Source organism: Actinophytocola sp. (genome assembly GCF_036402745.1).
Classification (GTDB): domain Bacteria; phylum Actinomycetota; class Actinomycetes; order Mycobacteriales; family Pseudonocardiaceae; genus Actinophytocola.
In genome coordinates this window covers 1-57074 of record NZ_DASWSJ010000124.1, presented here as the reverse complement: position 1 = coordinate 57074, position 57074 = coordinate 1, and the positions used below count along the sequence as shown (strand labels likewise).

Sequence of the window (57074 nt, the reverse complement as noted above, 5' to 3'; positions counted from 1 at the left end):
ACGCGCGACGCCCCGGTGCGCACCGAGCGCATCCACACGCCGGTCGCGCGCACCGACGGCTACTGGCTCGCCAACCCGCCGCTGCTCGTGCCCGTGCTGCGGGCCGGCCTCGGCATGGCCGACCAGGCGCACCGGCTGATCCCGGACGCGCAGATGGGGTTCGTCGGCCTCGCCCGCAACGAGGAGACGCTCGAGCCGACGCCGTACATGGAGTCGCTGCCGGCCTCGCTCGCCGGGCGGCCGGTGTTCGTGCTCGACCCGATGCTCGCCACCGGCGGCTCGATGGAGTACACGATCCGGCTGCTCACCGACAGGGGCGCCACCGACGTGACCGCCGTGTGTGCGCTGGCCGCGCCGGAGGGCATCCGGCACCTGGCGGAGTCCGGGCTGCCGGTGCGGCTGGTCACGGCCAGTGTGGACGAGCGGCTCAACGACTCCGGGTACATCGTCCCCGGTCTGGGGGACGCCGGTGACCGTCAGTACGGGGCAGTCTGACCCTCGTTCCGGGTGGTATCACGGTGGTACCGTGGGGTGCATGGCGATGACTCTGAGGCTGTCCGACGAGGAGAACCATCACCTCGCCGAGCTTGCCGCGATGGAAGGCCGATCGAAACAGGAGATCATGCGGCTGGCCCTGGCCGACCGCTGGTCCCGGCTCCAGAAGGAGCAGCAGCTGACCGAGGTGCTGAGTCGCGTTTTACCGCGGTACCAAGGTTTGCTCGATCGGATCGGAACCGCCTGAAACTGTCGGTGGCTAGTGGCATGATCGCGCGGTGATCATGTACCTGGACGCCAGCGACCTGCTCGTGCTGGCCGCTGCCGTCACCGGCGGCGACCTCGTGGTGCGCGATCTCGGGTTGCTCGACGCCGCCGCGCACCGGCCGCGGGCCACCGTGCTCGGCGTGCAGGCCTACGACACGCTGTGGCTCAAGGCCGCCGCCCTGCTCGACTCCGTCGTCATCACCCGGCCACTCATCGAGGGCAACTGGCGACTCGGCTGGGTGGCCGCCGTCACCATCTGCGACATGAACGGCTGGTGGATCGACGCCGACGAGGAGGAGGCCCTCGAGCTGGTCCGCGAGGTCGGCCGGGGAAACGTCGGCGTGCCGGAGATGGCCGCGCGGCTCGAGGCGTGGGCGAACCCGAAAGAGAACGGCGCTTAGCTTGACCTGGAGTGCGCTCCAGCTTCTACCGTCGAAGACGTGACTTATGCGATCGCCGAGGCAGCCCACCGCAGTGGGTTGTCGATCGACACACTCCGTTACTACGAACGCATCCAACTGATCGACCCGCCCGCCCGGGACTCGGGCGGCCGGCGGGTCTACACCGACGAGGACCTGGGCTGGCTGGAGTTCCTCACCCGCCTCCGCACCACCGGTATGCCGATCCGGATGATGCGCGAGTACGCCAAGCTGCGCCACCAGGGTGTCGCGAGCACCGGGCGGCGCAAGCAGATCCTGGTCGAGCAGCGGGCCGAGGTGCTGGACCGCATCGCCGAGCTCAACACCTGCCTGAACGTCCTGAACTACAAGATCGCCAACTACGAGCAGTGCGAGCGGGACCTCGACGAGAAGTCCCCCGTCATGCACGAGGCGACCGCGTGAGCTTGCCCGTACGCGGGCGCGCGGGGTGCGAGACCGGCGAGGGCGCGTCGGCCCCCGTCGCTACGTACTGAGGGTGGCCGCCACGGTGGCGCCGAGTTCCCAGCACCGGCGCAGGTCGTCCTTGGTGGGCTCGCCGGTGACGGTGACGTTCGGCGTCACCCGCTCCCAGGCGAGCCCCGTGACGATCGACTCGATGCCGCGGATCGCGCCGGTGGTGTCGTTGTTGCCGTGGACGTAGAGGCCGAAGGGGCGGCCGCGGGTCGCGTCGAGGCAGGGGTAGTAGGCGAGGTCGAAGAAGACCTTGAGCGCGCCGGACATCATCCCGAGGTTCGCCGGCGTGCCGAGGATGTAGCCGTCCGCCTCGAGCGCGTCCGACGGGGTGGCCGCGAGCGCCGGCCTGCGCACGACGTCGACGCCCTCGATCTCGTCGGTGGTCGCGCCCGCCACGACGGCCTCGAACATCGCCTGCACGTTGGGCGAGGGTGTGTGGTGGACGATCAGCAGCGTGGCCATGTCATGCCTTGAGGAGCGCGGCGACCTCGTCGCGCAGGGCGGTCATGCGGCGGGTGGCCGTCGCGCGGGCCTGCGATAGCGACGCCGCGGCCGGGACCGGCTCGACGATCTCCAGGTACGCCTTGACCTTCGGCTCGGTGCCGGACGGGCGGATCACCACGCGGAGGCCGTCCGCGCGGAGGCGGACGATGTCCGGCGCCGGGTTGTCCTGGGTGACCGCCGCGCCGCCGAGGGTCGTCGGCGGGTGCGCGCGAAGCGCCGCCAGCAGCGGGGGGATCCCCGCGATGTCGGTGAAGCGCAAGGAGATCTGCTCGGTCAGGTGCACGCCGTGCGCCACCGCGAGCTCGTCGAGGGCGTCCGGCAGGGTCCGGCCCGACGCCGTGCGCGTCGCGGCCAGGTCGCAGGCCAGGATCGCCGCGGAGATGCCGTCCTTGTCGCGCACCGCCTCCGGGTCGACGCACAGGCCGAGCGCCTCCTCGTAGGCGAAGACCAGGCCCTCGCCCGCGCGGACCAGCCACTTGAAGCCCGTCAGCGTCTCCGCGTGGCGGACACCGTGCGCCGCGGCGATCAGGGACAGCAACGACGACGAGACGATCGTGGTGGCCACCAACGGGTCCGGGTGCGCCACTCTGTCCAGAGTGGACAACACGTGCGCGCCCAGCAGGGCACCGGTCTCGTCGCCGCGGAGCATGCGCCAGCCGTCGGGGAAGCGGACGCCCAGGGCGCAGCGGTCGGCGTCCGGGTCCAGCGCGACGGCGAGGTCGGCGTCGAGCGTGGCGGCGTGCTGGAGCAGGAGGTCGGCGGCACCCGGCTCCTCCGGGTTCGGGAAGTCCACCGTCGGGAAGTCCGGGTCCGGCGACGCCTGCTCGGGCACCAGCGTCACGTCGGGGAAACCCGCGCGGCGCAAGGCTTCCAGGGCCGTCGCGCCGCCGACGCCGTGCATCGGGGTGAGCACCACGCGCAGCGCGCGCGCCGTCCCGCGGGGCAGCGACGCGGCCCGGGCGAGGTAGGTGTCGACCTGCGCGTCGCTCACCGGCAGCGCGCCGTGTGACAGGGGTACCGACCGCGCGGCCGGGCTGGCGCCGATGGCCGCCTCGATCAGCCGGTCGTCGGGCGGGACGATCTGCGAGCCGTCGTCGGTGTAGACCTTGTAGCCGTTGTCCGCCGGGGGGTTGTGCGACGCGGTGATCTGGATCCCCGCCACCGCGCCGAGCGAGCGGACCAGGAACGCCGTCACCGGGGTCGGCAGCGGGCCCAGGGTGCGCACGGTGAGGCCCGCGGCTGCGAGCACCTCGGCCGCCGCCGTCGCGAACTCCGCGGAACCGTGCCGGGCGTCCCGGCCGACCACGACCGTGCCGCCCGCGTGTCCCTTGTGCCGCAACCACGACGCGACGCCGGCGGTGGCCCGGACGACGACCGCGCGGTTCATGCCGTTCGAGCCGGCGCGGACCGGGCCACGCAGTCCCGCCGTGCCGAAGGAGAGCGTGCCGTTCATCCGGTCGGCCAGCTCGTCGACCGCGCCCGGCGCGCCACCCATCGCGGCGGCGACCACCCGCTGCAGCTCGAGCTTGGTCTCCGGGTCGGGATCGTCGGCCATCCACCGGAACGCCCGGTCCCGCAGCTCCGACGGCAGGCTCATGGTTGGTCGCTCCCTGTGTTGGATGGTTCGCTCCGCTCGCGGGTCCAGACGGCGAACGCTCGGTCGCTCCCGCTCACTGTGCTGGATTGTTCGCTTCGCTCCTCCGCTACTCGCCGTCTTCCCTCCTCCCGTGCTCGGCGCTGGCGCGCCTGCGCGCGCTCGTCAGTCCAGACGGCGAACGCTCCGGCGCTCCCGCTCACTGTGTTCAATGGTTCGCTTCGCTTCTCCGCTACTCGCCGTCTTCCTCCGTGCGATGCTCGGCGCTGGCGCGCCTGCGCTTCTCCTACGTCCAGACGGCGAACGCTCCGTCGCTCTCGCTCACGGTCCGCTCAGGATCGGCTGACCAGCTCGCGCAGCAGGACGCCCATCCGGCCGGCGGCGGCGCGGCCGGCCTCGAGGACCTCCTCGTGGTTGAGTGGCTCGCCGGTGACCCCGGCCGCGAGGTTCGTCACCAGCGACAGGCCGAACACCTCGACCCCGGCCGCCCGCGCGGCGATGGCCTCGAGGACCGTCGACATGCCGACGAGGTCCGCGCCCATCGTGCGGAGCATGCGGATCTCCGCCGGCGTCTCGAAGTGCGGGCCGGGCAGGCCCGCGTACACGCCCTCGACGAGCGACGGGTCGATCTCGCGGGCCAGGTCGCGCAGGCGCGGCGAGTACAGGTCGGTGAGGTCGACGAACTGGGCGCCGACCAGCGGCGAGGTGGCGGTGAGGTTCAGGTGGTCGCTGATCAGCACCGGCGAGCCCACCGGGATGCCGTCGCGCAGGCAGCCTGCCGCGTTGGTGAGCACGACCGTGCGGCAGCCCGCGGCGGCGACCGTGCGCACGCCGTGGACGACCGAGGCCACCCCGCGGCCCTCGTAGTGGTGCGTGCGGCCGAGCAGGATCAGCACCTGCCGGTCGCCGACCCGCAGCGACCGGATCGTGCCGCCGTGCCCGGCGACGGTCGGCGCGGCGAACCCGGGCAGCTCGGCCATCGGCACCTCGGCCGCGGCGGTCCCCAGCTCGTCGGCCGCCGGGCGCCAGCCGGAGCCGAGCACCACGGCCACGTCGTGCTTGTCCACCCCGGTGCGCTCGGCCAGCGCGGTCGCCGCGTCGGCGGCCAGGGCCTCGTAGTTCTCACTCACGGCGCGAGCCTAGTTCCGCCGGTCAGCCGGTGACCTGGAAGGTCGGGGCGATCCGGTCGAACAGCTCGCGGCGGCCGGTGTCCTCCTGGTCGACCGGCACCGTCACCGCCACCACCCACAGGTCGGCGCCCCGGGGGAGCAGGTTCGCGAACGTCACGCGGTTGAGGTTGCGTGCCGCGGGGTTGTCCGGCGCGATCTTCTCCGCCTCGGCCGTGGTCCGGTAGGTCACCTGCTGGGCCGGCTCGCCGGGGCCGATCCCCGGGATCTCCAGCCGGTTGACCTGCTCGTAGGCCACGTTCTGGTCGTTGGCCAGGCCGACGACGTAGTCCTCGATCGAGTGGTCGGGGTAGAAGCCGGCGAACCGCTCCAGCGTCAGCGTCCGGGTGCCCTCCGGGGACACGAAGTACACGCGGGTCGAGGTCAGGTCGTCGGTGGCGCGCTCCTCGACGAACCGCACCCAGCCACGCGGCACCTGCACGGTGAACCCGCCGCCCTGCGCGCCGTTCAGCGTCGCCGCGTCGCCCTTCTGGGCCGCCAGCTCCAGCGCACCGGTCGGCGGCGGCTTCGGCGACGGCGGCGCCGAGGTCCTGGCCGGCGGCAGCAGCGCCTCCCCGCCGACCACCCTCGCCAGCGCGAACCCGCCGCCGGCCGCGGTGAAGAACAGGACCACCGCGAGGACCACCAGCAGGGCCGACGCCACCCGGCCCCGGCGGCGGCGGGCCACCGCGCGCCGGGCCGTCGCGTCGAACGGCAGCGGGCCCGGCGCGGGCGCGAGCTGCGGGGGCTCCGGCGGGGGCGGTGGGGGCGGCAGCGGCGGCGCGGTCGGCTTCGGCGTCAGCCGGGTCGGCACCTTGTCCGGGTCGGCCAGCTTCTCCAGGTCCTGCGCCGACAGCAGCGGCGTGGACGGCGGCGGGAGCAGCGGGTGGACCCGGTTGCGGACCTCGGTGAGCGAGATCCGCGCCGCCGGGTCCTTCACCATCAGCGCCGCGACGACCTCGGCCAGCGGCCCGGTCGCGGCCGGCCGCGGGACGTCGCCGTGCACCACCTGGTTCACGATCTCCAGCACGCTGCCGTCGAGGTCGTAGGGCGGGTGCCCCTCGAGCACCGCGAACAGCGTCGCGCCGAGGCCCCACAGGTCGGCGGCGGGCGTGACCTCGCGGCCGGCGGCCACCTCCGGGGCGATGTAGGCGGGCGAGCCGAGCATGATCCCGGTGCGGGTGATCGTGCGCTCGGAGACGTTGCGCGCGATGCCGAAGTCGGTGAGCTTCACCTGCCCGTTGCCGCCGACCAGCACGTTGCCCGGCTTGACGTCCCGGTGCGTGATGCCGACCTGGTGCGCGGCGGCGAGCCCGGCGGCGACCGCGTCGGTGACCGCGGCCGCGGCGGCGGTGTCCAGCGGACCGAGCGCACGCAGCAGCTCGGCCAGGCTGTGCGCCGGCATGTACTCGGTGACCACGAACGGCTCGCCGTTCTCGCGGGCCACGTCGTGCAGCGTGATCACGTTCGGGTGCGACAGCGCCGCGATCGCGCGGGCCTCGCGCAGGGTCCGTTCCCGCAGCTCGTCGGCCTCGGCGTCCGGCAGTCCCGGCGGTACGAGGACCTCCTTCACCGCCACCGGGCGGCGCAGGAACTCGTCGTAGGCCTCCCAGACCGTGCCCATCGCGCCCTGGCCGAGCTGCCGGCGCAGCCGGTACCGGCCGGCGACCACACGTTCGGAGGGGCTGGACACGGCGCCCATTCTGCGGCATTCACCACACCGCCCGGCGAGAACCGCCATTTTCCGTAGCATTGCCGGGTATGACCTCGGCGGAGCGGTTGAGTTTGGCTGCCGATTTCCCGGCCGCCACCAGGGACCAGTGGCGCGAGCTGGTCGAGGGGGTGCTGCGCAGGTCGGGCGTCGAAGCCGATGACGTCGAGGCCGCGCTCGCCAGCCCGACCTATGACGGGTTCGACCTCGCCCCGCTCTACACCGCCGAGGACACCGCGCCGGACGCCGGCTTCCCCGGCCTCCCGCCGCACGTCCGCGGCGGCCGCCCGGACGGGCGGGTGCTCGCCGGCTGGGACATCCGCCAGCGGCACGCCCACCCCGACCCCGCGGTCACCAAGCGCGCCGTGCTCGCCGACCTCGAGAACGGCGGCACGTCGCTGTGGCTCGTCGTCGGCGCCGCGGGACTGCCGGTCGACGCGCTGGCCGACGTGCTCGACGAGGTCTACCTCGACCTGGCCCCGGTCACCCTCGACGCGGGCGCGGACGTGACCGAGGCCGCCGACGCGCTGCTCGCCGTCCACGCCGACAAGGGCGTCCAGGCCAGCGCGGTGCGCGGCAACCTCGGCGCCGACCCGCTCGGGCTGCGGGCCCGCACCGGCGCCGACACCGACCTCGAGGGCGCCGCCGCGCTGGCCGCGCGCACCGCCCGGTACCCGAAGCTGCGCGCGATCGTCGTGGACGCCCTGCCCTACCACGAGGCCGGCTCGTCCGACGGCCAGGAGCTGGGCTGCGCGACGGCCACCGGCGTGGCCTACCTGCGCGCGCTCACCGACGCCGGGCTCGACGTCGACGCGGCCGCGCGCCAGCTCGAGTTCCGCCTCGCCGCCACCGCCGACCAGTTCGCCACGATCGCCAAGTTCCGCGCCGCGCGCCGGCTGTGGGCCCGGGTCACCGAGGTGGCCGGCGCCGCCACCCGGGTCGCGCCGCAGCACGCGGTGACCTCGTCGACCATGATGACCCGCCGCGACCCGTGGATGAACATGCTGCGCACCACGGTGGCCTGCTTCGCCGCGGGCGTCGGCGGCGCGGACGCGGTGACCGTGCTGCCGTTCGACACCGCGGTCGGGCTGCCCGACGGCTTCGCCCGGCGGATCGCCCGCAACACCCAGTCGGTCCTCCTCGAAGAGTCCAAAGTGGCCGGTGTGATCGACCCGGCGGGCGGCTCCTGGTACGTCGAGCGGCACACCGACGAGCTGGCCCGCGCCGGCTGGGCCGCGTTCACCGAGATCGAGCGGGCGGGCGGCATCGCCGCGGCACTCGGCAGCGGCCTGGTCGACGAGCGGATCGCGGCCACCCGCACGGCCCGCACCGCGCGGTTCGCCGCCGGCGCGGAGTCGATCACCGGGGTCACCGTGTTCCCGAACAAGGACGAGAAGCCGATCAGCCGCGAGCCTGCGCCGCCCGAGCCGTCCGGGGGCCTGCCGAGAGTCCGGTACGCGGAACCGTTCGAGGCCAAGCTGGAGGAGGGCTCGTGAGCATTCCCGACTTCTCCGACGTCGAGCTGGGTGAGCCCGGGACACCGTCGGCCGCCGACTGGCAGGCCGCGCTGCAGGAGGCCACCGGCAAGGGCAGCGACGCGCTGGTGTGGGAGACCCCCGAGGGTATCGGCGTGAAACCCTTGTACACCAGCGAGGACACCGCCGAGCTGGACTTCCTCGGCACCTACCCGGGCATCGTGCCGTTCCTGCGCGGGCCCTACCCGACGATGTATGTCAACCAGCCGTGGACCATCCGGCAGTACGCCGGCTTCTCCACCGCCGAGGAGTCCAACGCCTTCTACCGGCGCAACATCGCGGCCGGCCAGAAGGGACTGTCGGTCGCGTTCGACCTCGCCACCCACCGCGGCTACGACTCCGACCACCCCCGGGTGGCCGGCGACGTCGGCATGGCCGGGGTGGCCATCGACTCGATCTACGACATGCGCCAGCTCTTCGACGGCATCCCGCTGGACACGATGTCGGTGTCGATGACCATGAACGGCGCCGTGCTGCCGATCCTCGCGCTCTACGTGGTGGCCGCCGAGGAACAGGGCGTGCCGCAGGAGAAGCTGGCCGGGACCATCCAGAACGACATCCTCAAGGAGTTCATGGTCCGCAACACCTACATCTACCCGCCGCAGCCGTCGATGCGGATCATCTCCGACATCTTCGCCCACACCAGCAAGCACATGCCGAAGTTCAACTCGATCTCGATCTCCGGCTACCACATGCAGGAGGCCGGGGCGACCGCCGACCTCGAGCTGGCCTACACCCTGGCCGACGGGGTCGAGTACCTCCGCGCGGGCGTCGACGCGGGCCTGCCGGTCGACTCGTTCGCGCCGCGGCTGTCGTTCTTCTGGGCCATCGGGATGAACTTCTTCATGGAGGTCGCGAAGCTGCGGGCCGCGCGGCTGCTGTGGGCCAAGCTGGTCAAGCAGTTCGAGCCGACGTCGGACAAGTCGCTGTCCCTGCGCACGCACTGCCAGACCTCCGGCTGGTCGCTCACCGCGCAGGACGTCTACAACAACGTGATCCGCACCTGCGTCGAGGCGATGGCCGCGACCCAGGGGCACACGCAGTCCTTGCACACCAACGCGTTGGACGAGGCGCTCGCGCTGCCCACCGACTTCTCCGCGCGGATCGCCCGCAACACGCAGCTGCTGCTGCAGCAGGAGTCCAACACCACCCGGGTCATCGATCCCTGGGGCGGCAGCGCGTTCGTCGAGCGGCTCACCTACGAGCTCGCCCGCAAGGCGTGGGGCCACATCAGCGAGGTCGAGTCGGCGGGCGGCATGGCGCGCGCGATCGACGCCGGCATCCCGAAGCTGCGCATCGAGGAGGCCGCGGCGCGCACCCAGGCCCGCATCGACTCCGGCCGCCAGCCGGTGATCGGGGTCAACAAGTACCGGCTGGCCGACGCCGACGAGCACATCGAGGTGCTCAAGGTGGACAACGCCGGCGTCCGGGCGCAGCAGCTGGAGAAGCTGCGCCGGCTGCGCGAGGAGCGGGACGGCGCGGCCGTCGGGCGTGCGCTGGACGGCTTGTCGGCCGCCGCCGACGGGTCCGGGAACCTGCTCGCGCTCGCCATCGACGCGGCTCGCGCGAAGGCCACCGTCGGCGAGATCTCCGACGCGCTCGGCAAGGTGTGGGGCCGGCACGCCGCGCAGATCCGTACCATCTCCGGGGTGTACTCCGAGGAGGTCGGCGGCGCGTCCAATGTGGACGAAGCGCGCGCGGTGGTGCGCTCCTTCGCCGAGGCCGAGGGGCGCCGGCCGCGGATCCTGGTGGCCAAGATGGGCCAGGACGGGCACGACCGCGGCCAGAAGGTGATCGCGACCGCGTTCGCCGACCTCGGCTTCGACGTCGACGTGGGCCCGCTGTTCCAGACCCCGGCCGAGGTCGCCCGCCAGGCCGTCGAGGCCGACGTGCACATCGTCGGGGTCAACTCGCTCGCCGCCGGGCACCTCACGCTCGTGCCGGCGCTGCGCGACGAGCTGGCCGCGCTCGGCCGGGACGACATCATGATCGTCGTCGGCGGCGTGATCCCCCCGCAGGACCACGACGAGCTGCACGCCTCCGGTGCGGCCGCCATCTTCGGTCCCGGCACGGTGATCGCCGACGCCGCCACGGACCTGCTGCGAGAGCTCGTGTCCCGGCACGGGCACTGATGGCCCGGGAGATCGACGTCGGCGCGTACGCCAAGGGCGTGCTCGCCGGCGACCGCGGGACGCTGTCCAAGGCGATCACGCTCGTCGAGTCGCGCCGCCCCGACCACCGGGCGCTGGCCCAGCAGCTGCTCGTGGAGCTGCTGGCGCATTCCGGTGGCGCGCACCGGGTCGGCATCACCGGCGTGCCGGGCGCGGGCAAGTCGACGTTCATCGACGCGCTCGGCACCATGCTCACCGAGACCGGCCACCGGGTCGCGGTGCTCGCGGTCGACCCGTCCTCGTCGCGCACCGGCGGCTCGATCCTCGGCGACAAGACCCGGATGTCGCGCCTGGCGGTCGATCCGGCCGCGTTCATCCGCCCGTCGCCCACCTCCGGCACGCTCGGCGGCGTCACCCGGGCCACCCGCGAGACGATCGTGCTGATGGAGGCGGCCGGCTACGACGTCGTGCTCGTCGAGACCGTCGGCGTCGGCCAGTCCGAGATCTCGGTGGCCAACATGGTCGACTGCTTCCTGCTGCTCACCCTGGCCCGCACCGGCGACCAGCTGCAGGGCATCAAGAAGGGCGTGCTGGAGCTCGCCGACGTGATCGCGGTGAACAAGGCCGACGGCGAGCACGAGGCGCCCGCCCGCGCGGCCGCCCGCGAGCTGTCCGGGGCCTTGCGGCTGCTGCGCACCGCGGAGGCGGCCTGGTCCCCGCCCGTGCTCACCTGCAGCGGGCTGACCGGCGCCGGCCTGGACACGTTGTGGGAGCAGGTGGAACGCCACCACCGCACGCTGTCCGAGGCGGGCGAGCTGGAGGCGAAGCGGCGCCGACAGCAGGTGGACTGGACGTGGACGATGGTGCGCGACACCCTGCTCACCCGGCTGCAGGAGCATCCCGGGGTGCGCGAGCTCGCGCCGGCGCTCGAGCGGGAGGTCGCCGACGGCGAGCTGACGCCGACGCTGGCCGCCGAGCGAATACTGGAGGTGTTCGCCGACTCACCGCGCGCTGACTAGAGTCTTGACCATGCGGAGTGCCACCCGACTCGTGATCGTCGGCTTGCTGAGCTTGTTCCTGGCACTCCCTGTCGGCACCGCGGCGGCCGAACCCGCCACGCACGTGTTCGCGGAGCAGCCCACCACGACCGCCCCGTCCGCGCCCGGCGCCACCGCGCCGTCCGTGCCGATCAACAAGCCGCAGACCGAGGCCGACAAGGCCGAGTCGCGGCGCAAGCTCGTGATGGGCGTGACGTCGGTCGTTCTCGTCGGCCTCGTCATCTGGGGACGCAGCGTCCGCCGCAAGCGGCGCAAGAAGGCCGAGGGCGGTGGCGGCGGCTGACGGTCGTTGGCCGATCGTGATCGTTTAGCCAGGCTGAACCACGCGGGCCGTTCGGCGCACTGGTTGTACCGGCAGTCGGTTGACCAGGGAACCTCGTTCGATCCTCAACCGCCCATGGTGCAGGATTGCTGCATCCAAGAACGAAACCAAGCGCACGGGCCATCGCAGGAGGACCGCGTGACAGTGCTCGATTCGCGGTCCGGAACGCAACGGGACCCGGAAGACGTGCCAACGACAGACGGGGTCGGCGTGCTGATCACCGACAGGGGCGTCAGTATGCCCACTGTGGAGGACATCGGGGCAGGGCGCGGACCGGGCTGGCTGGACGACTGGCTCGCGCGCAACGCGCTCGACGTGCTCGCCTGGTACCGGCACATCCACGCGCACCCGGAGCTGTCCCGGCGCGAGTTCGCCACCACCGAGCTCGTCGCCGGCCTGCTCTCCGCCGCGGGCCTGCGGCCGAAGCTCTTCGACAGCGGCACCGGGCTGATCTGCGACGTCGGCACCGGCGACCGGTGTGTGGCGCTGCGGGCCGACATGGACGCGCTGCCGCTCACCGAGCTCACCGGCCTGCCCTACGCCTCGACCGTGCCCGGCGCCGCACACGCGTGCGGACACGACGCGCACACGTCGATGCTCATCGCCGCCGGTATCGCGCTGGCGGCGGCCCCCGAGCTGCCCGGCCGGGTGCGGCTGGTGTTCCAGCCGGCCGAGGAGGTCATGCCGGGCGGCGCGCTGGACGTCATCGCCGCGGGCGGGCTCGACGGCGTGGACTCGATCTTCGGCCTGCACTGCGACCCGCGCCTGCAGGTGGGCAGCGTCGGCATGCGGGTCGGCGCGATCACGTCGGCCACCGACCTGCTGGAGCTGCGGCTGACGTCGCCGGGTGGGCACACGTCCCGCCCGCACCTCACCGCCGACCTCGTGCACGCGCTCGGCACGGTCATCACCGGGCTGCCCGCGCTGCTGTCCCGGCGGATCGACCCGCGCTCGGGCACCGTGCTGGTGTGGGGCGCGGTGCACGCGGGCGAGGCGCCGAACGCGGTCCCGCAGGACGGCGTCCTGCGCGGCACGCTGCGCACCGGCGACCACGAGGTGTGGGCCGACCTGGAGCCGCTGGTCGCGGGTCTGGTCGAGTCGCTGCTGGCGCCCACCGGGGTCGGCTTCGAGCTGGAGCACCGCCGCGGCGTGCCGCCGGTGGTCAACGACGAGGAGAGCACCGCCGTCATGCGGGCCGGCGTCGAGGCCGCGCTGGGCGAGCAGGCGGTGACCAGTACCAAGCAGTCCTCCGGTGGGGAGGACTTCGGGTGGTACCTGGAGCACGTCTCGGGCTCGTTCGCGCGGCTCGGCGTGTGGTCCGGCGAGGGCAAGCAGCCCGACCTGCACCAGCCGACGTTCCAGCTGGACGAGCGGGCCCTGCTCACCGGGGTTCGCGTGCTGACCCACACCGCGCTGGCGGCGCTGGTTCAGTAGTGGTCGCCCCCGTCGCGCTGGTTGGCGACGAAGATGAGGGTGATCACGACGACGCCGTACGCGCCGAGTGCGATGCCGGCGTCGATCAGCCGGTCGACGCCGCCGGACTCGTCGAGGAACAGGCTGATCGCGGCGAACCCCCCGATGACGACGAGCAGCGCGAGGCACACCTTCACGAACCGGCCGTAGGAGCACCACCACGTGCAGCTGCCCGGGCTGGTGTGCTTGCAGAGCGAGTCGCCGTGGCCGGTCCGCGGCAGCTGCTTGATGCCGTGCTTGCTCACGACGGGTCTCCGCAGCGGCCGGCGTCGCGGACCTCGGGTTGCTGGCGCCCGCTGGGACTGTGAGGACACTCAGGCCGGGCACCCATGTGGCTACTATCCCGTGCCGCGCGATCGGCATCAAGGGCGGACGACCGTGCCGCGCGATCGGCATCAAGGGCCGACGACCTCGGGCCCCGGCCCTGCCCGGGTCGCCGAGTTGTCCACAACCCGCCGAGTTGTCCACAAGTCGATCTTGCTACCCCGGAACTGTCGGACCTGGCGGATAGGGTTAGAACAGGGGTCCCCCGGGCGGAGTGGCCAACGTCCATCGATCGGCGTTTGCGATTGCACGCACCGCCCCAGCGGCACGCCGGACCGCTGCGGCACGCCGGACCACGGCGGCACGCCGCGCCACGGCGGCAGGGCCGGTCGCGTGCGGCATCGATCACGGTTCGCGGGGCGGGACTGGTCGCGGGGCTTCGGGTGCGATCAGGGGCCGATGCCCTGGCAGGGGCGGATGCGCAGGTCGGCCACGTAGTCGGCCGGTGCCCCCGCCGACTCGGCCGCGTCCGACACCACGCCCAGGTACCGCGCCGACGGCAGCCCACCCTCGTACGCGTCCAGCACGTAGAGCCAGGCCAGCACGGACCCCTCCAGCGTCTGCACGCGCAGCCGGATCTTCGAGTGGAGCCCCAGCTCGGAGCCCTCCCAGCGGTCCAGCCGGGCCTCGTCCTCCGGGGTCACGTCGTAGAGCACCACGAAGACCTGGGTGCCGGCCTCCTCGACGAGGGTGGCGAGGGCACCTTCCCAGCCCAGGTCCTCGCCGCCGAAGGTCAGGCGCCAGCCCACGAGCCAACCGGTCCCCGCCATCGGCGAGTGCGGCGCTCGCTCCATCATCTGGGCGGGATCCATGTTGGACCCGTACGCGGCGTAGAGCGGCACGTCCGACAGCGTAGCGATACCCCGGATCATGCGCGCCGCCATGGCGCAGGCGTGTTCGCGTCGGGTTCGCCGCGTAACGTTGGCCGCGTCCGCGCTCGCGAACTACGAGGGGAGCTCCGGGTGACCCGGATCGTGATCATGGGCGGCGGCCCGGCGGGCTACGAGGCCGCGCTGGTCGCCGCGCAGCACGGGGCCGACGTCACGATCGTCGAGCGGGACGGCCTCGGCGGCGCGTGCGTGCTCTACGACTGTGTCCCGTCCAAGACGTTCATCGCCTCCGCGGGCGCCCGGTCCGCGTTCCACAACGCCGACGAACTCGGCATCCGCACGGACAGCCAGCTGCCCCCGGTCGACCTCCCCGTGGTCCACGGACGGGTGAAGGGGCTCGCGCTCGCGCAGTCGGCCGACGTGCGCAACCGGGTGCAGCGCGAGGGCGTGCGGGTCATCAACGGCACCGCCAAGTTCTGCGACGACCGCACGGGCCTCGCCGCGCACCGGGTGGTCGCGGTCGGCTACGACGGCTCGTCGGAGGTGCTCGACGCGGACGTCGTACTGATCGCCACCGGGGCCACGCCGCGGATCCTGCCCGGCTCGGAGCCCGACGGCGAGCGGATCCTCGACTGGCGCCAGATCTACGACCTGCCCGAGCTGCCCGAGCACCTCGTCGTCGTGGGCTCGGGCGTCACCGGTGCCGAGTTCGTGTCGGCCTACACCGAGATGGGCGTGCGGGTCACGCTGATCTCCAGCCGCGACCGGGTGCTGCCGCACGAGGACGCGGACGCCGCCGCCGTGCTGGAGGACGTCTACGCCGCGCGCGGCACGTCGGTCATCAAGTACGCGCGGGCCGAGCGGGTTGAGCGGACCGCCAAGGGCGTCATCGTGCACCTGCGCGGCGGCGACACGGTCGAGGCCAGCCACGCGCTGATGACCGTCGGCTCGGTGCCCAACACCGCCGACATCGGCCTCGACAAGGTCGGCATCGAGCCGGGGCAGGGCGGGTTCGTCTCGGTGGACCGGGTGTCCCGCACGAACGTGCCCGGCGTCTACGCGGCCGGCGACTGCACCGGGCTGCTGATGCTCGCGTCGGTCGCGGCGATGCAGGGCCGGATCGCGATGTGGCACGCGCTGGGCGAGGGGGTGGCGCCGATCAAGCTCAAGACCGTGGCCGCCAACGTGTTCACCCACCCGGAGATCGCCACGGTCGGCATCAGCCAGCAGGCGATCGACTCCGGCGAGGTGCCGGCCCGCACGATCATGCTGCCGCTGGCCACCAACGCGCGGGCCAAGATGGAAGGCGTGCACCGCGGCTTCGTCAAGCTGTTCTGCCGCCCGGCGACCGGCGTGGTCATCGGCGGCGTGGTGGTGGCGCCGATGGCCAGCGAGCTGATCCTGCCGATCGCGCTGGCCGTGCAGAACCAGCTCACCGTCGAGCACCTGACGCACACGTTCTCGGTCTACCCGTCGCTGTCGGGCTCCATCGTGGAGGCCGGCCGGCGCCTCATGCGCCACGACGACCTGGACTGACGACCTGGACCGACGGCCCGTGGATGCCACCGGCGGGCGGCATCCACGGACATCGGGGGTCAGTCGTCCGCCTCGACCCAGTCGAACGTGCGGGTCACGGCCTTCTTCCACAGGGCGTAGGTCTTCTCGCGGGCCGCGTCGTCCATCGCCGGGGTCCACTCCTTGTCCTTCGCCCAGTTGTTGCGGATGTCGTCCTCGCCCGCCCAGAACCCGACCGCCAGGCCCGCCGCGTAGGCGGCACCCAGCGCGGTGGTCTCCGCGACGACCGGCCGGATCACCGGCACGTTGAGGATGTCCGCCTGGAACTGCATCAGCAGCTCGTTGCCGACCATGCCGCCGTCGACCTTGAGCGCCGTCAGCGGCACCCCGGAGTCGGCGTTCATCGCGTCGATGACCTCGCGGGTCTGGAACGCCGTCGCCTCCAGGACCGCCCGCGCGAGGTGGCCCTTGTTGACGAACCGGGTGAGCCCGACGATCGCGCCGCGCGCGTCCGAGCGCCAGTACGGCGCGAACAACCCGGAGAACGCCGGCACGAAGTAGCAGCCGCCGTTGTCCTCGACCGTGCGCGCGTGCTCCTCGATCTCCGGCGCCGAGGAGATCATGCCGAGGTTGTCCCGGACCCACTGCACCAGCGAGCCGGTGACCGCGATCGAGCCCTCCAGCGCGTAGACCGGGTCCTGCGCGCCGATCTTGTAGCAGACCGTGGTGAGCAGCCCGTTCTCGCTCGCCACCTGCTCGTGGCCGGTGTTGAGGAGCACGAAGTTGCCGGTGCCGTAGGTGTTCTTGGCCTCGCCGACCGACAGGCACGCCTGGCCGAACGTCGCCGCCTGCTGGTCACCGAGGATCCCGGCGATCGGCACCCCGGCGAGCGCGCCGCGCTCCCGGACCTTGCCGTACTCCTCCGACGACGACCGGATCTGCGGCAGCATCGACAGGGGGATCTTCATGTCCTCGGCGATGGACTCGTCCCAGGCCAAAGTGGACAGATCCATCAGCAGCGTGCGGGACGCGTTGGTCGGGTCGGTGACGTGCACGCCGCCGTCCGGGCCGCCGGTCATGTTCCACAGCAGCCAGGTGTCCATGTTGCCGAACAGCAGCTCACCGGCCTCGGCCCGCTGCCGCGCGCCCTCGACGTTGTCGAGGATCCAGCGCACCTTCGGGCCGGAGAAGTAGGTCGCCAGCGGCAGGCCCGTCTTCGCCTTGTACCGGTCCTGCCCGCCGCCGAGCGCCTCCAGCTCGGCGCAGATCCGGTCGGTGCGGGTGTCCTGCCAGACGATCGCGTTGTACACCGGCTTGCCGGTCGCCTTGTCCCACACCACCGCGGTCTCGCGCTGGTTGGTGATGCCGACCGCGACGATGTCGCTGGCCTTGAGGTCCGCGGTGGCGAGGGCGCCCGCGGCCACCTCACGCGTGTTGCGCCAGACCTCCTCCGGGTCGTGCTCGACCCAGCCGGCCCGCGGGAAGATCTGCTCGTGCTCCTTCTGGTTGACCGCCACCACCTCGCCGGCGTGGCTGAAGACCATGCACCGGGTCGACGTCGTGCCCTGGTCGATCGCGGCTACGTAACTCGTCATCGATGTGCCTCTCTGGTTCAGGACGCGGCCGGCAGGAGCTGGTAGACGAGCCCGGCGAGAACCGCGCCGACGATCGGGCCGGCCACCGGAACCCAGGCGTAGTTCCAGTCCGGGCTGCCCTTGCCCTTGATCGGCAGCAGGGCGTACGCGATGCGCGGACCGAGGTCACGCGCCGGGTTGATGGCGTAACCGGTCGGCCCACCGAGGGAGGCACCGATGCCGATCACGACGAAGGAGACCGCGGCGTAGCCGAGGGCGGAGTTGACCGACGGGTTGAGCAGGATCCAGAAGACCAGCGCGAAGGTGCCGATGATCTCGGTGACCACGTTCCAGGCGTAGTTGGGCACGGTCGGACCGGTGCAGAAGATCCCGCGGGTGTTCTCCGGCTCGTCGTGGGTGTCGAACTGCAGTTTGTAGGCGGCCCAGGCGAGGACGGCACCAATGATGGCGCCGACCATCTGGCCGAGGAGATAGGCAGGCGCGTCCGCCCAGCCGAAGCTCGACTTTCCGGAGGCGAGCAACCCGATGGTGACCGCCGGGTTGATGTGCGCCCCGGACGGGCTGGCGATGCTCGCCCCGACGAACACCGCGAAACCCCAGCCGATGTTGATGAGGAGCCAGCCGCCGCCGGAGCCCAGTGTCTTCTTGAGCACGACGTTGGCCACGACACCCGCACCGAACAGAATCAGTCCTGCGGTGCCGAGCATCTCCCAGAGAAAGATCTCGCCGAAGTTCAGATCCACGACCCACTCCTTCGTACCGAAGTGGGTAGGCCACCGTGGCCTGGAGGGTGGGGCGCCGGTGCCTACCCTGAGCGAGGTCGGACGCTACGGTACGCAAGGTCAACTTGTCCAGGTGTACCGGATGCCCGCGAAACGCGCCTGGTGAGCGGTTGGCCGGTAGCGTGGATCGCGTTCGGGCCGGTAGTACCCGAGGAGGCGCCGTGACCAACCGCAGTACGCCCGCCGCGCACCATTCCACACTGGACACGATCAGTGGCCGGTTGGGCACCGAGGAGCGCGCGGAGGCCTGGGAGCGGCTGAGCTCGGAGACCTTCGACCTGGTCGTCGTCGGCGGCGGAGTGGTCGGCGCGGGCACCGCGCTCGACGCCGCCACCCGCGGGCTGCGGGTGGCGCTCGTCGAGGCGCGTGACCTGGCCTCCGGCACGTCGAGCCGGTCCTCGAAGCTGTTCCACGGCGGGCTCCGCTACCTCGAGCAGCTCGAGTTCGGGCTGGTGCGCGAGGCGCTGCGGGAGCGGGAGCTGATGCTCACCAGGCTCGCGCCGCATCTGGTCAAGCCGGTGAGCTTCCTCTACCCGCTCACCCACCGGGTGTGGGAGCGGCCCTACACCGCGGCCGGGCTGTTCCTCTACGACAGCATGGGCGGCGCGCGGTCGGTGCCCGGTCAGAAGCACCTCACCCGGGCGGCCGCGCTGCGGATGGCGCCCGCGCTCAAGCGGTCCGCGCTGATCGGCGGCATCCGCTACTACGACGCCCAGGCCGACGACGCCCGGCACACGATGACCGTCGCCCGCACCGCGGTGCGCTACGGCGCGGTCCTGCGCACGTCGACGCAGGTCGTGGGGTTCACCCGGGAGGCCGACCGGGTGTCCGGTGTGCGGATCCACGACGTCGAGAACGGCCGGGAGACCGAGGTCCAGGCCAACGCGGTCATCAACTGCACCGGGGTATGGACCGACGAGCTGCAGCGGCTGTCCGGTTCCCGCGGGCGGTTCCGGGTGCGGGCCAGCAAGGGCGTGCACATCGTGGTGCCGCGGGACCGGATCGTGTCGGAGACCGGGCTGATCCTGCGGACGGAGAAGTCGGTCCTGTTCGTCATCCCGTGGCGCAACCACTGGATCATCGGTACCACCGACACGGACTGGAACCTCGACCTCGCGCACCCGGCGGCCACCAAGCACGACATCGACTACCTGCTCGAGCACGTCAACTCGGTGCTGGCCACGCCGCTCACGCACGAGGACATCGAGGGCGTGTACGCGGGCCTGCGGCCGCTGCTGGCCGGCGAGTCGGAGGAGACGTCGAAGTTGTCCCGCGAGCACGCCGTGGCGCGGGTCGCCCCCGGCCTGGTCGCGATCGCGGGCGGCAAGTACACGACGTACCGGGTGATGGCCGCCGACGCCGTCGACGCGGCGTCCGCCGACCTGCCGGGCCGGTTGCAGCCCTCGATCACGGACAAGGTGCCGCTGCTCGGGGCCGATGGGTACCACGCGCTGGTGAACCAGGTGGACCAGCTGGGGGCGCGGCACGGGCTGCATCCCTATCGGGTGCGGCACCTGCTGGACCGGTACGGGTCGTTGGTGCACGAAGTTCTCCAGCTCGCCGACGGGCGGCCGGAGCTGTTGCGCCCGCTGGCCGCCGCGCCGGACTATCTCGCCGTCGAGATCGTCTACGCCGCCTCTCATGAGGGGGCCTTGCACGTCGAGGACACTCTCGCGCGGCGGACTCGGATCTCCATCGAGTATCCGCATCGGGGGGTGGACTGCGCTGCTCAGGTCGCTTCTCTGATGGGGGAGGTTCTGGGGTGGGACGAGGCGACCATCTCGCGGGAGATCTCGGTGTACACGGCTCGGGTCGAGGCGGAGCGGGACTCGCAGACCCAGCCGGACGATCTTGCGGCGGATGCTCGACGGGCTGCCGCGCCGGAGGCTCGGCCCGAGTTGCTCGAGCCTGTCGTCTGACTCTTGCTCGCCGGGCCTTCGTGCCGGGTTGTCCACAGGCTGCCGCCGCGGGCGCCGTTTTTTGTCGGTGGGCGTCCGTAGGATGGATCTCGGGGGGCCGGAGGCCACGGCCCGGGTGGGTGGTCGGCTCCGTGGCGGCCTTGGCACGCCTACTTGGGTCAGGCATCGCGTTGCGGTAGTTGCTCCTCGTGCAGGTCCGTCAGGTGCTGGAGCATCCGCCGCGCGTCCGCCGGCGAGATCGTCGTCCAGGGCTCCACACCCTCGGCGTCCCGGCGGACCTGTAGGTAGCGGCCGGCCTTCGTGTCGAAGAAGCTGATCACTCGATTCGCCCGCACTCTGCGGCCCCAGCGATCTCTCGTCGCGGTGCCGAACTGGCCCTGGTTGATCACGTCGCCGATCATCTCCACCAGGTGGCCGGCGTCCGCGGACCTGACTCCGTGGGAGCGGAGGGCGGCCTCGAACTTCGTGCGGTCGGCGGCCTCGTGAGCCGCTGCCTCGAAGTCCTCGGTGCGCAAGGTGATCGACTGGCCCGGGCCGGCCGGGGCCGGCGGCAGGACCGACAACGCATGCCGGGGCAGGCCCGTCGCGTCCGCCGGGCGCAGGGTCAGCTCGTCGCCGGACATGGTGGCCAGGACCGCGTCATCACCAGTGGCCGCGCAGAAGAGGCGGACCTGGCGGCCGAGCCACAGGCGGCCGTCGATCTCGCGTTCGGGGCGCCGCAGCAGGTACAACAGGCGCTCCAGCAACGGATCGAGCGAGACCGGGCGGCCCAGGCCACGACTTTCCAGACCGTCCCAGGCCTCGCGGACCAGCGCCGCGCGCTCGGCGTCGGTCCGGCCGGGGGACGGGACGCGGAGCACCAACGGCATGGCGTCCAGCGCGCAGTGCTCCCAGAGCACGTCGAACTCCAGCGCGGTGATCGTCACCGGCTCGGGGGTGTCAGCCTGGCCGAGCCAGGAGAACGGTGCGGTCATCTGGTCCAGGCGGTCAGCGGGTGGGGCCGTCGCCGATCACGTTGGGCGGCAGCTTGTGCTCCTCGCCGAGAATAGACACCGACTCGGTCACCTGCTCGACTTCCCGGAAATCCCTGCGCCGCTTCGGCGCCTGGCCGACCACCGGCTCGTCGACCTCGCCGAACCACTGGTTCGACCCGATCGCGTCCATGCCGAACCGGCGCAGCGCCAGCCTGTCCTGGCCACCGCCGACCGGCGCACCCGCGGCCGGCGCCATCGGCGCGCCGGCCTGGTGCACGGCCGCCTGGCTCGCCGCGGCGGCCTGGAGGTCGCCGGCGGGAACGCCCATGCTCGTGGCACCCGTCCGCGGCGAGGCACCCGACGAGCTGCCGCCACCCGGCGCGCCCGAGTTGCCACCGGCCGACGACCCGCCGCCGGTCGAGGAGGACGAGCCGCCGGAGGAACGGTTCGACGAGCGCTGCTGCGAGCGGTCGCCCGTCGACGCGAACAGCGGGGCCGCGCCGCTGAACCTGCCCGGCGCGGGGGCCGGCGCGGACGGCGCCGACGGACGCCGGCCGACCTCGGGCTCGGTCCACGGCGCGGACGCGCCACCGGTGCCCCAGCCACCACCCCAGCCGCCGCGACCACCACCGTGGTTGCCGTGGCTCTCGCCCGGCCACGAGCGCGGGGTCTCCTGCTGCTGCGGCCGCCAGTCGGTGATCGCCGACGACGCGTGCGTGTGCTGGTTGCCGATCCCCTGGCCCTGGTGGATCTCGTCGCGGTGGATCAGCTCCGGTGGCGCCCCGAACACGGCCAGCGCATCGGTAGTGGTGTTCGTGTTCAGCTCGTAGGCGGCCATCACCTCGAACGCCCGCTCCTCGGCGGAGGACGCGGTGGCCTCGGCGCCCTCGAGGTCGGTCTGCGCGGCGGCCACCTGCACGGCCGGCGCGATCGTCGGGTCCGGCTGGGCGGGCGGCACGTCCTCGGGTGCGGGCATGTCGGCCCGGGCGCGCGCGATGTGCTCGGCCTGGTTCTCGACCGCGGTGCGCATGCCGGCCGCGTCCGCGCTGGTCTCCGTGGCCCACGTCGCGGTGGTGGACAGCCGGTCGTAGGCGGCGCCGGCGGCCCGGCCGGCCCAGCTCGCGCCCGCCTGCTCCAACGCCTTCTGCAGGTCCTGGCCGATCTCGGTGAGCGTGGTCGACAGCTCGGCCCAGCGCCGGGACGGCTCCGCCGACGCGGCCGCGCCCGGCCCGTCGTGCAGCAGCAGGTACAGCTCCTTGTGGGTGTGTCCACGCCAGCGGGCCGCCTCCACCGGCTGACCGCTCGGCCGGCTCCCTGGCTGCTCAGTCGGTTGAGTCACTGGGTACGTCCCTCGTGTCCGTCGCGCCTACTGGAGTTGCCTGCCCCGCCAACGGGATCAGCCCGTCTTGTTCACGCCGCTCCGGCCGTCCTGGTCGACCGCGCTGTACTGCTCCGCCGTCTTGTCCAGGTTGGCGACGGCCACGTTCAGCTGCTCGCGGTAGGCGCGCAGCGAGTCGACGGCCGACTCCACGGTGTCCACCGACCGCTCGTTGAACAGCGCCGCCGCGTCCTGGCTCACCGGGTCCTTCGCCCACGCGGTGACCCGAAGCTCGTGCTCCGCGACCGTCAGCTGCTGGTCGACCCTGGCCAAGGCGTCGACGAACGCGTTGCGCAGCAAGGGAACCGCGTCCGGATCGATCTGGAGGATGCTGCTCCGGCTGTCGCCATGACCATGACCGCCCCCGTGCTCGCCTGCCACGCCGCCCTCCAACCAAACCTGCCTGTGGTCAGTCAAACCTTATCCGCTACGGATGCTCGGATTCGACGGTTCACCTGATTTTTGTGAGATCTTTTTCAGAGTTTGGCAAGGGCGCGCAGGGGCCACAATCCGCCGATCGGCCCGTTCGGTTCCCAGTTGGTAGCGCTTTCAGTAGCGCTCGTCGCGCCACCGGCCGTGCATGCGCCGGCGGTGGTCGCGCCGCCGCTGGTCATCGCGCCAGCGGCCGCTCTGGACGGCGAAGAAGATGAACGGGATGAGGAAGAAGAACGGCAGCTTGATGAGGAAGACCAGGCCGAGCACCAGCATGACGCCGGCGACCGGCAGCAGTACGGGGGCGACCTTCTGGGCGAACGACACCGTGCGGGGGACCGCGGGTGCCGGGAGCTGGGCGGGCTTGCCGAACGTGGGCCGCGGCTCGGGCAGGTCGCCGAACAGCTCCAGCACCTCGCCGCGCGTCTTGGCGGCGGCGACCTTGGCGGTGCGGTCGCCGTACTCGTCGATGTCGAGTCGGCCGGCACTCATGTGCTCGCCGAGCTTGCCCAGCGCGTCTTCCCGCTCGGTATCACTCACCCGGATGTCGGATCGCTGGTACTCGGTCACAACTCGATGGTACGGCCGCTCCCGAGTAGCCAACCGTGAGTTGTGTCCTGAGCTGAGGAGATTCTCAGTCGTGGGGCTCGTCCGAGGGCTGTGGCTCGGCCGGCTGGGTCATCAGCGCCACGCCCAGCACCATCGCCAGCACGCCGGCCCCGACCACGATCAGGAACGTCCACCACAGGCCCATCGCCGCGGTCAGCACGATCGCGATCGGCAGGCCCACCAGGAGCGACAGCACGCCGATGACGTCCATGACATGGCTCGCCCGGGTGCCGACCCGCCCGCCCGGCCACTCCGGGTGCACCAGGGCGAGCGGCCGTGGCGTCACCGCGAGGCTGAGGTCGGGATGAGGTGAGGGCAGGTCGTCGAACAGGGCCTCGATCTCGGCCCGGGTGCGGGCCTCGATCGCGTGCTGGCGGCGCCGTTCGTAGTCGGTGAGGCTCAGCCGCCCGGTCGAGTGATGCGCACCCAGCGCCGCGACGGCGTCGTCACGCTCGGCCGAGCTGACCCGGATCTCAGCCAAGCGACCTCCCGGACGGCCTCAGTCCTTGATCTCGCAGAGCATGCTGCCCTGGGTGACCGTCTCGCCGGTGCTGACGGCGAGTCCCGTCACCGTCCCGGACTTGTGGGCGGTCACCGGATTCTCCATCTTCATCGCCTCGAGCACCACGATCAGCTCGCCGGACTCGACCTGCTGACCGTCCTCGACCGCGATCTTGACGATGGTGCCCTGCATGGGCGCCGTGACCGCGTCGCCGGAAACCGTAGTGGACTTTCCGGCGCCCCGCTTCCGTGGCTTGCCCTTGCCGGCCGAGCCGCCGGCCGCCGCGGGTGCGCCCACCGCGAGCCCGCCGGGCAGCGACACCTCGAGGCGCCGGCCGCCGACCTCGACGACCATCGTCTGCCGCGGCTCCTCCTCGGGCAGCTCGGCGCCGTCGGTGAACGGGGGGATCCGGTTGTCGAAGTCGGTCTCGATCCAGCGCGTGTGCACCGAGAACGACGAGCCGTCGCCGACGAACGCGGGGTCGCGCACGATCGCCCGGTGGAACGGCAGCACGGTGGCCATGCCGTCGACGACCATCTCCTCCAGGGCCCGCCGGGACCGCTCCAGCGCCTGGGTGCGGTCCTCACCGGTGACGATGACCTTGGCCAGCAGCGAGTCGAACTGGCCGCCGATCGCGGTGCCCGACTCGACGCCGGTGTCCACCCGCACGCCCGGCCCGTCCGGCGGCACGAACCGGGTGACCACGCCCGGCGCGGGCAGGAAGTTGCGGCCGGCGTCCTCGCCGTTGATCCGGAACTCGATGGAGTGCCCGCGCGGGGCCGGGTCCTCGGTGAGCCGCAGCTTCTCGCCGGCCGCGATCCGGAACTGCTCGCGCACGAGGTCGACGCCCGCGGTCTCCTCCGACACCGGGTGCTCGACCTGCAGGCGGGTGTTGACCTCGAGGAAGGAGATCGTGCCGTCCACGCCGACGAGGTACTCGACCGTGCCGGCGCCGGAGTAGCCCGCGGCGAGGCAGATCGCCTTGGCCGAGGAGTGGATCTGCGTGCGCTGCGCGTCGGTGAGGAACGGCGCGGGGGCCTCCTCGACCAGCTTCTGGTGCCGGCGCTGCAGCGAGCAGTCGCGGGTGCCGACGACCACGACGGTGCCGTGCTTGTCGGCCAGGACCTGGGCCTCGACGTGCCGGGGCTGGTCGAGGTAGCGCTCGACGAAGCACTCGCCGCGGCCGAACGCCGCGACCGCCTCGCGCACCGCGGAGTCGAACAGCTCCGGGATCTCCTCGAGCGTGCGGGCGACCTTGAGGCCGCGGCCGCCGCCGCCGAACGCCGCCTTGATGGCCACCGGCAGCCCGTGCTCCTCGGCGAACGCGACGATCTCGTCCGGCCCGTCGACCGGGTCCTTGGTGCCGGGCACGAGCGGCGCGCCGGCCCGCATCGCGATGTGCCGGGCGGTGACCTTGTCGCCGAGGTCGCGGATGGCCTGCGGGCCCGGGCCGATCCAGGTGAGCCCGGCGTCGAGGACGGCCTGGGCGAAGTCCGCGTTCTCGGAGAGGAAGCCGTAGCCGGGATGCACCGCGTCGGCGCCGGCCCGCCGGGCGACGTCGAGGAGCTTGGCGATGTCCAGGTAGCTCTCCGCCGCGGTGGACCCGCCGAGCGCGAACGCCTCGTCCGCCAGCCGGACGAACATCGCGTCCCGGTCGGGGTCGGCGTAGACCGCCACGCTCGGCAGCCCGGCGTCCCGGCAGGCGCGGATGACACGGACGGCGATCTCGCCGCGGTTGGCGATCAGGATCTTGCTGAGCTCGGGCACGCCCTTCTCCTCATCGATGCCGGGACGCTGTACACCTGGTACTTCTGGGGGAGTCTACGGACAGGACGCTGGAGCGGGACCGAGAGCAACCTCACGCGGACGAGGGACGGGTGGCGGACGGTGGCGGGAGTGCGCAGACCGTGGGCGATCATCGTGGTCGTCGTGGTGTCCGCGCTGGTGGCGGCCGGCGCGTTGGTCACGGCTGCCCAGGTCGGGAAGCGCCCGCCGGCCGCGCCGACCGCCTCGCCCACGCCGACCACACCCGACGTCGGCGTCGACGGGTGCAAGGTCGACCCCTGCCAGGTACTCGCCACCGCGCCGGTCGCGGGCACGACCATCGAGCTGCTCGCCGACCGCGGTGCCCGGTCCGGCCGGCTGCGCATCGGCGGGCCGGGGTCGAGCTCGGTGATCGAGGCGACGGTCACCGAGCTGGGCGTGACGCTCACGCCGGAGTCGCTGCAGTGCCTGGCCGGGTCGCTGTCGGCCTGCCTGGTGCGTGGCGCCTACGACGGCGGGCTCGCCGGGCAGGTCGTCGTGGGGCGGTCGGGGAAGTGGAGCTCGCTGCTCAAGCCGTTCGTGTCCGACGCGGGGTACCTCGCGCTGGCCGAGGTCACCGCCGACGTCGGCCCGGAGCTCGTCGCCGTCCAGCACCACTGCGACCGGGCGTCGACCCCGGACTGCACGCGGACGCCGGTGTTCGCCCAGGTCTTCTCGACGACCGGGGCGGTGCAGGGGTGCACCCGCGACTACGACTCGCTCGAGCGACTGCCGGGCTACCCGGCCGTCGAGGTGCGCTCGAACCACCTGTCCCCCTGCTAGCCCGCCTCCCCGGGATTAAAAGTGTGCGTTGCGTCCCGGCGAACAGTGCGGGTATCGAGGTGGATGGTGGCTGGGTGCCGTCACGGTCCCCTGAGGTTCCGGTGGTCGGCGCAGGACTTCACACGATGATCTACGAGACAGGCCTTAGCCCCGCTGCTAGCCCCGTTGCCACAGGTCTACGACCGAGACGCCGATCTCGAGCAGCAGGCGGCGGGTCAGCGGCAGGCTGATGCCGATCACGCTCGACGGGTCGCCGTCGACGCCGTCGACGAACCAGCCGCCGTAGCCGTCGAGGGTGAAGCCGCCGGCCACGGCCATCGGCTCGCCGGTGGCGATGTAGGCGTCGATCTCCGCGGGGCTGGGCTGGCCGAAGCGGATCGTGGTCTGGGCGGTGCCGCTCGCGACGCCGCCCAGCGCGCCGCCCTGGATGCGCAGCACCGCGTGGCCGGTGAGCAGCACGCCGGTGCTGCCGCCCATCATCACCCAGCGCTCACGCACCCGCTCCGGGCTGCCGGGCTTGCCGACCAGCAGGCCGTCGTGGGCGAGCATCGAGTCGCAGCCGACGACCACCGCGTCCGGGACCTCGTGCGCGATCGCGGCGGCGACGGTCTGCGCCTTCGCCTCGGCGAGCGCGGCCACCAGCCGCTCCGGTGAGGCGCCGGGCATGGACTCGGCCAGCGCGTCCTCGTCCACGCCGGACACGTACTGGAGCGGCTCGATGCCGGCGGCCCGGAGAACCTGGTACCGGGCGGGGGACTGCGAGGCGAGTACCAGCTGCACGGGCGGTGACCCTAGCCGACTTTCTCCTTCGAACGGGTGAGCCGCGGTACGCGGATCCCTGTCGCCGCAAGCATCCCGAGCACCAGCACCGCGATCGGCAGGACCAGGCTCGCCTTCGCCGCGTTGGTGAAGCCGACGTGGAAGACGTCGGTGACGATCCGGCGGACGATGTCGGCGACGTCCGGGTCGAGGTTCGACGGCACCGGCGGGGCCGTCGAGTCGAACTGGCTCGCCGTGTTGGCCGCGTCGGTGATCCGCTCGACGAACTCCTCGCGGTAGCGCGGCGGCAGCCGCTCGGCGTACCGGCGGGCCGCGTCCGGCACCGCGAACGCGACGCCGACCTGCAGCAGCATCCCGACCGCCGCGCTGCCGAGCACGCCGCCGACCTGCCGGGAGGTGTTGAACACCCCCGACGCCGAGCCGATCAGCTCGCCGGACAGGCGCGCGGTGGCCGCCGCGGTCAGCGGCGCGTAGACGCAGCCGATGCCCACCCCGGCCACGACGAGCCCGGGGATCAGCGCGACCGGCTCGGTCTCCGGCTCGGCGAGCCACGCCAGGAACCCGGTGCCGGCGGCGAGCATGAGCAACCCGGTGATGATCAGCGTCCGCGCGCCGACTCTCGTCCACACCGCGCCGACGACCATCGCGACGATGCCGGCGATCACCGCCATCGGCAGCGCCAGCGCGCTCGACCCGAGCGCCGAGAGGCCCAGCACGGTCTGCAGGTAGAGCACCAGCGGCAGGAACATCCCGGTCGTGGCGAAGCCGAGCGCGGCGTGCACGAGGTTGGCCGAGCCGAAGGTCCCGTCGGCGAACAGGCCGTTCGGCACCAGCGGCTCGACGTCCGTGCGGGCCCGGCGGAACCACAGCTGGCGCCACGCGAACAGGGCCAGCAGCAGCACGCCGAGCAGGATCAGGTGCAGCACGGTGACCGGCCCGAACACCGGCCCCCAGTGGTAGTGCTGCCCGTTCTGCACGCCGAACACCAGCGCCAGCAGGCCCAGCGAGCACAGGACGGCGCCGGGCACGTCGAACCGCAGGTGCCGGCGCGGCTGCCAGTCGGGGAGCGCGACGAGCGCGATCGCCAGGCTCGCCACGCCGATCGGCAGGTTGATCAGGAAGATCCACTGCCAGCCCACGTTCTCCACGAGGAACCCGCCGACGACCGGCCCGGTGATCGTCGCGACGCCGGCCACCGCACCCCACACGCTGATCGGCAGCCCGCGCCTCTCCGGCGGGAACAGCCGGGTGATGAACGACAGCGTCTGCGGGGTCATCGCCGCGGCGCCGAGGCCCTGCACCGCGCGGGCGGCGATCAGCATGCCGGGCGAGGTGGCGAGCCCGCTCCACAGCGACGCGCCGGTGAAGATCACGAGGCCGACGACGAGGACGCGCTTGGGCCCGTACCGGTCGCCGAGCCGGCCGGTGAGCAGCAGCGGGACCGTGTTGGCGAGCAGGTAGACGCTGTTGACCCAGACGACCTCGTTGAGGTTGGCGTGCAGCCCGCCGAGCATGGCCGGGATCGCGACGGTGACGATGGTCGAGTCGAGCATGATCATGAAGAAGCACGCGCACAGCGCCCACATGGCCGTCCACGGGCTGCGCAAGCTCGTCATGCTCCTCGTGATCCCTTCCGTCCGGCGGTTCGCCGGCCGGTCGGGGAAGTGTGCCGGTCGCGGTCAGTAGGCCGACGCGCGCCACGCCCCGGGCCCGCGCCGCAGCTCGGCACGCACCAGCGAACCCCGGTCCGACCACCGGGACCGGCCCGCCGGTTCCGCCTCGGCGCCACGAACCGCCCCGAGCGCGACGACGGCCGCGGTGAGCGCCGCGACCTCCACGTCGTCCGGCGCACCCCGGACGATCCGCAGTACAGGCCTGGTTTCCTCGCTCATAGGGGAATGTTCCCGTGCTTCTTGGGCGGCAGCGACTCGCGCTTGTCGCGGAGCAGCCGCAGCGCCCGGGCCACATGGCCGCGGGTGTGCGACGGCGGGATGACCGCGTCGACGTAGCCGCGCTCGGCCGCCACGTACGGGTTGCACAGCGCGTCCTCGTACTCCTGCTGCAGGCGGGTGCGCAGCGCGTCGACGTCCTCGCCGTCGTCGACGGCCCTCGCGAGGGTCTTGCGGTGCACGATGTTTGCCGCGCCCTGGGCACCCATGACGGCGATCTGCGCGGTGGGCCAGGCGAGGTTCATGTCCGCGCCGAGGTGCTTGGAGCCCATGACGTCGTAGGCGCCGCCGTAGGCCTTGCGGGTGATCACGGTGACCTTGGGGACGGTGGCCTCGGCGTAGGCGTAGATCAGCTTGGCGCCGCGGCGGATGATGCCGTTCCACTCCTGGTCGGTGCCCGGCAGGAAGCCGGGCACGTCGACGAAGGTGAGCACCGGCACGTTGAACGCGTCGCAGGTGCGGACGAAGCGGGCGGCCTTCTCGGAGGCGTTGATGTCGAGGCAGCCGGCGAACTGGGTGGGCTGGTTGGCCACGATCCCGACGCTCGCGCCCTCCACCCGCCCGAAGCCGACGAGCACGTTGGGCGCGAACAGCGGGTGGACCTCGAGGAACTCGCCGTCGTCGACGATGCGGGTGATGACCTCGTGCATGTCGTAGGGCTGGTTGGGCGAGTCGGGCATCAGCTCGTCGAGCTCGCGGTCGACGTCGGTGATCGAGTCGGCGACCGCGCCGGTCTCGGTGAAGCCCTCGAAGATCGGCGGGTCGGACATGTTGTTCGAGGGCAGGAACGACAGCAGCTCCTTGGTGTAGGAGACGGCGTCGTCCTCGTCGGCGGCCAGGTAGTGCGCGTTGCCGGACTTGGTGTTGTGCGTGCGGGCGCCGCCGAGGTCCTCGAAGCCGACGTCCTCGCCGGTGACGGTCTTGATGACGTCCGGGCCGGTGATGAACATGTGCGAGGTCTGGTCGACCATCACCACGAAGTCGGTGAGCGCCGGCGAGTACACGTGCCCGCCCGCGTTGGCGCCCATGATCAGCGAGATCTGCGGCACGACGCCGGACGCGCGGGTGTTGCGGATGAAGATCTCGCCGTAGAGGCCGAGCGAGACCACGCCCTCCTGGATCCGCGCGCCGCCGCCCTCGTTGATGCCGATGATGGGCCGGCCGGTCTTCATGGCGAGGTCCATGACCTTGACGATCTTCTCGCCGTAGACCTCGCCGAGCGCGCCGCCGAACACGGTCACGTCCTGGCTGAACACGCACACGGGCCGGCCGTCGACGGTGCCGTGCCCGGCGACGACGCCGTCGCCGTAGGGCCGGTTGTTCTCGAGCCCGAAGTTGGTCGACCGGTGCCGCGCGAGCTCGTCCAGCTCGACGAACGACCCGGGGTCGAGCAGCGCGTCGATCCGCTCCCGGGCGGTCTTCTTGCCCTTGGCGTGCTGCTTGGCCACGGCCCGCTCGGAGCCGGCGTGCACGGCCTCGTCGGTGCGCCGGTAGAGATCGGCGAGCTTGCCGGCGGTGGTGTGGATGTCCGGCTCACCGGCGGGCGGCTCACCGAGTGATGCGGTCGCACTGCTCATGTCATGTCCTCCGACTCGCGAGCCTAGCCAGTGGTCCCCGACCCCGACGCGTTGCTTAGGTCACTGCGCCGGCCGCACCGATCGTCCTCGACGATCACCGGAAGGCCGGCGGAGACGACCTGTTCACCAACTGTCGTCCCGGTAGGTTGAGCGGGTGACCGGACATGACGAGTTGGACGTGCTGGCCCTTCGGGAGCAGCTGGTGGCGCCGAACGGTCCCTACGCGGCGCTGGACGTCGTCGCGAGTACCGGGTCCACCAATGCCGATCTCCTCGCCGCGGTCCGGGACGGGGCCGCGGACCGGACCGTGCTCCTCGCGGACACGCAGACCGGCGGGCGGGGCCGGCGCGACCGGCAGTGGGTCTCGCCGCCCGGGACCGGGGTCTACCTGTCCGTGCTGCTGCGGCCCTCCGCCGTGCCGGCCGCGCGGCTGGGCACGCTCGGCATGGTCGCCGGCCTCGCGCTCGTGCACGCCGCCAAGGAGGTCGCCGGCGTCGCGGCCACCCTCAAGTGGCCCAACGACCTCATGATCGACGGCGCCAAGTGCGCCGGCATCCTGTCCGAGGCCACCCCGGACGGCGCCGCGCAGGCCGTGGTCGTCGGCATCGGCGTCAACGTCAGGGCCCTCGACGAGGACATCCCGGCCGGGCCGGGCGGACTGCCCGCCACCTCGCTGGAGCAAGCCGGCTCCACCGCCGGCCGCACCGCGTTCGCCGCCGGGTGGCTGCGGGCGTTCGTCGAGCTGGAGGCGGCCTGGCGGCTGTCCGACGGCGACGTCGAGCGCAGCGGCGTGCTCACCGGCTACCGCGAGGCCTGCGGCACCATCGGCCAGCGGGTGCGCGCGGAGCTGCCGGACGGCTCGGCCCACCTCGGCGTCGCGGTCGACGTCGACACCGACGGGCGGCTCCTGATCAAGCTCGACGACGGCACGGCCACCCCTCTGGCCGCGGGCGACGTGGTCCATCTGAAAAACGAGGCCTGAGCTTTACCGGTCCGGGCGCCCGGACGCTTGCCTCGCCGGTACGGTTACCGCGTCACATCGGCGAGGCGCTTACGGGAGGACGCCGTGCCCTATCCAGATGATCTGCTCAGCGACGGCGAGCGCGTCATTCTCCACAAGCACTCGCACTGGAAGATGCTTCTGGTGCCCTATCTCGTGCTGATCGTCACGCTCGCGGTCGGCATCTGGCTCGCCATCCTGGTTCAGGACCAGTCCTGGAACATGGTCGCCTGGATCGCGATCGCGGTCATCGGCCTGGCCATCCTCAGCTGGCTGTTCTTCGTGCCGTTCATCCGCTGGCGGACCACCCACTTCATCGTCACCACCGACCGCGTCATGGCGCGCGAGGGCGTGATCAACCGCACCGGCATCGACATCCCGCTCGGCCGCATCAACAGCGTCCGGTTCGAGCACGGCCTGGTCGACCGCATCTTCGGCTGCGGCACGCTGATCATCGAGTCGGCCTCGCAGGAGCCGCTGGAGTTCGACGACATCCCCAAGGTCGAGAAGGTCCACACGCTGATCTACCGCGAGGTCAACGACAACCCGCACGACGACTTCGGCCGCGGCAGCCAGCAGTACCAGCAGGGCACCCAGCCCTACCCGCCGCAGGGCGACCCGCGGGGCCGCTGAGTTGACCGCGCGGGAGCTCGGGCTGCCGGTCCGGGTGCCGGCCGACGGCCTGCCGGACACGGTCACGATCTGGGAGGTCGGGCCGCGCGACGGCCTGCAGAACGAGTCGGCGGTCGTGCCGGTCGGGGTGAAGCTCGAGTTCCTCGACCGGCTCGCGGACGCCGGCCTCACCACCATCGAGGCCACCAGCTTCGTGCACCCCAAGTGGGTGCCGCAGCTGGCCGACGCCGAGTCGCTGCTCGCCGGACTGTCCATGCGGGACGGTGTGCGCTACCCGGTGCTGGTGCCCAACGAGCGCGGGCTCGACCGCGCGCTCGCGGCCGGCGTGCGGCACATCGCCATCTTCGGCAGCGCCACCGAGACCTTCGCCAACCGCAACCTCAACCGCACGCTCGACGAGCAGTTCGCCATGTTCGACCCGGTGGTCTCCCGCGCCGTGGCCGAGGGGCTGGACGTGCGCGGGTACGTGTCGATGTGCTTCGGCGACCCGTGGGAGGGCGCGGTCGACCCGGCAGCCGTCGTCTCGGTCGGCCGGCGGCTGCTCGACCTGGGCTGCTCGCAGCTCTCCCTCGGCGACACGATCGGCGTGGCCACCACGGGCCAGGTCGCCGCGCTGCTCGGTCTGTTCGGCGCCGCGGGCGTGCCGATGTCCGCGCTGGCGGTGCACTTCCACGACACGTACGGCCAGGCGCTCGCCAACACGCTCGAGTCGCTGCGGCACGGAGTCACCACGGTCGACTCCTCCGCCGGCGGACTCGGCGGGTGCCCGTACGCGGAGTCGGCCACCGGCAACCTGGCCACCGAGGACCTGGTCTGGCTGCTCGACGGCCTCGGCGTCTCGACCGGCGTCGACCTCGACAGGCTCGCCGACACGAGTGCCTGGCTCGCCGGCACGCTCGGCCGGCCGAGCCCGTCCCGCGTGGTGCGCGCCCTGCGCGGCTGACGGGTGGACATCGTCGAGCTGACCCCGCGGACGTGGCCGTCGCTGGAGACGTTGTTCAGTGCCAACAAGACCGTCGGCGGCTGCTGGTGCACGTGGTTCATGCGGCCGCACGCCGAGGTCCGGTCCGGCTGGGGCGCGGGCAACCGCTCGTTCCTGCGCGAGCGGCTCGGCAGCCCGCTCGGGCTCCTGGCGCTCGACGGCGACGACCCGGTCGGCTGGGTCGCGGTGGCCCCGCGGTCGGCGTACCCGCGCCTGGCGACGTCGAAGATCAGCGCGTCCGACGCCGGCGCGGGGACGTGGTCGGTGACGTGCTTCTTCGTCCACCGCGGCGCCCGTGGCCGCGGGCTCGCCGCCACGCTGCTCTCCTCGGCCGTCGACTTCGCCGCTCGCCGGGGCGCCGACGCGGTCGAGGGGCACCCGGTCGACACCGAGGGCGCCCGGCGCTCGTCGGGCGACCTCTACCACGGCACGCTCGACATGTTCCTCGCCGCGGGCTTCACCCTCCTCGACCGGCGCGGCACGCGACGGGCGTTGGTACGCAAGGAGATCCGGTGACACCCGAGCTGGCCACCGTCGCCGGCGACGCGGTGCTGGTGTGGCGGCTGCCGGCGCCGATGCTGGCCGTGTCGTCGGGCTCGCTGGGCGGCGGCCTCGGCCTGCGGCGGTGGGTGGTGAACGCGTCGGTCTCCCACGCCTACGACCGGCAGGACCCGGACGTGCACCTGGCGGAGATCGCCGCCGCGCTGGGCCTGACGGGTGCGGGCACCGGGTTCCTCACCGCCGTGGACGTCCGCGAGGTGGTCCACCGGTCCGACGGCGAGGTGCACGCGTCGGTCACCACGGGCATCGGCGCCCACCCGACGTGGGCCGCCGCGCCGGCCGAGGTAGCGCTGCCGGGCCCGGGAACGATCAACGCGGTGTGCCTGCTTCCCGTTCGGCTGTCCCCCGCCGCGCTCGTGAACGCCGTGGCCACGGTCGCGGAGGCCAAGGCGCAGGCGTTGTGGGAGGCGGGCGTGCCCGGCACCGGCACGAGCACCGACGCGACGGCGATCCTGTGCCCGCCCGAGGGCGCCGCGGAGCCGTTCGGCGGCCCTCGCTCGCCGATCGGTGGCGCGCTGGCCCGCGTGGTCCACGCTGCGGTACTCGCCGCGCTCCGGTAATAACGAACCGAAACCCACGGGAACCGGCTCGCCAGGACACGCGTCCAACACGAGACCGACGACCATGCCGTCACCCCACCGGAGGTAGCCGTGGAGGCTGACCACCGAGCCCAGGTCGAGGAACTGCTGGCGGGCTACCGCCGCAGCCGGGATCAACTCGGCGCCGTGCAGCGCAAGCTCGCCGCCATCCAGGAGTCGGCCGCCAGCGAGGACGGGCTGGTCACCGTCACGGTCGGGGCCACCGGGCAGCTCGTCGGGCTGGTCATCGTCGACAACGCCTACCGGCAGCTGCGCCCGCACGAGCTGGCCCGGACCGTCGTCGCGCTCACCGCCGCCGCGGCGGCCAAGGTCGGTCGCGCGGCCGGCCAGGCCCTCGCGCCCGTGCTGCCGCCGGACACCGACCCGGAGGCGTTGCTGCGCGGCACGGCCGATCTCACCCCGGCGGAGCTCAAGCCGGAGCCGCCGGATGCCGAGGAGACCTTCGAGGATCTCAGCTGGATGCGGGCCGGGGGTAAGCAGCGATGAACGACGGGTACACCGCCGACGCCGAGCGGCTGGCCACGGAGGCGGGCCAGTTCGACGGGCTCGCCGGCCGGGTCGGCGCGATCCACCGCACGCTCACCGAGACGCTCGCCGAGAACGGGCGGTGCTGGGGTGCCGACGCCGTCGGCCAGAGCTTCGGGTCCGCGCACGCCGGGCCGGCCGACGCCACGGTCACCCAGCTCGGGTCGCTGCCAGAACAGCTCGGCGGGGTCGGCGCCCGGTTCGCTGGCACGGCCGCCCAGTACACCAGCGACGACCAGGGCGGCGTCGACCGGCTGCGGGCCGCCGGCCCCGACATCGCCGAGGCGTAGGCCATGGGTATCGAACTGCCCCCCGAGCTCGCCGCCGTCGCCACGCAGGCCGGCGTGGCCTGGCCGCAGGCCGACGAGGAGGCCATGGCCCGCTCGGCCCAGGCCTGGCGCGACGCGGCCACCAGCATGACCACGCTCACCACGGACGCGGACACCACCGTCCGCACCGCGCTGGGTGCCGTCCAGGGCGACACGGGCACCGCCGCCGCGCAGCACTGGCAGGCGTTCGTCGAGCCCGACTCCGGGCACCTCACGGGCACCGTCCGCGGTATGAACGACGCCGCCGACCGCCTCGAGCACGCGGCCAGCCAGGTCGGCACGGCCAAGGTCGAGATCGTCCGCAACCTGGTCGCGCTGGCGCAGAACTCCGACGCCGCGCACACCGCCGCCGCGGCCGGCCACCCCACGGCCCTGGCCGGCCTGGACACGGCGATCCGCGGCACGTCCGCGAACGTGGCCCACATCGAGTCGAACCTGATCAGCGCCGTGCAGCCGGCCACCGGGGTCGACATGGCCGCGGTCCAGCCGCCGGTCAACGCCAACCCCGGAACGCACGGCCCGAGCCTGCTGAGCGGCGTGTCGACCCTGGCCACCGACACGGTCGCGGGCGCGCCGGACCTGGTCGGCGCGGGCCAGGACCACGGCGGCCCCGGCGCCCACGGCGGCCCGGGCACCCACGGGGGAGGAAACCTGCTCGGCGACACCGTGCGAGGCGTCACCAACGTGGTGGACAGCACCACCCACCACGCCACGAACCTCGTCGACAGCACGACCCAGGGCGCCACCGATCTGGTCGGCGGCGGTCACGGTGGCGGTCACGGTGGTCATGGCGGCAACCCGGTGGGCGACACCGTCCGCGGCGTCACCGACGTCGTCGACGACACCACTCGCGGCGCCACCGGCCTGGTCGGCGACGGCCCCGGCGGCCAGGGTGGCCAGGGTGGCCAGAGCGGTCACGGTGCCAACCTGGTCGGCGACACCGCGCGCAACACCGGTGACCTGGTCGGCGGCCACCCCGGCACCCTCGACCCGGCCCGCCCGGACCCCGGCGGCCATCCGGACGTCACCGGCCCCGTCACCATCGGCGACGGGCCCGGCCGCGGCGACAACCCCTGGAGCCCCGGCGGCGACTTCGTCGACAACCGCCCCACCCCGCCCACCGGCCAGACCGTCCAGGCCGGGTTCGCCGGCGTCGATGTGGCGCCGGCCGGTGCCGGGCCGGCGGCCGGCCTGCCACCCGTCGCGCCGCCCGTCGGTGGCGCACCCGCGCCCGGGTTCGGCGGCGGTCCCGCGTTCGGCGGCACGCCGGGGTTCACCGGCGGCCCCGGGTTCACCGGCGGCCCGGGTTTCACCGGCGCACCGGCCGTGCCCGGCGGCATGGTCGGCGGCGCCCCTGCGCCCGGCGGCGTGGCACCCGTCGGTGGTCCGGCACCCGGCGTCGGCGCGGCACCCGGCGGCGCGGCCGCGGGTGGCGGCCCGGCCCGGCCGGTCGACCGGCCGCTCGTCCGCCCCGCCGAGGTCCCCCTGCCCGAGCCGCGCAAGGGTGCCTACAGCGCGGCGGTCCCACCCGCGCCCGCGCAGCCCGCGGCGGCACCCGCCGCCGCGCCGGGCCGTGAGCGCGACCAGGCGCTGGCGTTGTTCTGGGTCCACATGTTCCCGATCGGCCACATGCCGGTCGCCGCGGCTCGGCCCGCTCGGCAGCTGCCGCCGCCACCGCCGGAGCTCGACTACGCCCCCGGCCTGCGCTTCGAGCCGGGCGACCACCCGCGGTCGGATCTCGTCGACAGCGCCGGGCGGCGGGCCGCCTTGCGCGAAGGCGTGTCCCCGCTGGTGCCCTCCGACGCGCTGCCCGCGGACGCGCCGCAGGTCACCGCGTTGGCCGAGGGCCACGACCCGCTCGGCGGCGAGCACGAGCGCGACTGGGACCGCCGGTACCTCGTGCGCTTCGGCAGCGTCACCGCGCAGGGCATCAGCCGCGACGGCGTGGAGTTCGCGTGGCCGCCGGGCGAGCAGTACCCCGAGGGCGGCAGCGCACCGGGCGAGCCGGAGGTGCTCGAGGAGGGCGCCGAGCTCGACCGGTTCGGCCGCTGGGAGGGCCGGGTGTTCGCGGCCGCCGGCACGCCGTTCGCGCAGCGCTCGCTGCCGCCGGCGCACCTCGAACACGGCTACCGCCGGTACCGCGCGCTGCGGCCGCTGCCGGTGTGGCGCGCGGTGTCCGCGGCCTGGTTCGCCCAGACCGGCGGCGGCGTGCGGTACCGCACCACGCACTCGGCTCTGGAGCTCGTCGCACTCGGCTACCTGGCCGACGTCACGCAGGAGGAACGATGAACGCCGAGTCGATCACCGAGTGGCTGACGGCGGTCGGCGTCCCGACGGCGATCGTGTCGGTCGGTGTCGAGGCCGACAACTCGTGGTGCCTGGTCCGCGACGAGCACCCGGACGAGGAGGGCGGCTACGGCTGGGAGGTGTTCTGGCGCGAGCAGGGCAACCGCTACGACTGGGCCCGGTTCACCAACGAGCAGGTCGCCTGCCACTACCTCTTCGGCCGGCTCGCGTGGGCCCAGGTCGTCCGCGGCGCCGTCGGCCTCCTGCCGGCGCCCGCCGTCTAACCGTTCAGGATCGCCAGCGCGGCCTGGTGCAGGCGGCCGTTCGTCGCCAGCGCGGTGCCGTGGTCGAAGCCGGGCTTGCCGGACAGGTCCGTGAACTCCCCGCCCGCCTCGGTGACGACGATCTGCACCGCGGCGAGGTCCCAGGCGTTCGCGATCGGCTCGGCCGCGATGTCGATGGCGCCCTCGGCCACCAGGCAGTGCTGCCAGTAGTCGCCGAACGCGCGGGTCTCCCAGCAGGCCTCCGCCAGCGCCAGGTAGCGCTCCCGCGAGTGGTATTGCGTCCAGGCGTTCACGTCCGTGGTCGACAGGTACGCGTCCTCGAGCGAGGCGACCCCGGACACCCGCAGCCGGCGCGGCGCCTCCTCGAGGAAGGTGCCGAACGCGCCGCCGCCCGCGCAGGCCCACCACCGCCGCCCGAACGCCGGCGCGCTGACCACCCCGACCACCGGAAGGCCCTCGTCGACCAGCGCGATCAGCGTCGCCCAGGCCGGCCCGCCGCGCAGGAAGTTCTTCGTCCCGTCGATCGGGTCGACGATCCACGTGCGTCCCGCGCCGAGCGTCCCGCCTCGCTCCTCGCCGAGAATCGCGTCGGCCGGCCGCTCGTGGGCGAGCACGGACCGCATCGCGTCCTCGACCGCGGTGTCCGCGTCGGTGACCGGCGTGCGGTCCGGTTTGCGGTCCACCACCAGGTCGGCGGCACGGAACCGCGCCCGGGTGATCTCGTCGGCGGCGTCGGCCAACCGCAGGGCGACGGAGAGGTCGTCAGCATGGCTCGGCATGCCGGCATGCTGTCACGCCTAGTCTTAACGGCGTGAGCGTGGTGCTGTTGGCCGAGGACGACGCGGCGATCGCGGATCCGCTGTCCCGAGCCTTGAATCGGGAGGGGTACGACGTGCGCGTCGTGGTCGACGGCCACAGTGCGTACGAGTCGGCCAACGGGGGCGGGGTGGACCTGCTCGTCCTGGACCTCGGGCTGCCCGGGATCGACGGCCTGGACGTCTGCCGGCGGCTGCGAGCGGCCGGGCGTGGCATCCCGGTCCTCATGCTGACCGCGCGGGCCGACGAGGTCGACTTCGTCGTCGGCCTCGACGCCGGGGCGGACGACTACGTCGCCAAGCCGTTCCGGCTGGCCGAGCTGCTCGCCCGGATCCGCGCGCTGCTGCGGCGCCAGGCTCCGGGCACGGTCGAGGTCAACGGCGTGCGCATGGACCTGGCCGCGCGGCTGGTCATCGTCGACGGCGTCGAGGTCACGCTCGCCAACAAGGAGTTCGAGCTGCTGCGGGTGCTGATCCAGCGTGCCGGCCAGGTCGTCACCCGCGAGGAGATCCTCGACGAGGTGTGGGGCGGTCCCGAGCTCAAGACCAGCAAGACGCTGGACATGCACATGTCGTGGCTGCGCCGCAAGCTCGGCCACGGCGCGGGCCGGATCGCCACCGTGCGCGGTGTCGGGTTCCGGTTCAACGCCGAGTAAAGCCGTGCGCCGTCGCATCCTGCTGGCGATCCTGCTGGCCGTCACCGTCACCGCGTGCCTGCTGGGCATCCCGCTCGGCTATACGGCGACGGCCATCGTCGAGAGCCTGACCAGGGACAACCTCGCCGGCCGGGTCCGCCAGATCGCGGCCACCCTGGACGACGAGGTCGCGAACGGCCGCGACCTCGACCTCAACCGCGTGCAGCTCGCCGTCCCGCCCGGCGGGCACCTGCTGGTCACGCTGCCCGACACCGGGCAGCGGCTCAGCCTCGGTCCGGAGCTGCAGAGCGACACGGTCACCGAGGAGGTGCCGATCGTCCAGCACGGCACCGTGCGGCTGTCCATCGACGCCGCGCCCATGCGGACCAGGCAGACGCAGGTGGCGCTGCTGGTCGCGCTGGTGGTGGTGGCGACGATCGCGATCGGCTTCGTGGTCGCCAGTGTCACCGCGCGCCGGCTGGCCCGGCCGCTCAGACACGTGGCCGAGCGCGCGTCCCGGCTCGGCGCGGGCGACTTCCGGCTGGATCGGACCCGGTACTACGTGCACGAGCTGGACATGGTCGCGGAGGCGTTGGACGCGTCCGCCACCGCGCTGGCGCAGCTCGTCCAGCGGGAGCGCGAGCTGGTCGGCGATGTCTCGCACCAGCTGCGCAGCCGGTTGACGTCGCTGCAGCTGCGCATCGAGGAGCTGACGGTGGTGCCGGACGAGGCCATCGCCCACGAGGCGAGGGCGGCGCTGGAGCAGGCCGAGCGGCTGGCGGACGTGCTGGACGAGCTGATGGCCGCGGCGCGCGAGGCCAGGGCCGTCGGCGCCGAGCCGGTCGACCTGGGCAGCGAGCTGCTGGGCATAGCCGACGAGTGGCGGGCCCCCCTGCGCGCCGAGGGTCGTTCCCTGAAGCTCAAACTCCAGGACGGCCTCTGGGGGAAGGTCTCCCCGGCCCGCCTGCGCGAGGTGATCGGTGTGCTGCTGGACAACGCCCTGCGGCACGGCTCGGGGACGGTGACCTTGGCCGCCCGCGGCGACGGCACGGGCGCGACGGGCCCGTCGGTGGTGATCGAGGTGTCGGACCTGGGCGCCGGCGTCCCCGACGAGCTGGCAGAACACATCTTCGAACGCGGCGTCTCGGGCGGCGGCTCCACCGGCCTGGGCCTGGCCCTGGCCCGCGCCCTGATCGACTCGGACGGCGGCCGCCTGGAACTCTCGACGAAACGGCCCGCGACGTTCACGGTGTTCTTGCCGGTCCCAAGAGCAGGAGACGTCCAAGGCGTCCGCTGGCCCGCCGAACGCTCCCCCCGCTGACCCTCAGCTCGCATCTCCCGCGCTCGGGGTCACCGCGCAGGCGTTACGAGTGGCCCAGTTCTTCGACCGGGTCGTCGGTCGTCGGGCTGCTGCCTCGGCGGCCGCCCAGCTCGTCCGGGAAGACCCAGCGCTTGAAGGCCCAGAAGCGGAAGAACATCGCCAGCAGCATGCCGATGATCGAGCCGCTCGTGAAGTCCGCCACCTCCTGGACCAGGCGCGACACGTGCGGTTCCTCGAGGTTGAGCCAGTAGCGCGAGATGTACAGCGGCGCCGAGTTGAGCGCGACGCCGATGCCGCTGATGAGGAAGAACAGTGCCGCCTCATGGTGCCGTTCGCGGCCGCCGCGGGTGCGGAAGGACCACTCGCGGTTGAGGACATACGAGACGATCGTCGCGACGATGATCGCGATGATCTTCGCGGTGACCGGCTTGTCCTCCAGGATCGTGAACTTCATCAGGTACCAGAGGCCGTTGTCGATCACGAACGTCGTGCCGCCGACGACGGCGAACTTCAGCAGTTCGCGATGCTTGATGAGCACGGCACGCAGGCGTTCGGGAACCCAGGCCAGCACGGAGTCGACGACGGTCACGCCCGCAGTCTACGGAGAGCTACCGGCAGCCTCAGGCCGCCCGCCCGTTCTCGCCCGGCTCGGGGGGTGCTTCGGACAAGCTGCCACGAATCGCCTGCGGTCGGGCATTGGCCTGCGGAAACACCCATTTCCGGAACGCCCAGTACCGGAAGATCATGGCCACGAGCGACCCGATGACGATGCCGCTGACGAAGTCCGCGACCTCCTGGGTCACCAGCCCGACGTGCGGCACCTCCAGGCCCAGGAAGTACCGCGACACGTACAGCGGCGCCGAGTTGAGCCCCACGCCGATGCCGCTGATGAGGAAGAACAGCGCCGCCTCGTGCTGGCGCTCGCGGCCGCCGCGGGTGCTGAAGGACCAATCACGGTTGAGCACGTACGACACGATCGTGGCGATGATGACCGCGATCGTGAGCGCGGTGACCGGGTTATCGGTCAGCACCGTGTACTTGAGCACGTAGTTCAGCACCGTCGACACCGTGTTGCAGATGGCGCCCACGATGAGGAACCTGACGATCTCCCTGCTCATGGTGACCGAGGCTAGGCGCTCCGAACACACTCAGTGATCGTTCTGTAGCCCTGCTGCACCCGGCCGCGAGCCGCGAGTCAGCCCCTACCGGCCGCCACCGAGCAGCCAGCCGAGCAACCCGCCCAGACCACCGTCACCCGGCGGCGCGGTGGACGGCGGGTCGGCCGGCGAGGGCGGGATCGGCTCGGAGCGGTCCGGTGGCGTCGACGGTGGCGTGGTCGGCGTGGTGGTGTCCGTCGGCGTCGTGGGCCCGTGGTGCTGCGGGGGCCGGTTCGGCTGGTTCTGACCCGGCGGCTCCGGCGGCGGCTGCTGCTCCGACGACGAGGACGGCGGCGGAACCGGCGTCGGCGGCAGGGTGCCCGGCGGGTGCGGCCAGAGCCAGTTGCCGAGCTGGACGATCTTGCTGTCCCGCGCGGTGCCGAGCGTCGCGCCGACGTGGACCTCGCGGTGCGGCTTGCTGTCGCCGGACCGGACCGGCCACGGGTCGGGGTCGAGCTCGAAGACCATCTTGAGCCGCTCGCCCGGCGCGACCTCGGCGTCGGTCGTGCAGGTGAGGCCGCCGCCGACGGTGCAGGTCATCTTCTGGCTGGCGTACAGCAGCTGGCCTGGCTGGTCGACGGTGACGGTGATCGGCTTGGAGCTGGTGCCCGTGTTGTCCGCGCGCGCCTCGAGCGTGGGTTGCAGCCAGATGCCGGGCAGCAGGCCGAGCCACTCGGCGTCGGCGGACAGGACGACGGCGTCGACCGCGGTCGGCGGCCTGACGTCCACCCGGACCGCGACGCTGACGTTGATCGCGGTGCCCGCGGTGACCGTGCCGGTGACCTGGCCGCCCTGGCTGTTCGCGTCCGCGACCAGGCGGAACAGCAGCGTGACGCTGTCGCCCGGCTGAATGCCGGTCCCGCTGGTGCAGGTGACGGTGCCGGTGCCGCCGGGGCAGTTGACCGTGCCGGCCTTGCGTGCGCCGTTCAGCCGCAGCATCGGTTGGTGGCCGTAGCGGCTCGGACCGGCCGGGATGGCGGTGACGCCGGACGGCAGGTTCAGCGAGGCGACCGCCGGCTCGGACACCGTCCCGCCCGTGTTCCGGACGGTGATCGGCAGGTCGGCGGGCTGGCCGCCGGCGACGAGGCTCACCGGGGTGGCCGGTGGCGTGGCCGTGAGGTTCGGCGGCGCCGGGGCCGGCTGGTTCGGCGCGGGTGGCGGCGGGGCCGGCGGGTTGGGCTGCTGCTGTTGCGGCGGCGGGGCCGGTGGCGCCGGCGGCTGCGGCTCGGGCGCCGGGGCCTGCGGCTGGGTGGGCGGCGGCTGCTGCTGGGTGGGCGTGGGCGCGGCGACCGGGATCTCCTGGTTGCCGCCGCCGGCGGTGAGGCCGACCGCGATCGCGGCGGCGAGCGCCACGCCGGACGCGGCCACCCCGAGGAACTGGCGAGGTGCGGACGAGGCCGCGCCCGCGGCGCCACCCGCCGAGGTGCCGGCGGCCGCCGCGGTGCCGACCGCGGTGAGGGCGCTGCCCTTCGCCGCACCGGCGGCGGCCAGGTAGCCGACCGTGCCGATGCCCAGGACCAGCGGCGCGACGATCCCGCGCATGGCGCCGTTGACGTCGGCGAGCTCGGCGGCCAGCGCGCGACAGCGGCCGCACTCGTCGAGGTGCGCCTCGACCTGCGCCTTCTCCCGCTTGGCGAGGCCACTGCGGGTCCAGGCGCCGAGCCGTTCGGCGGTGGCCCGGCAGCGGCGCTCGGTGGTCTCGGCGAGGTGAACCTGCAGGTAGGCCTGGCGCAGTCCCTCGCGGGCGCGGTAGGCCAGCGCGGAGACGCCGTTGGCGGTGAGGCCGAGGATCGGCGCGACCTCGGCCGGGGACTGGCCCTCGATCTCGGTGTGCCAGAGGACGGCCTGCCAGCGTTCGGGCAGCCGGGCGAAGGCCCGCGCGGCCAGGGAGCGCTCGAGGCCGGCGACCGCGGTGTCGGAGAACGGCTCGCTGACCGCTGCCGTGCTCACCCCGCTGACCGTCTCGACGTCCTCGGAGAGCTCGACCTTGCGGTCGCGCCGGGTCTTGTCGTACGCGGTGTGACGCAGCGCCGTGAGGAGGTAGGCCCGGAAGGCTGAGTCCGGCCCGCGGCCTGCACGGAGCGTGTCCAACACCTTGGCGAACGCCTCGGAGACGAGGTCGTCGGCTTCCGCGGGAGAGCGGCTGAGCTGGCGGGCGAGGTTGTAGGCGGAAGCGACGTGCCGCTCGTAGAGCGACCCGTAGGCGGACACGGTGCCCTTGCGCACCGCATCGATCAGGTCCGCATCACTGGGCCCCTCGATTTCAGCGGGAAGGGTGGCCACGATCCTCCTCTACTCGCACACGTCTACCCCCAAGGACCGGGGGAAATGTTCCTCGGATCCTCTATAGACGCGCTCCCGCGCATAGTGTGACGGATCCCGCCGAACGCGGCATCATCCGATCACCGGAATGGCGGTACGGGGTCCCCTCACCGGCCCATGACTGGAACAGTTCCCCCGAACGGCGTCACAGGTGTCGCTCGTTCGCGTTTCTAGGTCGAACGCGCCGGGTCGGAGGATGGGACGACAAGTGACAGTACGTGAGGCCGGGTCGCGCTCACACCGTGGCGACGCCGAGGGTACTGACCGGGCGCTGCGGGTGTTGCGAGCGCGCTGGCGGACGGCGAGCATCGCCGCTGGCTGGCGGTTCCCCAGTGACTGGGGCCTGCCCGAGGTCGACGCGGTGTGCTCCTCCGCCGTGCTCAAGACGGACCTGACCGGGGCATTGACAGGCCTCGGCCGGGCTCGCGCCGAAGCCGGCGCCGGCCTGGACGAGACGCTGACGGACCTGGCCGCCCTGCACGCGGTGCTCACCAACCCCGACAGCGCCAACGGCCTGATCGCCACCGACCCGAACGCCGCGCCGACGGCGCTGGTCCGGGCGGCCGCGCTGGCCTGGGCGGACGCGTCGTGCGGCGAGCTGCGCAACGCCGAGACGACGGAGAACCTCACCAGCCTGACCACGCACGCCTACCTGCGGACGCGGCTGGCCGAGGTGTACCGGCAGGCCGCCCGGGACCAGGTGCCCGTGTCGGGGAGCCACTCGCTGCTGGCGGTGACGCTGGACCTGTCCAAGGTGAACGGCTGGCCACGCCTGATGGCGATGGTCCTGGCGGCCGACGTGCTGCGGGACGTCTTCGACGGCGGGGAGAGCATCGCGATCCTCGGCCCGTCGGTGGCCGTGGTGCTGGCGCCGCGCGAGCCGTCCTTCGGTGACCGCGCGCTGAGCGCCGGCTGGCTCCTGATCGAGCGGCTGTCGGTGGACCCGCAGCTGTCGTCTGGCCGGCGGCCGTGGCTGCGCGTGGAGACGCTGCCGGACACGGCCGAAGAGGCGCGGGAGCTGTTGCAGCACATCAGCCGCGCCTAGGTTCCACCCTATCGTTGGGGGGCCACGGGATCGGGGTTGTCGATCTTGGCTGTGGACAACTCCATCGGTTGTGGACAACTCCGGGTTCGGGGCAGGGCGGCTCGATCGGTTGGCGGTCCGGCGTGGTTTCCTTGCGAACGTGAGCGAGACCGTCCGGGACACGCCTGTCATCCGCGTCGATGACGGGCATTGGCTCGCGCGTTCGCTGCGGCGCCTCTTCGCCTCCAGGCCCACCACGCTCGCGCTCTTCGCGGTCCCGGCCGGCCTGCTCGTGGCGGGAGTCGTCAGCTGGGTCATCCACTGGCGGCTCGGTGTCGACAGCGCGGTCTACCGGTCCGGCGCCATCGCGCTGCTCACCGGCGAACCGTTGTACGACAACGACTTCCTCTCGTCCGAACCACCCTGGGCCAGGCTCCCGTTCACCTACCCACCCACCGGCGCGCTCCTGTTCGTCCCCCTCGCGCTGTTCGCCACCCAGGTCTCCTGGGGCATCCTCGGCGCCGTCTCGGTACTCGCCCTGGCGCTCGTCATCCGCACCGCGATCCAAGCCTTGCCGCGGCGGCCGAGCTGGCTGACCCCGGCGAAGACCACGATCCTGCTGACGGTCCTCGCGCTGGGCATCGAGCCCGTCTGGCGCACGCTCCTCCTCGGCCAGATCAACCTCATCCTCATGGCCCTGGTCGTCACCGACGTCCTCGTCCTGGGCGCCGCGCAAGGCCGCGCCCGCCACCTCGGCGGGGTCCTCGTCGGCGTCGCGGCGGCGGTCAAGCTCACGCCGCTGATCTTCGTGCCGCACCTGTGGCTCATCGGGCGGCGCAAGGACGCGGTCCGGGCGCTCGCCACCTTCGCGGTCCTCCAGGGGCTGATCTTCGCGATCATCCCGCACGACTTCGCCCGCTTCTGGACCGTCGCGGTCACCGACCCGGCGCGCACCGGCCCCACGTTCTGGGCCGGCAACCAGTCGCTCAACGGGCTCGTGCTCCGGCTCAGCGACCTCGCCCCCTGGGCCCTCGCCGCCGCCATCGGCATCGGCGCCGTGCTCGCGGTCCCGGCCGTCTACCTGGCCCGCCGGTTCCACCTCGGCGGCCAACCGCTGCCGGCGCTGCTGGTCACCGCGTTCTTCGGGCTCCTGCTCAGCCCGGTGTCCTGGTCGCACCACTACGTCTGGGTCGTGCCGCTCGTCGTCTACCTGCTCAGCCGGCTGCCCGACGAGCTGCCGCACGGCGCGGCGCGCGTCCGGGTGCTCGCGGGGCTCGGCGCCGTCGTCGCGGTGTTCGCCAGCTGCGTGCTGCTGATCATGCGCACGTCCGACCCGTCGCGGCCGCCCGGCGTCAAGCCCGAGCTCGAGTGGACGCCGCCGGAGGTCGTGCTCGGCAGCGCCTACCTGCTGGTCCCGCTCGTGGCCGGCCTCGTACTGCTGTTCCGGATCCGCCGGACGGGAAGGTAGGGCCAGGTGGACACCCGAACCGGACTGCCCATCGTCGGCATGGTCGGCGGCGGCCAGCTCGCCCGGATGACCCAGCAGGCCGCCATCGCGCTCGGCCAGTCGCTGCACGTCCTGGCCACGTCGATGGACGAGTCGGCCGCCCTCGTCACGCCCAACGTCACGCTCGGCGCGCACACCGACCTCGACGCCCTCACCGCGTTCGCCGACGGCTGCGACGTCCTCACGTTCGACCACGAGCACGTGCCTACCGAGCACCTGCGCGCGCTGGTCGAGCGCGGCGTCGTCGTCCGGCCCGGGCCCGAGGCGCTGCTGCACGCGCAGGACAAGCTGGTCATGCGGCACAAGCTCGCCTCGCTCGGGCTGCCGGTGCCGCCGTTCGCCGCGGTGTCCGAAGTGGACGACGTGGTCAAGTTCGGCGACGAGCACGGCTGGCCGTGCGTGCTCAAGGCGGCCCGCGGCGGCTACGACGGCCGCGGCGTCTGGATGCTCAACGGCCCCGAGTCGGCCCGCGAGCTGGTCCCGCGGCTGCTCGAGTGGGGCACGCCGCTGCTGGTCGAGGAGCGGGTCGCGATGCGCCGCGAGCTCGCCGCAGTCGTCGCCCGCTCGCCGTTCGGCCAGGGTGGCTGCTGGCCGGTGGTCGAGACCGTGCAGTCCAACGGGATCTGCGTCGAGGTGCTCGCCCCCGCGCCGGGTCTGGACGCCGGGCGGGCCGAGGACGCGCAGGCGCTCGCGCTCCGGATCGCCGCCGAGCTCGGGGTCGTCGGGGTGCTCGCGGTCGAGCTGTTCGAGACCGCCGCCGGGTTCGTCGTCAACGAGCTCGCGATGCGCCCGCACAACTCCGGCCACTGGACCATCGAGGGCGCCGAGACCTCGCAGTTCGAGCAGCACCTGCGCGCGGTCCTCGACTACCCGCTCGGCGCCACCGAGCCGCGCGCGCCCGCGGTGGTCATGGCCAACGTGCTCGGCGCGCCGCAGCCACCGGCGATGAGCACGGACGAGCGGCTGCACCACCTGCTCGCCCGGTACCGGGACGCGCACGTGCACTACTACGGCAAGCAGGAACGGCCCGGCCGCAAGATCGGCCACGTCACCCTGCTCGGCCTGCGGATGGCCGACGTGCGGGCGCGGGCCAAGCTCGCCGCGCACTGGCTCTCGCACGCCGAGTGGCTCGACGGATACGACATCCACACAGGCACGAGCACAGGCATCAACACAGGGGAGCGGACATGACACCGCTGGTCGGCGTCATCATGGGCAGCGACTCGGACTGGCCGGTGATGAAGGCCGCCGCCGAGGCGCTCGACGAGTTCGAGGTGCCCTACGAGGTCAGCGTGGTGTCCGCGCACCGCACCCCGCAGCGGATGCTCGACTACGCGCGCGACGCGGCCGACCGCGGCTTACGGGTGATCATCGCGGGCGCGGGCGGGGCGGCGCACCTGCCGGGCATGGTCGCCTCGGCCACCACGTTGCCGGTCATCGGCGTGCCGGTGCCGCTGAAGTACCTCGACGGGCTCGACTCGCTGCTGTCGATCGTCCAGATGCCGGCCGGCGTCCCGGTCGCCACCGTGTCGGTCGGCGGCGCGCGCAACGCGGGGCTGCTCGCGGTGCGCGTGCTGGCCGCGTCCGACGAGAAGCTGCGCAGCCGGCTGGTCGAGTTCCGCGCCGACCTCGAGCGGCTCGTGCTCGACAAGGACGCCGCATTGCGGTCAAGTCTCGGTGTGACATCGGACGACGAGGCGGACGGCGACGTGAACGAGCGCTAACATCTGTGTGTTACGGGTATGCGCACCAGGAGGTGGCGACGGTGGAGGGCCAGTACCAGCTGAGCGAGGAGCACGAGGCGCTGCGCGAGGCGGTGCGGGCGCTCGCGGAGAAGGAGATCGCGCCCCACGCCGCCGAGGTCGACGAGCACGAGCGGTACCCGGCGGAGGCGCGCGACGCGCTGGCACGCGCTGGTTTCAACGCGGTGCACGTGCCCGAGGAGTACGACGGCCAGGGCGCGGACGCCATCGCCGCGTGCATCGTCATCGAGGAGGTCGCCCGGGTCGATGCGTCGGCCTCGCTCATCCCGGCGGTCAATAAGCTCGGCACCCAGCCGATCATCCTGTCGGGCTCCGAAGAGGTGAAGAAGCTGGTCCTGCCGTCGATCGCGTCGGGCGAGGCGTCGGCGTCCTACGCGCTGTCCGAGCGCGAGGCCGGCTCGGACACCGCGTCGATGCGCGCCCGGGCCGCGCGCGACGGCGACACCTGGGTGCTCAACGGCACCAAGGCGTGGATCACCAACGCGGGCGAGTCCACCTGGTACACGGTGATGGTCGTGACCGACCCGAACGCCGAGAAGAAGGCCGCCGGCATCTCCGCGTTCGTGGTCCACAAGGACGACCCCGGCTTCACCGTGGGCCCGAAGGAGCGCAAGCTCGGCATCAAGGGCTCGCCGACCTGCGAGATCTACTTCGAGAACTGCGTCATCCCCGCCGACCGCATCATCGGCGAGCCGGGGACCGGCCTCAAGACCGCGCTGCGCACCCTCGACCACACCCGCCCCACGATCGGTGCCCAGGCGGTGGGCATCGCCCAGGGCGCCCTCGACGCGTCGCTCGCCTACGTCAAGGACCGCCGCCAGTTCGGCCAGCGCATCGCCGACTTCCAGGGCGTGCAGTTCATGATCGCCGACATGGGCATGAAGATCGAGGCGGCCCGGCACCTCGTCTACACCTCCGCCGCCGCCTCCGAGCGCGGCGACAAGCGCGCGGGCTTCATCGCCTCCGCCGCGAAGACCTACGCCTCCGACATCGCCATGGAGGTCACCACCGACGCGGTCCAGCTCTTCGGCGGCGCCGGCTACACGAAGGACTTCCCGGTGGAACGCATGATGCGCGACGCCAAGATCACCCAGATCTACGAGGGCACCAACCAGATCCAGCGCATGGTCATGGCCCGCGCCCTGCTCAAGGGCTGACCCGGACGCGCGGACGCGCTCAGGGCCGGGTCGTCAGGTGAGCGTGACCGTCACGCGTTCGGTGTCGGCGTGCTTGGTCACGAGGTCGGGGTCCGGGTTGGTCACCTGGACCAGCGAGGCACCCGCGGCCAGCACCGAGACGAGCCCGGCCAGCACGCCCTCGGGGACCGTCCAGTCCAGTGTGGACAGAACACGCGAGGATGCCGTCAGCTCCTCGGTCTCCGCGCGCCGGCGGGCCGCCGCGAGGATGGAGTCCACTGTGGACCCGGCCAGGCACGGGGTGTCGCCGGGAACCGGGGCCGGCGCGAGGAAGTCGTCGCCGTGGAGGCGGGCCTCCGCGATGTAGTCGACGACCCCGGTGGGCACGTCGCCGCGCAGGTCGCGGCCCATCGGGTCCAGGGACACCGCGGCCACGGCCCGCGCGCCGGCCGCCGAGCCGCCCGGGGGGACGAAGGCCACCGATACATCGAGCGGGTCGGCCACCACCTCGGCACCGCACCACCACGCACCCAGCAGCACCCCGGCCGTCTGCCAGTGCGCCGGCAGCAGCGTGGCCACCCGGTCACCCGGCTCGACGTCGTGCTCCTCGACCAGCCAGTTGGCCGTTTTCGCCGCCCAGTTCCGCAGCGTCGCCACCGACAGCTCGACCCGCGTGCCCGCGGCGTCGTCGTAGTGGGTGACCAGCGGCCGGGCGGGCGACCCGGCGTAGGGCCGCAGCAGCGTCTCGGTGAGGCTCAAGCGAACTCCCAAACGATCAGTACACGCACGGCACGGCGACGCGAGCCGAGGCCGCGGCGGGCGCGGTCAGGTCCAGCGGCCGCGACCCGCCGAACTTGGCCGGCGGCGAGGTGGCCGGCGGTGCGGCCGGTGGCGGCGTGCTGGTGACCAGCCCCGCCACGTAGTCGTGCACCGCCGGGATGTCGACCGTGATGATGCTCTGCCCCCGGTCGTTGCGCGCCCCCACCCCGGTGACCGGGATCGTGACGAACCGAACCTGCCCGGTGGCCAGCACCTGCGCCTGGTTGACCAGCTCGAGGAAGTGCAGCCCGGCGTCCATCACCACGGTCTTGGACACCGCGTCCTCCAGCGCGTTGAGCTTGGCGTTGTTGGTGAGCAGGTCGCCGGAGAGGACCTTGTTCATCGCCGCCGACAGGAACGTCTGCTGCCGCACGATCCGGTCGAGGTCCCCGCGCGGCAGGTTCTTGCGCTGCCGCACGAACGACACCGCGTCACCCCCGCGCACGGTCTGCGGCCCGGCCGCGAACGACGCCCCCGAGTCCGGGTCGCTCGTGGACCGCTTGAGGCACACGTCCACGCCGTCGATGACCTCGGTGAGCAGGTAGAACCCGTACAGGCTCACCTCGGTGTAGTGGTCGACGCGCACGCCGGTGAGCACCTGCACGGTCTGGATCAGCGCGGTGCGCCCGGCGTCGTCGGACAGCCGCTCGATCTTGGCCCGGTCCTTCTCGCCCTCGTTGACCAGCTTCTCGGCGGTGCGCGCCTTCGTGATGCCGAACGCGCCGTTGATCTTCTCGTCCCGCCCCAGGCCCGGGACCCGCACCGACGTGTCGCGGGGGATCGAGATGGCCGCGCCCCGGCCGCCGTCGCGGGGGATGCGCAGCAGGATCAGCGTGTCCGTGTTGAGCGTCTGGGTGGCCTCGGTGCGCAGCTCCTTGAGCAGCTTGGCCGACAGCGGATGGCCCTGCATGTCCGTGCGGCTGTCGTTGCCCACGATGAGGATGTCGTTGGCGCCGTCGTCCGGCGGGGGCGCGTCCTTGCCCTGCTGCGCGTCGGCGACCGCGTCGGTGGTGTTCTTGCTGCTGTCCAGCTCGCCGATGCGCAGGTAGACCATCGACATGGCGGCGAGCGCGACCGCGGACACCAGCCCCACGAGCACCCGGCCCAGCACCAGCACCGGCGACACCCGGCGCCGCGGCCGGACGGGCGCGGGCTCCGGCTCGTCGTCGTGCGCGGGATCCTCGAGGTCGTCGTCGGGCCAGCGGCGCACCGACCCGACGGCGGCGGCATAGGTGGTCGGCTCGTCGACTCCGGACTCGTCCGGCACCCAGCTCACCTCCCCCGCGCGATGGACCCCCGGCTCAGGCTAGCCAATGACACCGACGGATCCGCCCTCCTTGGGCTGTCGTCCACCGCATGGAGGATGTTTCCGTCACCTGGGTCACGCAGGAGTCAGTTCACACAGTTCAGGCCGGAAGCGTTCAGCTGGGGCGGCGGCTTGGTGCCCGACGAGGGGGGCTGGCTGGGCGAGCTCGACGGCTGGCCCGTCGTCACCAGGCCGTGGCCGGAGAGGCCCGCGGCCGGCGGCTGGTAGTCCAGGCCCAGCACGATCGAGAGCCGGTTGGTCTGCTGGTTGACGTCCTCCTGCAGCTGGAACGGCACGCCCAGCTCGTCGGCCACGTACTGCGCGAGGTTCTGCTCGCCCGGCGCGAACCGGATCACCGACCGGCTGCGCACGGCGGAGTCGCCGAGCTGCCCTGGGTTGAAGCCCTTCTCGACGAGGCTGTCCCGCACGGTGGCGGCCAGGCCCGAGGTGTTCGAGCCGTTGCGCACGTCGACGGTGACCAGGCCCAGCGACGGCCGGTTGCCCTCGTCCGGCGTGCTGCTCGCCGTCGACGTGGTGCCGGGCACCGGGTCGGACGCGCTCGATGGCGGGGCCGACGAGCTCGTCGTGGACGCGTCGGTGGTGAGCGACTTCACGAACGCCGCCACCTGGTCCGGGTCGACCCGGAGCACGTCGGCGCCGCCGATCTTGGCGTCGCCCAGCGTGGGGATGGTGTAGAAGTCGATGCCGCCCGCGGACAGGCCGGACATCTGCGCGGCGAACGTCGACAGCTGCCAGCCGGTGGACAGCACGACCGACTTCTGCACCGCCGTGATCAGCTCGCGAACCTTGCCCGGGCTGGTGAGCATGTCGGCCGAGAGCACCTTGTCGGCGAGCGCCCCGAGGAACGCCTGCTGGCGCACGATCCGGTCGAGGTCGCCGTTCTTGAGGCCGTAGCGCTGGCGGACGAACGCGAGCGCCTGCGCGCCGGCGATGGTCTGCGGGCCCTTCGTGAAGTTGGCGCCCGACTTCGGGTCGTGGGCGGCCTGGTTCAGGCACACCTCCACGCCGCCGATGGCCTTGGTGACCTCGTAGAAGCTCGCCAGGTTGACCTCCGCGTAGCGGTCGATCGTGACCGCCTCGCCGATGAGCGCCTGCACGGTGTTGATCAGGTTCTTGCGGCCCTCGACGGTGGCCTGCGCGCCGAGTTCCTTCTCGTTGGGTGCCGTGTTGGCCAGCCGCTCCCGGGCGTCGTTGTAGGCGTAGGCGAACGCGGAGTTGAGCCGGTGGTGGCCGAAGTCGCCGGCGAGCTGGACCCAGGAGTCGCGCGGGAAGGAGATGGCGACCGCGCGGGTGCCGTCGACGGGGATGTGCACCAGGATCATGGTGTCGGTGTTGCGCTCGCCGTCGCTGATGCCGGCGTGGAGCATGTCGAGCACCTGGCGGGGCAGCGGGTTGCCGTAGGCGTCGATGCGGCTGTCGATGCCGACCAGCAGCATGTCCACCGCGCCGTCGAGCGGGACGCGCTGGTCCTGGACCTCCTTGGGGATCACCTCGGTGGTGACGGTCCCCGCGTTGACGTCACCGACCGCCCACCAGCCGTAACCCATGGTGCCGAGCACCGCCACCGACGCGAGCGCGGCCACCGAGCGACCGGTGTAACGGCCGGTCCTTCGCCAGCCGCTGGGCGCCCGCGGGTGAGCAGCCAGCACCTGCGTACGTTCTTCCACGCACGCTCCTCCCCGTCCCCCGACGGAACTTGACCAGTAGGATACCGAGACGTGACCCCGGTGGCCGCGGTCTCGCTATCGATTAGGACGCAATAGTGCCCCTTGCGGGTTTATCTCCGAGTGAAGGAATTGGTGGAGCTTCTATGCGGGTGTTGGTCACCGGTGGCGCCGGTTTCATCGGATCGCACTACGTCCGGAAGGTACTGGGTGGCGCCTATGCCACGCTGGCCGACGCCGAGGTGGTCGTGCTCGACAAGCTCACCTACGCGGGTAGTGAGGCCAACCTCGAGTCCGTGAAGGACCACCCGCGGTTGCGCTTCGTGCGCGGCGACATCTGCGACCGTGAGCTGGTCCGCGAGCTGATGCCGGGCACCGACCTGGTCGTCCACTTCGCCGCCGAGTCGCATGTGGATCGCTCCATCCTCGGTGCCGCGGACTTCGTGATGACCAACGTGGTCGGCACCCAGACGCTGCTGCAGGCCGCGGTGGACGCCGAGGTCGGCAAGTTCGTGCACGTCTCCACCGACGAGGTCTACGGCTCGATCGACGAGGGCTCGTGGCCCGAGACCCACCCGCTGGAGCCGAACTCGCCGTACTCGGCGTCGAAGGCGTCCTCGGACCTGCTCGCCCGCTCGTTCTTCCGCACCCACGGGCTGCCCGTGTGCATCACCCGGTGCTCGAACAACTACGGACCGCACCAGTTCCCCGAGAAGGTCATCCCGCTGTTCGTCACCAACCTGCTGGACGGCAAGAAGGTCCCGCTCTACGGCGACGGCCAGAACGTGCGTGACTGGCTGCACGTCGACGACCACTGCTGGGGCATCCAGCTCGTCGCCGACGCCGGCCGGGCGGGCGAGATCTACAACATCGGTGGTGGCACCGAGCTCACCAACCTCGAGCTCACCGAGCAGCTGCTCGAGGCGTTCGGGGTGGACTGGTCCATGGTCGAGCGGGTGCCCGACCGCAAGGCGCACGACCGGCGCTACTCGGTGGACATCACCAAGATCTCCGCCGAGCTGGGCTACCGGCCGCTGATGTCCTTCGAGGAGGGTCTGTCCAGCACCATCGCCTGGTACCGGGAGAACCGGGCCTGGTGGGAGGCGCTGAAGGACCGCGCGAAGCTCCCCGGGAACTGACATGTCGCTCGCGCTCCTGGTGCCCGGCGGGACCGGGCAGCTCGGCCGCGAGCTGGTGGCGCGCGCGCCGGCGGGTGCCGAGGTGCGGGCGCCGGGCTCGGCCGAGCTGGACGTCACCAACGCGGGCGCGGTGATCGAGGCGGTCAAGACGCTCGCGGCCGCTGCCGCCGCGGCGTCGGTGCCCCCGGTCGTGATCAACGCGGCCGCCTACACCGCGGTCGACGCCGCGGAGTCCGACCGCACCAAGGCGTTCGCGCTCAACGCGGACGGACCCCGGCTGCTCGCCGCGGCGTGCTCGGCCTACGACGTGCCGCTGGTGCACGTGTCCACGGACTACGTCTTCGCCGGCGACGCCGACCGTCCCTACCGGACCGGCGATCCCATCGCGCCGCGGTCGGTCTACGGGGCGACGAAGGCGGCCGGCGAGGAGGCCGTGCTCGGCTCCGGCGCGCGGGCGTGGGTGGTGCGCACGGCGTGGGTGTACGGCGCGTACGGCAACAACTTCGTCAAGACGATGGCCCGGCTCGCCGGCGAGCGCGAGACGCTGTCCGTCGTGGACGACCAGCGCGGTTCGCCGACGTGGACGGGGGATCTGGCCGTCGGTCTGCTCGAGCTGGCCGCCCGGGCTGTCGGGTCCGACCCGCCGGCCGAGCGGATCCTCCACGCGACCGGCGCCGGGACCACCACGTGGTTCGAGCTCGCCGGGGCCGTGTTCAGCGAGCTGGGCCTGGACCCGAAGCGGGTGCGGCCGTGCAAGTCCGACGAGTTCCCCCGGCGGGCGCCGCGCCCGGCGTACTCGGTGCTGTCCGATGAGGAGTGGCGGGAGGCGGGCCTGAAGCCGCTGCGCCCGTGGCGCGAGGCACTGACCGCCGCCTTCGCCGAACACGGCGACGCTCTCCGCGGCAACTGACGCCCTGCACGGCAACTGACGAGCACGCCGCAGCCGGATTGGGGACGGCGGCCTGCTTCGGCTGAACTTGGTGGCGAGCGGGCGGCTGGTCTCGCCCTGCGGGCCGCCTCTTGTCTCGCGGCTGTGGATGGTTTCCTTGGCGGCGCGGGGTTTTGTCGGTGGCCGCCCGTAGAATTGATACCGGGGGGCCGGCGGCCACGCCCCCCGGTGCTGCCTCCGCCTGTTCGGGCAGGTCAGCAGGGATGCGGGAGATCGGCCGCGCGCGAATTCAGCGGTAGCCGGGTGGTGGGTAGCCGGGCTGGCCGTATGGCTGTGGGGGCTGTGCCGGATATGGCTGGCCCGGATACGGCTGCTGGGGATACGGCTGCTGGGGGTAGCCGGGCTGGGGCGGGTATTGCTGCGGATGGCCCGGCTGGGGATAGCCGTACTGCGGCTGCGGTTGCGGATAGCCCGGGTATTGCGGCTGCGGCGGATATTGCGGTTGGTACGGCTGCGGCTGCTGGTATTGCGGGGGCTGCTGATACGGCTGAGGCGGCGCAGGCTGCGCGGGCTGTGGCTGCGCGGACTGCTGGGTGCCCTGCTGCCACAGGTGCGGCGGCAGCGCGGCGATGAGCTGTCCGAGCTCACTCACCTTCGTGGTCAGCTCCTCCGGCTTCACGCGGCCGAAGATCGGGTGCTTCACGCACAGCAACTCCGCCCCGGACACCGCCCAGTTGTGCAGCTTGAACTGCTTCATCACGGCCGTCACCTGGGGCGTCAGCATCTGCGTCGCCACCGCCGGGTCGGTCTCGACCAGGAGGTAGGAGCGGTTCACCTTCGGGTCGGCGGTCTGCGGGGGCACCGTGCCCGTCTCGTCGAAGTTGGGCTCCGCGTTGTCGAAGACCTGGAACCGCGGCAGCGCGCCCGGCAGGCTCACCACCCACACCGTGTCGATCAGGATGGTGTCGATCGACATCGTGGTCTTGCCGTGCTTCTGCCAGTTGGTGACCTTGGGCCGGCGGTGGTAGTCGAACGCGGTGAACGCGATCCCGCCCGCGTTGCCCGACACGACACCGAACACCAGCCGCTTGTCGCCGATCTCGGTGAACGGCTTCAGCGGCCACCGCTCGAGCAGTTCCGGCGCGTCCGGCGAGAAGCCCCACCCCCGGCTCGCGGCGAGCGTCTGGCGCTCGTGGTTGGTGGTCTCGATCCGCTTGGCCTCATGGCTGTCTACCACGACCGCACCCTCTCACAAGCGCCCTAGTCCGCCTCCCCGGGATTGAAAGTGTGCGTTGCGTTCCGGCGGATGGTGTGGGTGTCGGGGTGGGTGGTGGTTGGGTGTCGTCACGGTCCCCTGAGGTTCCGGTGGTCGGCGCGGGACTTCACATGATGATCTACGAGACAGGCCTTAGCCCATGGCCCGGCGGTACGCGGCCACCGTCAGCTCGGCCGTGCGGCGCCAGGTGTACTCCGACG

At 72.5% G+C, this 57074-nt stretch carries 56 protein-coding genes (1 of these 56 running past the window's edge); 30 read left to right on the top strand and 26 right to left on the bottom strand.

From position 1 onward, the window contains the following. The 4 genes in view from upp to VGD70_RS12300 are tightly spaced (at most 40 nt apart) and all read left to right on the top strand, a layout consistent with a single transcriptional unit that may run on beyond the window. On the top strand, positions 1-495 hold the 3' portion of the coding sequence (gene upp, locus VGD70_RS12315) for a uracil phosphoribosyltransferase (protein WP_331081198.1). The gene continues 129 nt to the left of window position 1, outside the view; only the last 495 of its 624 coding nucleotides appear in the window; its start codon lies beyond the left edge, outside the window; it ends in the stop codon at positions 493-495. Positions 496-535: 40 nt separating this feature from the next. Continuing rightward, entirely contained in the window at positions 536-742 is a 207-nt protein-coding gene (locus tag VGD70_RS12310; protein ID WP_331081193.1) for a type II toxin-antitoxin system VapB family antitoxin, read from the top strand. A gap of 37 nt (positions 743-779) precedes the next feature. Beyond that, positions 780-1163, top strand: coding sequence for a type II toxin-antitoxin system death-on-curing family toxin (locus tag VGD70_RS12305; protein ID WP_331081222.1), 384 nt, complete (start codon positions 780-782; stop codon positions 1161-1163). A 39-nt stretch (positions 1164-1202) separates the two neighbouring features. Then, positions 1203-1604, top strand: a complete 402-nt coding sequence (locus VGD70_RS12300) for a MerR family transcriptional regulator (protein WP_331081191.1) — start codon at positions 1203-1205, stop codon at positions 1602-1604. Positions 1605-1664: 60 nt separating this feature from the next. On the opposite strand, the gene VGD70_RS12295 is transcribed toward VGD70_RS12300, so the two are convergent. The 4 genes from VGD70_RS12295 to VGD70_RS12280 form a co-directional block, all read right to left on the bottom strand. Next, a complete protein-coding gene (locus VGD70_RS12295) occupies positions 1665-2117 on the bottom strand; it encodes a flavodoxin family protein (RefSeq protein ID WP_331081190.1) in 453 nt (150 codons plus the stop codon). A 1-nt stretch (position 2118) separates the two neighbouring features. Further along, positions 2119-3756, bottom strand: a complete 1638-nt coding sequence (locus VGD70_RS12290; RefSeq protein WP_331081188.1) for a phospho-sugar mutase — start codon at positions 3754-3756, stop codon at positions 2119-2121. Positions 3757-4085: 329 nt separating this feature from the next. Then, entirely contained in the window at positions 4086-4883 is a 798-nt protein-coding gene (locus VGD70_RS12285; RefSeq protein WP_331081186.1) for a purine-nucleoside phosphorylase, read from the bottom strand. 22 nt (positions 4884-4905) lie between these two features. Next, positions 4906-6621 carry a serine/threonine-protein kinase gene (locus VGD70_RS12280; protein WP_331081184.1) on the bottom strand — a complete coding sequence of 572 codons (1716 nt, stop codon included), beginning with the start codon at positions 6619-6621 and terminating at the stop codon, positions 4906-4908. Between the two features lie 59 nt (positions 6622-6680). Here VGD70_RS12280 and VGD70_RS12275 point away from each other — a divergent pair, with 59 nt between their 5' ends. From VGD70_RS12275 to VGD70_RS12255, 5 genes are all read left to right on the top strand, one after another. Then, positions 6681-8126 carry a methylmalonyl-CoA mutase subunit beta gene (locus tag VGD70_RS12275; RefSeq protein ID WP_414637948.1) on the top strand — a complete coding sequence of 482 codons (1446 nt, stop codon included), beginning with the start codon at positions 6681-6683 and terminating at the stop codon, positions 8124-8126. Continuing rightward, entirely contained in the window at positions 8123-10297 is a 2175-nt protein-coding gene (gene scpA / locus VGD70_RS12270; protein ID WP_331081182.1) for a methylmalonyl-CoA mutase, read from the top strand. The genes VGD70_RS12275 and scpA overlap by 4 nt, the downstream gene beginning before the upstream one ends. After that, positions 10297-11295 carry a methylmalonyl Co-A mutase-associated GTPase MeaB gene (gene meaB, locus VGD70_RS12265; protein ID WP_331081180.1) on the top strand — a complete coding sequence of 333 codons (999 nt, stop codon included), beginning with the start codon at positions 10297-10299 and terminating at the stop codon, positions 11293-11295. Before scpA ends, meaB begins: the two co-directional genes overlap by 1 nt. Before the next feature lie 10 nt (positions 11296-11305). After that, a complete protein-coding gene (locus tag VGD70_RS12260) occupies positions 11306-11617 on the top strand; it encodes a hypothetical protein (protein WP_331081178.1) in 312 nt (103 codons plus the stop codon). 177 nt (positions 11618-11794) lie between these two features. Beyond that, the gene (locus VGD70_RS12255) at positions 11795-13090 is read left to right on the top strand and encodes an amidohydrolase (RefSeq protein ID WP_414637947.1); all 1296 of its coding nucleotides are present in this window, start codon (positions 11795-11797) and stop codon (positions 13088-13090) included. Here VGD70_RS12255 and VGD70_RS12250 read toward each other — a convergent pair. Both VGD70_RS12250 and VGD70_RS12245 read right to left on the bottom strand, forming a co-directional pair. Then, the gene (locus VGD70_RS12250) at positions 13084-13374 is read right to left on the bottom strand and encodes a hypothetical protein (RefSeq protein ID WP_331081176.1); all 291 of its coding nucleotides are present in this window, start codon (positions 13372-13374) and stop codon (positions 13084-13086) included. The genes VGD70_RS12255 and VGD70_RS12250 overlap by 7 nt on opposite strands. Before the next feature lie 468 nt (positions 13375-13842). Next, complete coding sequence (locus tag VGD70_RS12245; RefSeq protein ID WP_331081174.1) at positions 13843-14295, bottom strand: gamma-glutamylcyclotransferase; 453 nt, start codon at positions 14293-14295, stop codon at positions 13843-13845. Between the two features lie 120 nt (positions 14296-14415). Between VGD70_RS12245 and VGD70_RS12240 the strand changes: the two genes are divergently transcribed. Next, positions 14416-15819 (top strand): NAD(P)H-quinone dehydrogenase, encoded by a 1404-nt coding sequence (locus tag VGD70_RS12240; RefSeq protein ID WP_331081172.1) that lies wholly within the window; start codon positions 14416-14418, stop codon positions 15817-15819. A 59-nt stretch (positions 15820-15878) separates the two neighbouring features. Here VGD70_RS12240 and glpK read toward each other — a convergent pair whose 3' ends face one another. After that, complete coding sequence (gene glpK, locus VGD70_RS12235; protein WP_331081170.1) at positions 15879-17393, bottom strand: glycerol kinase GlpK; 1515 nt, start codon at positions 17391-17393, stop codon at positions 15879-15881. A 17-nt stretch (positions 17394-17410) separates the two neighbouring features. Further along, complete coding sequence (locus VGD70_RS12230; RefSeq protein ID WP_331081218.1) at positions 17411-18130, bottom strand: MIP/aquaporin family protein; 720 nt, start codon at positions 18128-18130, stop codon at positions 17411-17413. A gap of 245 nt (positions 18131-18375) precedes the next feature. Between VGD70_RS12230 and glpD the strand changes: the two genes are divergently transcribed. Then, positions 18376-20094, top strand: a complete 1719-nt coding sequence (gene glpD / locus VGD70_RS12225; protein ID WP_414637949.1) for a glycerol-3-phosphate dehydrogenase — start codon at positions 18376-18378, stop codon at positions 20092-20094. A gap of 158 nt (positions 20095-20252) precedes the next feature. Here the strand turns inward: glpD and VGD70_RS12220 are convergent, their stop codons facing one another. From VGD70_RS12220 to VGD70_RS12195, 6 genes are all read right to left on the bottom strand, one after another. Beyond that, a complete protein-coding gene (locus tag VGD70_RS12220; protein WP_331081168.1) occupies positions 20253-21068 on the bottom strand; it encodes an ESX secretion-associated protein EspG in 816 nt (271 codons plus the stop codon). 13 nt (positions 21069-21081) lie between these two features. Continuing rightward, positions 21082-22407 carry a PPE domain-containing protein gene (locus VGD70_RS12215; RefSeq protein ID WP_331081167.1) on the bottom strand — a complete coding sequence of 442 codons (1326 nt, stop codon included), beginning with the start codon at positions 22405-22407 and terminating at the stop codon, positions 21082-21084. Between the two features lie 57 nt (positions 22408-22464). Further along, positions 22465-22827 carry a transcriptional regulator gene (locus VGD70_RS12210; protein WP_331081165.1) on the bottom strand — a complete coding sequence of 121 codons (363 nt, stop codon included), beginning with the start codon at positions 22825-22827 and terminating at the stop codon, positions 22465-22467. Positions 22828-22995: 168 nt separating this feature from the next. Next, positions 22996-23448 carry a DUF1707 domain-containing protein gene (locus VGD70_RS12205; RefSeq protein ID WP_331081163.1) on the bottom strand — a complete coding sequence of 151 codons (453 nt, stop codon included), beginning with the start codon at positions 23446-23448 and terminating at the stop codon, positions 22996-22998. Positions 23449-23512: 64 nt separating this feature from the next. Further along, positions 23513-23968, bottom strand: a complete 456-nt coding sequence (locus tag VGD70_RS12200; RefSeq protein WP_331081161.1) for a DUF1707 domain-containing protein — start codon at positions 23966-23968, stop codon at positions 23513-23515. A gap of 18 nt (positions 23969-23986) precedes the next feature. After that, positions 23987-25756 carry an acetyl/propionyl/methylcrotonyl-CoA carboxylase subunit alpha gene (locus tag VGD70_RS12195; protein WP_331081159.1) on the bottom strand — a complete coding sequence of 590 codons (1770 nt, stop codon included), beginning with the start codon at positions 25754-25756 and terminating at the stop codon, positions 23987-23989. Between the two features lie 129 nt (positions 25757-25885). Here VGD70_RS12195 and VGD70_RS12190 point away from each other — a divergent pair, with 129 nt between their 5' ends. After that, positions 25886-26575, top strand: coding sequence for a hypothetical protein (locus tag VGD70_RS12190; protein ID WP_331081157.1), 690 nt, complete (start codon positions 25886-25888; stop codon positions 26573-26575). A gap of 156 nt (positions 26576-26731) precedes the next feature. Here VGD70_RS12190 and VGD70_RS12185 read toward each other — a convergent pair whose 3' ends face one another. The 4 genes from VGD70_RS12185 to VGD70_RS12170 form a co-directional block, all read right to left on the bottom strand. Further along, entirely contained in the window at positions 26732-27355 is a 624-nt protein-coding gene (locus tag VGD70_RS12185) for a nucleoside triphosphate pyrophosphatase (protein WP_331081155.1), read from the bottom strand. A gap of 11 nt (positions 27356-27366) precedes the next feature. Next, positions 27367-28971 (bottom strand): DHA2 family efflux MFS transporter permease subunit, encoded by a 1605-nt coding sequence (locus tag VGD70_RS12180; protein WP_331081153.1) that lies wholly within the window; start codon positions 28969-28971, stop codon positions 27367-27369. A 63-nt stretch (positions 28972-29034) separates the two neighbouring features. Continuing rightward, positions 29035-29247: an acyl-CoA carboxylase epsilon subunit gene (locus tag VGD70_RS12175; protein WP_331081151.1), complete on the bottom strand. Its 213-nt coding sequence runs from the start codon at positions 29245-29247 to the stop codon at positions 29035-29037. Further along, positions 29244-30881, bottom strand: a complete 1638-nt coding sequence (locus VGD70_RS12170; RefSeq protein ID WP_331081149.1) for an acyl-CoA carboxylase subunit beta — start codon at positions 30879-30881, stop codon at positions 29244-29246. Before VGD70_RS12170 ends, VGD70_RS12175 begins: the two co-directional genes overlap by 4 nt. Positions 30882-31035: 154 nt before the next feature. Between VGD70_RS12170 and VGD70_RS12165 the strand changes: the two genes are divergently transcribed. From VGD70_RS12165 to VGD70_RS12125, 9 genes are all read left to right on the top strand, one after another. Next, entirely contained in the window at positions 31036-31863 is an 828-nt protein-coding gene (locus VGD70_RS12165) for a biotin--[acetyl-CoA-carboxylase] ligase (RefSeq protein WP_331081147.1), read from the top strand. 84 nt (positions 31864-31947) lie between these two features. Then, positions 31948-32514 carry a PH domain-containing protein gene (locus VGD70_RS12160; RefSeq protein WP_331081145.1) on the top strand — a complete coding sequence of 189 codons (567 nt, stop codon included), beginning with the start codon at positions 31948-31950 and terminating at the stop codon, positions 32512-32514. 1 nt (position 32515) lies between these two features. Beyond that, the gene (locus tag VGD70_RS12155; RefSeq protein WP_331081143.1) at positions 32516-33457 is read left to right on the top strand and encodes a hydroxymethylglutaryl-CoA lyase; all 942 of its coding nucleotides are present in this window, start codon (positions 32516-32518) and stop codon (positions 33455-33457) included. Between the two features lie 3 nt (positions 33458-33460). Beyond that, positions 33461-34012 (top strand): GNAT family N-acetyltransferase, encoded by a 552-nt coding sequence (locus VGD70_RS12150; RefSeq protein ID WP_331081141.1) that lies wholly within the window; start codon positions 33461-33463, stop codon positions 34010-34012. Further along, entirely contained in the window at positions 34009-34617 is a 609-nt protein-coding gene (locus VGD70_RS12145) for an adenosylcobinamide amidohydrolase (RefSeq protein WP_331081140.1), read from the top strand. Before VGD70_RS12150 ends, VGD70_RS12145 begins: the two co-directional genes overlap by 4 nt. Before the next feature lie 90 nt (positions 34618-34707). After that, entirely contained in the window at positions 34708-35142 is a 435-nt protein-coding gene (locus VGD70_RS12140; RefSeq protein ID WP_331081138.1) for a YbaB/EbfC family nucleoid-associated protein, read from the top strand. Next, complete coding sequence (locus VGD70_RS12135) at positions 35139-35471, top strand: hypothetical protein (RefSeq protein ID WP_331081136.1); 333 nt, start codon at positions 35139-35141, stop codon at positions 35469-35471. Before VGD70_RS12140 ends, VGD70_RS12135 begins: the two co-directional genes overlap by 4 nt. A 3-nt stretch (positions 35472-35474) precedes the next feature. Further along, positions 35475-37799: a TNT domain-containing protein gene (locus tag VGD70_RS12130; RefSeq protein ID WP_331081135.1), complete on the top strand. Its 2325-nt coding sequence runs from the start codon at positions 35475-35477 to the stop codon at positions 37797-37799. After that, a complete protein-coding gene (locus tag VGD70_RS12125) occupies positions 37796-38080 on the top strand; it encodes a hypothetical protein (protein ID WP_331081133.1) in 285 nt (94 codons plus the stop codon). Before VGD70_RS12130 ends, VGD70_RS12125 begins: the two co-directional genes overlap by 4 nt. Here the strand turns inward: VGD70_RS12125 and hisN are convergent. After that, the gene (hisN, locus tag VGD70_RS12120; protein ID WP_331081131.1) at positions 38077-38859 is read right to left on the bottom strand and encodes a histidinol-phosphatase; all 783 of its coding nucleotides are present in this window, start codon (positions 38857-38859) and stop codon (positions 38077-38079) included. The genes VGD70_RS12125 and hisN overlap by 4 nt on opposite strands. Before the next feature lie 32 nt (positions 38860-38891). Here hisN and VGD70_RS12115 point away from each other — a divergent pair, with 32 nt between their 5' ends. Both VGD70_RS12115 and VGD70_RS12110 read left to right on the top strand, forming a co-directional pair. Beyond that, positions 38892-39551 carry a response regulator transcription factor gene (locus VGD70_RS12115; RefSeq protein WP_331081129.1) on the top strand — a complete coding sequence of 220 codons (660 nt, stop codon included), beginning with the start codon at positions 38892-38894 and terminating at the stop codon, positions 39549-39551. 4 nt (positions 39552-39555) lie between these two features. Then, positions 39556-40851 carry an ATP-binding protein gene (locus VGD70_RS12110; RefSeq protein WP_331081128.1) on the top strand — a complete coding sequence of 432 codons (1296 nt, stop codon included), beginning with the start codon at positions 39556-39558 and terminating at the stop codon, positions 40849-40851. Between the two features lie 43 nt (positions 40852-40894). On the opposite strand, the gene VGD70_RS12105 is transcribed toward VGD70_RS12110, so the two are convergent. From VGD70_RS12105 to VGD70_RS12095, 3 genes are all read right to left on the bottom strand, one after another. Then, positions 40895-41440, bottom strand: coding sequence for a GtrA family protein (locus VGD70_RS12105; protein ID WP_331081127.1), 546 nt, complete (start codon positions 41438-41440; stop codon positions 40895-40897). Between the two features lie 31 nt (positions 41441-41471). Then, a complete protein-coding gene (locus VGD70_RS12100; protein WP_331081126.1) occupies positions 41472-41969 on the bottom strand; it encodes a GtrA family protein in 498 nt (165 codons plus the stop codon). 84 nt (positions 41970-42053) lie between these two features. After that, positions 42054-44291 carry a sigma-70 family RNA polymerase sigma factor gene (locus tag VGD70_RS12095; RefSeq protein WP_331081124.1) on the bottom strand — a complete coding sequence of 746 codons (2238 nt, stop codon included), beginning with the start codon at positions 44289-44291 and terminating at the stop codon, positions 42054-42056. 247 nt (positions 44292-44538) lie between these two features. On the opposite strand from VGD70_RS12095, the gene VGD70_RS12090 reads away from it, so the two are divergent. The 5 genes from VGD70_RS12090 to VGD70_RS12070 all read left to right on the top strand — a co-directional run bounded on the left by VGD70_RS12090 (position 44539) and on the right by VGD70_RS12070 (position 49781). Beyond that, positions 44539-45375: a GGDEF domain-containing protein gene (locus tag VGD70_RS12090; RefSeq protein ID WP_331081122.1), complete on the top strand. Its 837-nt coding sequence runs from the start codon at positions 44539-44541 to the stop codon at positions 45373-45375. A 139-nt stretch (positions 45376-45514) separates the two neighbouring features. Further along, a complete protein-coding gene (locus VGD70_RS12085) occupies positions 45515-46822 on the top strand; it encodes a glycosyltransferase 87 family protein (protein WP_331081120.1) in 1308 nt (435 codons plus the stop codon). A 6-nt stretch (positions 46823-46828) separates the two neighbouring features. After that, positions 46829-48052 (top strand): 5-(carboxyamino)imidazole ribonucleotide synthase, encoded by a 1224-nt coding sequence (locus tag VGD70_RS12080; RefSeq protein ID WP_331081119.1) that lies wholly within the window; start codon positions 46829-46831, stop codon positions 48050-48052. After that, positions 48049-48585 (top strand): 5-(carboxyamino)imidazole ribonucleotide mutase, encoded by a 537-nt coding sequence (gene purE / locus VGD70_RS12075; protein WP_331081117.1) that lies wholly within the window; start codon positions 48049-48051, stop codon positions 48583-48585. The genes VGD70_RS12080 and purE overlap by 4 nt, the downstream gene beginning before the upstream one ends. 32 nt (positions 48586-48617) lie before the next feature. Next, positions 48618-49781 carry an acyl-CoA dehydrogenase family protein gene (locus VGD70_RS12070; protein WP_331081115.1) on the top strand — a complete coding sequence of 388 codons (1164 nt, stop codon included), beginning with the start codon at positions 48618-48620 and terminating at the stop codon, positions 49779-49781. 33 nt (positions 49782-49814) lie between these two features. Here the strand turns inward: VGD70_RS12070 and VGD70_RS12065 are convergent, their stop codons facing one another. The 3 genes from VGD70_RS12065 to VGD70_RS12055 form a co-directional block, all read right to left on the bottom strand. After that, positions 49815-50519: a TIGR03089 family protein gene (locus tag VGD70_RS12065; RefSeq protein ID WP_331081113.1), complete on the bottom strand. Its 705-nt coding sequence runs from the start codon at positions 50517-50519 to the stop codon at positions 49815-49817. A gap of 16 nt (positions 50520-50535) precedes the next feature. Beyond that, positions 50536-51846 carry an LCP family protein gene (locus VGD70_RS12060; protein WP_331081111.1) on the bottom strand — a complete coding sequence of 437 codons (1311 nt, stop codon included), beginning with the start codon at positions 51844-51846 and terminating at the stop codon, positions 50536-50538. Positions 51847-51971: 125 nt separating this feature from the next. Continuing rightward, positions 51972-53573: an LCP family protein gene (locus tag VGD70_RS12055; RefSeq protein ID WP_331081109.1), complete on the bottom strand. Its 1602-nt coding sequence runs from the start codon at positions 53571-53573 to the stop codon at positions 51972-51974. Between the two features lie 143 nt (positions 53574-53716). On the opposite strand from VGD70_RS12055, the gene rfbB reads away from it, so the two are divergent. Beyond that, the gene (gene rfbB, locus VGD70_RS12050) at positions 53717-54709 is read left to right on the top strand and encodes a dTDP-glucose 4,6-dehydratase (protein ID WP_331081107.1); all 993 of its coding nucleotides are present in this window, start codon (positions 53717-53719) and stop codon (positions 54707-54709) included. Position 54710: 1 nt separating this feature from the next. Beyond that, positions 54711-55619 carry a dTDP-4-dehydrorhamnose reductase gene (gene rfbD / locus VGD70_RS12045; protein ID WP_331081105.1) on the top strand — a complete coding sequence of 303 codons (909 nt, stop codon included), beginning with the start codon at positions 54711-54713 and terminating at the stop codon, positions 55617-55619. A gap of 268 nt (positions 55620-55887) precedes the next feature. Here rfbD and VGD70_RS12040 read toward each other — a convergent pair whose 3' ends face one another. Beyond that, entirely contained in the window at positions 55888-56835 is a 948-nt protein-coding gene (locus tag VGD70_RS12040; protein WP_331081103.1) for a hypothetical protein, read from the bottom strand. Positions 56836-57074 lie beyond the last annotated feature (239 nt).

Excerpts from the sequence above, each read along its gene's own strand:
- VGD70_RS12100 (WP_331081126.1), bottom strand. The coding sequence starts at position 41,969 with ATGAGCAGGGAGATCGTCAGGTTCCTCATCGTGGGCGCCATCTGCAAC.
- rfbB (WP_331081107.1), top strand. The coding sequence starts at position 53,717 with ATGCGGGTGTTGGTCACCGGTGGCGCCGGTTTCATCGGATCGCACTAC.
- VGD70_RS12260 (WP_331081178.1), top strand. The coding sequence starts at position 11,306 with ATGCGGAGTGCCACCCGACTCGTGATCGTCGGCTTGCTGAGCTTGTTC.
- glpK (WP_331081170.1), bottom strand. The coding sequence starts at position 17,393 with ATGACGAGTTACGTAGCCGCGATCGACCAGGGCACGACGTCGACCCGG.
- purE (WP_331081117.1), top strand. The coding sequence starts at position 48,049 with ATGACACCGCTGGTCGGCGTCATCATGGGCAGCGACTCGGACTGGCCG.
- VGD70_RS12290 (WP_331081188.1), bottom strand. The coding sequence starts at position 3,756 with ATGAGCCTGCCGTCGGAGCTGCGGGACCGGGCGTTCCGGTGGATGGCC.
- VGD70_RS12125 (WP_331081133.1), top strand. The coding sequence starts at position 37,796 with ATGAACGCCGAGTCGATCACCGAGTGGCTGACGGCGGTCGGCGTCCCG.
- VGD70_RS12135 (WP_331081136.1), top strand. The coding sequence starts at position 35,139 with ATGAACGACGGGTACACCGCCGACGCCGAGCGGCTGGCCACGGAGGCG.
- VGD70_RS12280 (WP_331081184.1), bottom strand. The coding sequence starts at position 6,621 with ATGGGCGCCGTGTCCAGCCCCTCCGAACGTGTGGTCGCCGGCCGGTAC.
- VGD70_RS12220 (WP_331081168.1), bottom strand. The coding sequence starts at position 21,068 with ATGACCGCACCGTTCTCCTGGCTCGGCCAGGCTGACACCCCCGAGCCG.
- VGD70_RS12175 (WP_331081151.1), bottom strand. The coding sequence starts at position 29,247 with ATGAGCGAGGAAACCAGGCCTGTACTGCGGATCGTCCGGGGTGCGCCG.
- rfbD (WP_331081105.1), top strand. The coding sequence starts at position 54,711 with ATGTCGCTCGCGCTCCTGGTGCCCGGCGGGACCGGGCAGCTCGGCCGC.
- hisN (WP_331081131.1), bottom strand. The coding sequence starts at position 38,859 with ATGCCGAGCCATGCTGACGACCTCTCCGTCGCCCTGCGGTTGGCCGAC.
- VGD70_RS12180 (WP_331081153.1), bottom strand. The coding sequence starts at position 28,971 with ATGACGAGCTTGCGCAGCCCGTGGACGGCCATGTGGGCGCTGTGCGCG.
- meaB (WP_331081180.1), top strand. The coding sequence starts at position 10,297 with ATGGCCCGGGAGATCGACGTCGGCGCGTACGCCAAGGGCGTGCTCGCC.
- VGD70_RS12305 (WP_331081222.1), top strand. The coding sequence starts at position 780 with ATGTACCTGGACGCCAGCGACCTGCTCGTGCTGGCCGCTGCCGTCACC.
- VGD70_RS12275 (WP_414637948.1), top strand. The coding sequence starts at position 6,681 with ATGACCTCGGCGGAGCGGTTGAGTTTGGCTGCCGATTTCCCGGCCGCC.
- VGD70_RS12310 (WP_331081193.1), top strand. The coding sequence starts at position 536 with ATGGCGATGACTCTGAGGCTGTCCGACGAGGAGAACCATCACCTCGCC.
- VGD70_RS12130 (WP_331081135.1), top strand. The coding sequence starts at position 35,475 with ATGGGTATCGAACTGCCCCCCGAGCTCGCCGCCGTCGCCACGCAGGCC.
- VGD70_RS12170 (WP_331081149.1), bottom strand. The coding sequence starts at position 30,881 with ATGAGCAGTGCGACCGCATCACTCGGTGAGCCGCCCGCCGGTGAGCCG.
- VGD70_RS12295 (WP_331081190.1), bottom strand. The coding sequence starts at position 2,117 with ATGGCCACGCTGCTGATCGTCCACCACACACCCTCGCCCAACGTGCAG.